Raw genomic sequence first — 56,215 nt, forward strand, 5'->3', positions numbered from 1 at the left:
CAGCATCTGGGCGTAGCCGGTCTTGTCGGTGCCGTACGTGCCGGTCGCCAGGACGTGTGCGCGTTGGTCGATCACCTCGATCGTGGCTGATCGTTTGTGGGGGTCCATGCCGATGATCACCGTCACCGGGTTCCTCCTTGGCTGAGGTATGAGGTGTCAGCAAGGAGGGCACCGCTACTTCGAGCTGGGCAAACCCCTTTTGAGCCTCTCCTCACGCGGTGCCCGGCGAGACCGCAAGCCATGAGAGAGCCACGCCAACCAACCGGCGGGCAGCCGCAATGAGAGAGCGACTCGCCAGGCACCTGGACCGAGTCTGGCCAGACATCGGTCCTACGCCAAGTCTCTAAGTAGCCGAATAGCGTGCGTCTTGGTCCTGTGGTCTTTGCGCCGGACTTCCCGGCCCGGAAATGCATGGGCCGTGGAGGTCGGGTCAGCGGTCCTCGTGGTGGTCGGCGGTCAGGCGGTCGAGCCATTCGCCCAGCAGGTGTTGCTCCGCGCTGCTGAGCGTTGTCTGTTCGGGCAGAAGGGCACGCAGCGCTCGAGCGGCAGAGGCGGGGCTTGCGTCGTGTACGGCGGGTTCGTCGAGGGTGACGGCGGTGATCATCGCTTCGCGTAGGGCGGTCAGGAGGGCGGGGTCGCGTTGATCGCCGGGGAGCGACAGCCAGGTGAGCACGGCTCCGCGGGCGGTCGCGTGGATGAGGGAGGCCGCGAGGTCCTCGCTGACGCGCAGCCGGCCACTGGTGGCGAGGCGGTGGATGCGTTCGAGCAGGATCTCCATGCCGGCTCGGAAGGCGGCTGAGTCCGTGCCGCGCCTGGGTTCGCCGTACATGAGCGTGTACAGCTCGGGATTGGCGAGCCCGAACTCGACGGCGAGGTCCCAGCCCGCGCGCAGGTCCTCGACGGGATCCTCCGGACGGGCGTCGGCGTGTTTGGCCGCGAGGAAGGTGGCGTAGCCGTGCTCGGCCACCGCGTCGAGCAGACCATCCTTGTCGCCGAACAGGCGGTAGATCGCCGGGGCCTGTACCCCGGCGGCGGCCGCGACCGCCCGGGTGGTGACCGCCTCGCGTCCCTCGCGCGCGAGCAGGTCCGCCGCCATCTCGACGAGCCGCTGCCGGGACACCTCGCGTGCCGCGACCTGTGCGTCCTCCGACCCATCAGCCATGTATCAATGATATCGGAAAGTTGCTTCCACTGATGTTTCCAATGATACGGTGTGTTGAGTATCGTTGGAAACACCAGTTGAGGAGCTGCTGACATGTCTGACAAGCTGCGTATCGTCGGCCTTGAGGAACACGTGGTCCTTCCCGTTCTGCTCGACGCGTGGGCGGCGGCGGGAGTGCGGCCGCACGGCTACGACGACGACCACCCGGTCACGCGACGGCTGCGCGATGTCGGCGATGGACGCTTGGCCGACATGGACGAGCAGGGCATCGACGTCGCCGTGCTGTCCCTGGCCACTCCTGGGGTGCAGAACCTCCCGCCGGCCGACGCCGTGCGCGTCGCGCGCGAGGCCAACGACGCGCTCGCTGAGGTCGTCGACGCCAGTCCCTCGCGGTTCCAGGCGTTCGCCGCCATCCCGACGTCCTCGCCGGAAGCCGCCGTCGACGAGTTGGAGCGCGCGGTCACCGGACTCGGCTTCCGCGGTGCGATGCTGTATGGCCGCACCGGCGACAAACTCGCCGACGCGCCGGAGTTTGACGACCTCTACGGAGCCGCCGAACGGCTTTGCGTCCCCCTGCACTTCCACCCCCAGGCGCCGGTGCGGGCGGTCCAGGAGGCGTATTACTCGGGACTGCCCAACGGGGTGGGGGCGGCATTGGCGACCGCCGGTCTGGGCTGGTACTACGACCTGGGTGTGCAGTACCTGCGGATGATCTTCTCCGGGGTGTTCGACCGCCACCCAGAACTGCAGGTGATCGCCGGGCACTGGGGCGAGGTCGTCCTGTTCTACCTCGACCACGTCGGCGTCCTGCGGGACATGGCCGGGTTGCAGCGGCCGTTGGCCGACTACTTCCGCCAGAACTTCTGGGTGGCCGGCAGCGGTACGGTCAGCGAGCGCTACCTGCGCTGGACCGCCGAGGTCGTCGGGACCGACCGCATGCTCTACTCGACCGACTACCCGTACACCTTCGGCACCCGGCCCGGCGGCTTCCCTTACCTGGACACCAGCGGCGGCGTCGCCAGGTCGTTCCTCGAGAACGCGCCCTTCACCGAGGAGGAAAAGGCCGCCATCGGATCCGGCAACTGGGAACGGCTGACCGGCCACCTCACCGCCGACCGCCGGCCCCGTCAACCAGTATGACCTGTGTAAGGGGTGTCACCGGCAACATCCCCGCGCCTTGGAACGCAAGATGGTCCGAGGTCTGACTGGCCCCGTGTCAGGAGCGGTGCGATGACCCGCCCGTATCGGTGGTGGAAGCGGACCGGGATCGCGGCGGCGGTGGCTTGTGGGCTGTGTTGTGCGGCGCCGCTGATCGCCCTGTTCGGCGGGATCGGGGTGGTGGGGTCGCTGGGCGCGGTGTTCGACGTGTTCGAACTCGCATCTATCGTGCTGGCGGTTGTCGCGTTCGCCGGTGCCGGGCTGGTGTGGCTGCGGCGGCGCCGGCGGCGGGCCTGCCGGGTGCCAGAGCGGGTGGTGGAGCTGGGTATGCCCAAACCGACCCGGCGGACACCATCGTGACCCGGCTAGGGGCGTGTATCGAAGTCGGTGAGGTGTCGATTTCGTGGTGTGTCGCTGATCGATAGACAGCGAGGTCTCCGGTAGGCGGCTCAAGCGGACGGTGTGGGGGAGCCCGTGCTCGCACATGCGGCTCGGTGGCGAGCTGCGCCGGGCCCTGGAGAATGACGAGTTCCACGTGGTCTACCAGCCGATCATGGGACTGGACGACGACCGTCTGATCGGCATGGAGGGCTCTGCTCTGGTGGCATCACCCGGCCCGCGGCGTGGTCGGTCCGGCCGAGTTTCATCCCGGCCGCCGAACGAACGGCCTGATCGTGCCGCTGGGCCGGTTCGTGCTGCGCGAGACGTGCCGCCAGTCGGCGGCGTGGCTGGCCGAGTTCGGCCCGGACGCGCTGGAGGAGGCCGGGCTGAACGTGTCCACCCGGCAGCTGCACGACCCCGACTTCGTGTCGGACGTGGCCAGCGTGCTCGCCGACAGCGGCTTGCCCTGCGAGCTGCTGGTGCTGGAGGTGACCGAGTCGGCGGTGCTCCGTGGCCACAGGTCTCCCGGACGCTGCACGAGCTCGACGGAATGGGGCATCCGGCTCGCCCTGGACGACTTCGGCACCGGCGAATCGACGCTGAGCCTACTGCGTGCCTTCCCCGCCGCGATCATCAAGCTGGACAAGTCCTTCGTGGACGGCATCGAGGTCGACGACGGCCGTCCCGCTGCGGCGGAGGCCCGGCAGGCGGTGGCCCGTGCGGTGATCCAGCTCGCCCGCGCGCTCGGCCTCGACACCGTCGCCGAGGGCATCGAGAGCGCGGCGCAGGTGGCCGTGCTCCGCGAGCTCGGCTACACCGTCAGCCAGGGCTTCTTCTTGGCCGAGCCGACGACCGCCGACGGCGTGTCCCGTCTGCTGGTGGCCCAGCGGTCCACCGCCGCCACCCGCGCCTGAGGCACGGACTCAGGGAGACTCCGCGCGGCGGGTGGGCTCTGCCGCCCGGGATCGCGTCGCTGCCCAGCTGGCGAGGAGCTTGAGTCGGTCTTCGGACGCGGCGCCGGGTTCGGCGGTGTAGATGATCAGATTGTGCACGGCTCGGCCGGACAGGGGTAGGTCGAGGGACTGGAAGGTCAGTTCCAGGTGGCCGACATCGGGATGCTGGAGTCGTTTGCTGCCGTCGTGGCGGATCAGGACGTCGTGCGCGGCCCACAGGCCGCGGAACTCGGGGCTGAGGGTGGACAGCTCGCCGATGAGTTCACGCAGTGCCCAGTCGTGGGGTTCGCGCCCGGCCTCGGCGCGAAGCAGGGCGGCAGTGGCACTGCCGGCGGCGTCCCAGTCGACGAAGAAGTCAGGTGCACTGGGGTCGAGGAAGATGTAGCGGGCGATGTTGGGGCGGCCGCGCCGGTCGACGGTGGCGCTGCCGAACATCGGCGCGTACACGGCTCGGGCCAGGGGGTTGCTGGCGACGACGTCCGTGCGGCCGTTGCGGACGAACGCCGATGACATAGTCATGGAGTCGAGCAGCCACTGAACCCGGGGCGGGACCTCGACGTCCCTGCGGCGCGACGGCGTGCGGCTCCCCGGCCGCAATGACCGGGCCATGTCGAACAGGTAGGTGCGTTCGTCGTCATCCAGCCGCAAGGCGCGAGCGACCGCGTCGAGGACGTCCTCGGACACGCCGCCGATGTGACCCTTCTCCAACCGCGTGTACCACTCCGTGCTCACGCCGGCGAGGACGGCGACCTCCTCGCGCCGCAGCCCGGCGACCCGGCGACGCGCGCCCGTCGGCAGTCCGGCCTGTGCCGGGGTGATCTTGGCGCGCCGGGCTGGCGAGGAAGTCCCGGATTTCACTGCGTTGTCCGGCCTGCTGGTCCATGCCATTGACAGTAGCCGCCGGTCACGGCACGAGGGGGTTGAAGTTACACCCCCTATGAACGCGACCTTCTCCGGTGGTGGCGGTCGCGGTCTCCTGGGCATCGAACGTTCCGACACAAGTCAACAGACCGAGGAACAAGCGATGGAGGCAGGGGACATGACGAGCAAGACCATCGGTGGCCGCCCACCTCAAGGAGCGCTGCGCCTCGAGGTGGGCGGCCCTGTTCTCACGCCACCGGTGCCCCGCGCCCCGTCCGCCGTGCTCGTGAAGCAGGCTGTGTTCAGGCAGGGCGTTGTCTTCCTGGTAGTACCGCACCCAGCCAGGAGAACCGTCTCGTACCTACGATGCCGGTATGGCTCAGTCCGAACTAGGCGCCTATCTCCGTGCCCGGCGAGCACAGGTCACTCCTGCCGACGTGAACATACCCACCAGCGGACACCGGCGGATCCCGGGCTTGCGGCGCGAGGAAGTGGCCATGCTGGCCGGGGTCAGCGTGGACTACTACATCCGGCTCGAACAGGGCCGTGAGCGATCCCCCTCGGCACAGGTGGTCGATGCCCTGGCCGCGGCTCTGCGTCTCGACGAGGACGGCCGCCGGCACCTGTACCGCATGGCGGCACTCAGCCCGCGACCCCGGGTCGCCTCGGTCAGCCGACGCGTCGACCCGAGCCTGCTCCAACTGATGGCCGCATGGCCGGACAACCCGGCCATCGTCTACAACCGGGCCTACGACGTGCTGGCGTCCAACGCGATCGCGAACGCGCTCTTCCACGCCTGGTCGCACTCGCACAACCTGATGCACGTCGTGTTCACCGACCCGGCCGCGCGTGATTTCTACCAGGACTGGCACGACATCGCGCGGAACTCCGTGGCCGGATTCCGGCTCGGCTACGGCCATGCGCCCGACGACCCCCGGGTACAGCAGGTGCTGACAGAGCTGCTCGCGCAAAGCCGCGAGTTCGCTCAGCTATGGGCCAACCACGACGCTCGTGGCAAGGCCTTGGAGACCAAGCGCTTCAACCACAGCGACGTCGGACCGTTGACCCTGACGATGCAGACCTTCGACGTCCGATCGAGCCGAGGGCAAGAACTCGTCGTCTACCACGCCGAGCCGGGATCGAAGAGCAGTGAGGCGCTCAAGCTGCTCGGCTCCCTGGCCGCCAGCGCATGCCAGGAGACCTGATCAGCCGACGGCGTCGGGCGGGAAGGATTCACGACGTGCGCGGGACCCGGGCGATGAGCTCGTTCACGGCCACGGTGTCGAGGAAGGCGAACACCCTGACCACCTGTGATTCGCGGAACCTCATGATCCAGCAGTAGTTGTTGTGGTACCCCACGCCGTCGAGTGCGACCGCGTCCCCGTCGAACATCGCGATGACGGTGTCCCGGTCCGCCCACAGCTCCAGCGGCGTCATGTGCAGAGAGGTCCTCAGCCGGCTCAGCACCGGCGCGGCGCCCTCGGTCAGGAACTGCCTCTTCCCGTGGTAGGTCCTGCCGTTGACGATCGTCCACACCACGTCGTCGGCGAGGATCTCGTAGAAACTACCCCCGCTGTTCTGACGCGCGAACGCATGACGCACCCTCGCCTTGTTCCTCTGCTCGTCCGACCACTTCGCCTGATCGCCGTCGGCCAGAGCGCCGGGTGCAAGCGCCAGGCCACCTGCGAGTGACGCGGCGGTGATGAAACCTCGCCTGCTGTGTCGATTCACCTTCGGTTCCCTTCATCAACCTCGGAGTCCTCCGCCGCCGTTACCCGCAGGGCATGGCATGGTCACACTCGTTGCCGACCGGCACGAAGTGCACGTAATCCGTCGCGGCCAGCGTGAATCAACGATGTCCGGACACAGGGAGACTTGGGAGGCCGTGCTACACCTGGGACCGGCACAACCCCCATGAAGGCCACTGAGTGGGTGCGCGACTCCCGGGAACGACGCGGCCTCCCGCTCGTCGCAGCCTCGGGCGATCATCGATCCATGCGCCGAAACACCACTTCAGGGATCATCGCGCCACTCGTGGGCGTGACCATGACGGTGGCCTGCCAGCAGGCACCCGGCGAACGACAGACCTCCACCGCTCCGGCGACGTCGAGCCCGTCATCCGCTCACGGCGAGGCCGGACGGTCAAGTGAACTCCACCCCTATGTCGGAATGTGGGTCACCGCCGACAACCACATCCGGCAGGAGCTCCTCCCGAACGGTCGATACGACGAAGGGCGGGGCGAGCGCAAGAGCGCTTATACGGGCCGCTATTGGGTGACCGGGAACCACATCGACTACGCGGACGACACGGGTTTCACCGCCGACGGAGAGTTCCAGGGAGATGTCCTCCATCACGGTGGGTACGTTTTTTATCGCGAGGGCAGCCCGGCACACCGCCAGGCGAGTGGTGCGCCCACCGCTGAATAGAGGCACACCTGAACCGGTCTCTCGCGGCGACTTCGCTCAATCAAAGCAGGTCAGCCGCGGGACCGACGAGCTTCCGGGCCTTGACCCCGGATGTAGGACACCAGACACACGTGGACCCTGATGGTCCGGGTGGATGGGAGTCCCGCAGAGATAGTGATGAAGCACTACCCGCCGGAATTTCGGGCTGAGGCGGTCGCGCTGTACCGGTCCCGGCCCGGCGCGACGATCAGGTTGGTGGTCGACGACCTCGGGATCAACCACGAGACGCTGCGCAACTGGATCCGGCTCGACGACGCACGGCGCTCCGAATCACCCGACGCGACCGCAGCGGCTCCGGTGGTCGCGTCGGCCCGGCCTCGCCGGAGAGCGAGAACGCCGCGCTGCGCAGGCGGGTCCGCGAACGGGAGGAAGAGCGCGACATCCTGCGCAAGACGACCAAGTATTTTGCCGGGGAGACGCGCTGGTGAGGTGCCGAAACGAAATTACTGATGGTTCGGCTTCGTTATGATCATCTGGCAGGCGCGCCTCGGAAGCTTCCGAACATCGGCAATGGCGGATGTTGTCACGACAACCGTCACACCCGGCGCTGCCCGGGGAGATGAGGTTCGAACAAGACCACGCAAGACGTCGGCGACCGGGCACGTTCACCCGTATACGACTGGCGAAACACCTCAGTACGCCGACACTTGGCAGGGCCTATCAGAGTGAGTTCTCCGGCCGAGGAAGGGCCACCACTCGCGCGGTCTCACGAGCCCGGCCGCTGAGCGCGGCGTTCTCCGTTGCGAGGGTGTTGATCACTGTCGCATAGAGCTACAGACGCTCCTCCAGTTCGGTGCAGTGCGCGAGTAGCTTGGCGTGCTTGGCTTTGAGCTTCTCGTAGTCGGTGAGGTCCCTGCTGAACACGGCTGGAGCACCTCCTGCGGCCTTGACTCGGGCTTGGAACAGTTCCTTGAGGTCGAGGTGCTGGTGGGTGAGGTGCCAGCGCTTGACGTCGGCTTCGATGGCCAGTTGGGAGATGCTCAGCCGTCCGGTGGACCGCAGCGGAGTACCGGCGAGCAGGCGGTCGATGGCGGCCAGGATCGCGTTCCGGACCGGGTCGTTGCCGGCTGGCGGGGTTGAAGTCACGGGTTGACGTCGTTCTTGGTCTGCTCGTGGTCGTCGAGGATGGCGCGCAGGCGGCGCAGTTCGTGCTGGTCGCGTTCGTGGCGGATCATCGGCGCCAGCGGGTCGGCGACGATCTCGGCGAGTGCGTCGTGGTGCTGCTGGATCTGGAGGACGTCGCGGTCGGTCCGCGCGATATTCAGGCACTTCGGCCGGCAGTCGTCGGTATCGGGGGTGACCAGTGGGTCGTCGACGGTGCCACGGAGCTGACAGGCCGCGTGGACGGGGTTGAACACGCATGTCATGCCCTCGCCGTGGTGGAGTTGCAGCAGCGGGTTGCCGATTAGGTCGCGGGCCTGTCTGGTGCTGGTCAGGACGTGGCCGGCGAACTGACGGGTGGCCCCTGCAACGCGGTGGCGATACGCGTTGGCCGCAGGCCCGCTGACATGCTCACCGGCATCGAGCGCCTGCTGATCCTCGGCGAGGTTCTCAAGCCGGAACAACCAATCCTCGAAGGCGTACTCGTCCGGGAATCCCGAATCGTAGGAGCCGGCGTAGCCCTGAATCAGTCGGGTGTGGACATGGCCATACTGGATCGAGGCGGCGACCAGGCCGCGCGGTCGGCGGCGGATGAACCAGGCCAGGGTGCGCCGAAACCGGGACGCGACAAGGGAACCACGCTCGTCGGGAGGGATGTCATCGGTGCGGCCCTGTCGGCGACATTCGGTGTTGACCCACTCGACGAATTTGGCCAGGTCGCGCGCGATCGCCTCGTCCGTGCGGGCCTTTCCCGTGCGCTTGGTGTTCTGCTGGCGCCGGTAGGGCTCGATCCAGGGAGGGGAACAGCAGCGGGTGCGGGTGCAGTCTTTCCAGCAGGCCGATGGCCCGAGCCACGATCTCAGCAACAACCCACGGATCGCGGCGCAACTGCCCGGCCGGGAGCTTGTTGCCGTCCGCGTCCACTGCGTTCTTGAAACAGAGGCCCCGTACCAGCCAAAGATCGTTGTTCGCGTCGTAGTCGACGCAGCCGCGTCGCCAGTTCAGCACCTCGCCCAGGCGGGCGCCTGACAGGTAGGCACAGACGATGAAACAGGCCGTGCTGAGCAGACGGGCTAGCTTGGGTGCCTCGTTGAAGGCGATGGGATGCTCGCGCCAGGGCTTGCCGTCGAGCAGTGCGGTGATCGGGGTGTCGAGGTAGGCATCGTCAGCGATGGGGATCCCGGATTCGATCGCCATCTGGCCGCTGGGGGTCCGTCGGACGCTGTCCGAGCAGCCAAGAATTCTGCCGACGTGACGCCACAAGATCACACGGCTGCCGTCGTCTTGGACTTGGCCGGGAAGTGATCCACCAGACTCGCGCAGGCGGGTCAAGTAGGCGACCATGCGTGTGTGGATCTGGCCTCGTGGCGGCGTGGCGGCGCGGCTGGTTCGGCGTCGCTCGTAGGGGTCGTGCTCGCGCAGGTCTAGGTGTTCGGTGTGGGCGGTCAGGATGTCTTCGGCGAAGTCTTCGATGAACCGGATTGACCACGACAGCAACTGCTGCATGGTGCGTGGGCCGGGGCTTGTTCCAGACAGGCGACCCCAGCGCAGTGCAGTCAGCAGCGATCCACCGGCTGAGGAGATCAACGATTCGCTACCGGCAATGACACGCAGCCATGGCCGCCACTGGCTAAACTTCAGGTTTCTCCCACCAGGACAGGAAAGATCTGCAGGAGCGCCTGCAGCAGTTGGAACGCCCGGACCCACCTTCGCCGCCACCCCGCCCCGGTGAGGACGTGTCCCGTGCCGGGTGGCTCGACCCGGTCCTCGTCGGCGAGGTCCAATACCGCCAGTTCACTGGAGGCGAACGCCGACTCCGCCACACCAGCTGGCGGGGCCTGCGGCAGGATCGCCACGTGTCCGAGGTTCATCGCGCGCCCCGCGCCACTCCAACACACTCCACATCCCGCCCGTCAGGACCTTTGTGACGGCTCTTGCTTGTGTACAGGCGGTCAGTGACGGAGTGGTCCCCAGTCATGATCAGTCGGGTGTGGACAGTGGCAGTCCACACCCGACCGTCGAGGAGCTCCGTGAGCCGAGCGTGGCTGTCGAGTCGCGAGCTGGGCCATCCCCTGAGATACATCGAGCTGATCAAGCAAGGCCTTCCGCGAACCGGTCAAGCAGGTCCAGTCGAAGCACTTCGAAACTGCAACGGTTGGTGCGGACGGCGCCCGCGTCGCGAGAATTGGAGTTGTTCGGGATCTTCACCAGCTGCACAACACCATCGACGGTGCGACGACTACCACCAGGCCCAGGCCGTCGGCGTAATGAACAACTGGGTCTACCTCAACAGCGATCCGAAGGTCGGAGCCGCTGAGTTCACTGCCGCGCTGTTGACGTGCTGTGGGGCCGTGAGGAAACTATGCCGGGCAGCCGCTCGATCGAAGTGTCCAAGGTGGATGCTGCGGTCGGGATCCGTACCTCGACGATGAGTCCGCCGCCGTGGCGTGGCCGTGCGTCGGCGGTGCCACCGCAGGCATGGGCGACAGTACGCACGATGGACAGCCCGAGCCCGGCTCCGCCGCTCCGCCCGGTTCTCGTCGCAGCCCGGTAGAACGGCTCGAACAGGCGGTCCGCTTCGTCGTCGGTGATCTGGGGGCCGGTGTTGCTGATCGTCAGGTGTCCTTGTGTGTCAAGCTCAACGTGCACCTCGCCGCCGGGAACGTTGTACCGCAGGGCGTTGTCGACGAGGTTGCGCACCAGTTGGGCGACCAGCACGGGATCGCCGAGCACCGTGCACCCCGTGGGCACGCCAATCTGTAGGCGTGGACCGTCGGCGCGCCGCGCGGCGGTCAGTTCACCGATGACCTCGGTGACAACCTCGGCGAGGTCCACGGGGTCCTCCCGGAGCGCACCCTGCTCCCCTCGGGCAAGAGCGAGCAGACCGTTGATCAACCTGATGCATTGGTCGTTGTTGCGAAGCAACTCCTCGCGTACCCGGTCGACCCGGTCCGGGTCCTTTGTGGCGAGTCCGATCTGCAGTGTCGTGCGGGCCACGGTGAGTGGGGTGCGCAGCTCGTGCGACGCGTTGGCGATGAACCGTGCCTGTGCGTTGAACGCGTTCTCCAGCCGGGCGAGTAGGGCGTCGAAGGTGTCGGCGAGTTCCCTGATCTCGTCGCCGGGTCCCGCAAGTGCGAGCCGCTCGTGCAGGTTCGCGGTGGAGATTCGGCGTGCCTGGGACGTCATCCGGTGGACGCGCTTCAGCACCCGTCCGGTGACCCACCAAGCGAGTAATCCGGCGAGCACGGTCATCACGGCGAGCGTGATGATCCACTGCGTAATCAGGCTCCCCAACGCCTCGTTCCGTTGGATGGCGACACTATGCGAAGTCTCCTGCGCCGGTTCCCTGCCGGTGGGCAGTGCTGGGCCGGCGGCTTCGTCGAAAGGGCCGATATTCATGATGACGACTCGGTTCTGGAGGTAGACCATCACGACCACCACGGAGGCGACGACCCCGAACATCGCGGTGTGCAGGAGGGTGAGTCGCCACCGCAGCGTGAGTCGGCTCAGCAACGCCGGCCGCCCATCCGGTAGCCGACACCGGGCAGGGTGTCGATGACAGCGGGCTCGCCGAGCTTGGCGCGCAACCGGCACATCGTCACACGCACGGCGTTGGTGAAGGGGTCGGCGTGCTCGTCCCACACCACCCGCAACAGCTCCTCGGCGCTGACGATCGCCCCGTCCGCGGCCATGAGGACGGACAGCAATCCGAACTCCTTGTTGGACAATGCAATGGGCCGGTCGTTGCGGGAGACCCTGCGGTGGGACGAGTCGAGCGTGATGCCATGCCGGTGCAGTACCGGTGGCACGGCGGGATTTGACCTGCGGCCGAGCGCGTCGAGCCTGGCGACGAGCTCGTCGAAGTCGAACGGTTTGCCGAGGTAGTCGTCGGCGCCCATGCGTAGGCCGGCGACCCGGTCACCGACGTCGGCCAGCGCGGTGAGCATCAGCACCTTCGTACCCCAGCCGTGCTCGACGAGGTGCCGGCAGATCTCGTCGCCGGGTATGCCGGGGAGGTCCCGGTCCAGCACCACGGCGTCGTAGCTGCCGGTGCTGAGCTTGTCCAGCGCGCTGGTGCCGTCGTTGGCGACGTCGACGGACATCGACTGGCCCCGCAGGCCCTCCGCGATGTATCCGGCGAGGGTCTCCTCGTCCTCCGCGACCAGTACACGCACTGCCAGCTCCGTTCCCGAGGGGCTCCTGGTCCGCAGGGTAACGCCGGCGGTGTTTCGTCGGCATTTCGTCCGGGGCGGTCTGCGGCGGTGAAACGCCGCTGAAACACCGCTGTCCCTACCGTCGCCGCGCAGGTGTTTTCCGAACCAGGAGGAGCGAATGGTGAGCAGCGCGAGGCGTGGACGGTGCAGGGCTCTCGCGGGGGCGCACTCGTTGGCGGGGTGGCGGCCGGACTGGTGGCCGTGGTGACCCCAACGGGCGCCACCGAGAACGGACTGGAGGAGTCCTACGGGCAACAGGTCGACTGGCACCAGTGTCCGGAGCCGCCACCGCCGAACCCCTCGGAGGAGATCGACGACGGCATCATCATCGATCCTTGGGAGGGCCAGTGGGACAGATGCCGTGATCCAGGGCGATGGCGACCCGGTAACCCAGTACGACGGCGGACCCGCGATGGCCGCGGAACTCGGCAGCCAGCTGATCTCCGTGCGCGACAGCGGCCCGCACGACCACTACGGCAGCAACCAGTGCGTCACCGACAAGATCGACAACTACCTGATGAACGGCGTGCTCCCACCGTCGCGGTCGGAATGCGCAGCCGAACCACGTCCGCCCGTCCCAACCGACACCGCGAAATCCAACCGCGGCGACACACCGAAGAGGACCAACAATGCCCGCGTCCTGGCGCTACCGAACATCGCTCCATCTGGAGAGAACGGACTTCGAAACGCTGGCCTCGATCGTCCATGATCTCGATAGCACCGGTGATCAGAACGGAGGTGTCATGCGGTTTGCGGTGCTCGGTCCGCTTGAGGTGGTGGACGACGGCGTCGCTGTGCCCATTCGCAACGCACGGCTGCGCGCGGCACTCGGCATGCTTCTGCTCAACGCCAACCATGTGGTCACGACGGAGTGGTTGGTGGCCAACTGGTGGAACGACGGCCCACCACCGACCGCGCGCAAGATGGTCCACAAAACCATGGCAGACGTACGAACGATGTTGCTGCGCGCCAGTCACGACTCGTCCGAGACTCCGGCGGTCGTCGCCACGGAGTACGGCTACGTGTTGCGTGTGACGCCCGAACTGATCGACCTGCCCCACTTCCTGGCGCTGGCCCGCCGCGCCCGCACAGCGCTGGCGACCGGAACGACGAGCCAGACAGTGGGTGCGCTGAGGAAAGCGCTGGCCATGTCCCGTGGCCCGGTCCTGGCAGACCTGGTGGACATGGGCGTGTCGTGGCCCGAACTGCGAGCCGCGGACCAGCAACGCTTGGCAACACTGGAAATCCTGTTCGACGCGGCACTGTCCCGCGGCAGGCACCGCGACGTCGTCAGCGACTTGGCGACACTGGTCGAACGGGACACCCCAACCGAACGATTGATCGGCCAGTGCATGGTGGCGCTGTACCGCTCGGGGCGCCAAGTGGACGCACTGAACATCTACCGCGAGATGCGCGCCGCCACCATCACGCGGCACAACCGCGAACTGGGCCGCGGATTGGAGCAACTGCACCAAGCCATCCTCAACCAGGAGAACTCGTTGGAGTGGTCGCACGGCCAGCCGGCGATTCCCGGCGGTCTGTACCTCACCGGCGCTTCCGTCTGATTACTCAGGGATACCGGCCCCAGTCCACACCGCCGAATTGGACCGGTCCATCACGGCGTGTCATCCGTTCTGCAGAACGGCAGATTTCCTGACCACGGGCCGATCCGGCCGTGGTTCCCCGCACCACGGTGGGGAACTTCTTTCGACGTCGATCAACTCTCTTGGAGGAATCATGTTTCAGCCAGTCAGAGCATCCATCCAGCGCGTCACCTCGCAGGCATCGGAGTAGCCCATGAAGATCATATTCAAGCGCCGGGCATGGCTGTCGGCATGTGTCGGTACGGCACTGGTAGTGGCGGGGACCGCGCCCGCGTCGGCTATCAGCGGGGGCGAGGAAGCCGCCGAGGTGTATTCGTTCATGGCGTCGCTGCAAGAGAACGGTGAACACTTCTGCGGCGGCACGCTCATCGATCCACAGTGGATTCTCACCGCGAAGCACTGCCTGGTGGACCGCGACGGAAACCGCAAGGATCCCAAGAAGATTCGGGTGCGGCTGGGCAGCAACAACCGCACCGAGGGCGGCGAGATCCGCCATGGTGCATGGATCGAGGCCTTCCCTGGAAGTGGCGACGACGACGGGCAGGACCTGGCGTTGCTCAAGCTCGACGCCCCTACCGAGGCCACGCCGGCGGCGCTGCCCGAGACCAAGCTGGAGCCCGGCGCCGCGGTACGGACGATCGGCTGGGGCCGCCACGAGCTTCCCGAGAATCCCGACGACCCCTGGCCGCCACTCCCGATCATGTTGCGCCAGCTCGACACCGAGATCACCGTTCCCGAGCACTGCCTTGGCGTCAGCGGTGAGCCGATGGCGCGGTACGAGCTGTGCATGGCTGCCCTGCCGCCGCCGGCGGGCAGCAAGTGGCCGCAGACCGCGCGCGCCGGTGACTCCGGTGGCCCGCTGCTGACTCACGGCGACGGGACCTGGACGGTGCACGGGGCGGTCTCTCGCGGCACGCGCGAGCAGAACACCATCTTCGGCTCCGTTTACGACGCACGGTTTTGGATCACGGGCATCATCTGCAGCTGACCACACTTCGGATCGCCGTCTGTACCGGGCGGGTGGATTGACATGCCGGCGCCCCGAGTGTGGTCCCTGTCGCCGGGCCTGCAGCTGGCGCCCAACGCCACCCGCAGCCACGACGAGTGGGACTGCTGGACGTCGTGGTTGACGTCGGCGTACAACCGGCTGGTGTTCCGCGACGCGCTCGACGGCACGAGCTCACCAGCGCATCGCTGGGCCAGCGCACCTGGCGGCGGAATGGCAACGACTTCACCGATTCCGCGCAGTCATGGGCTTCGCCACCATCGACACGGCCGCCGAACACCTCGGCATCGACCAATCCACCCTTGTCCGGCAACTACAACGGATCAAAGCAGACATCGGCACCACCATCTATCACCGCGCCACTCTTACTCAAGACTTGCGGCCCACTAAGCGCGGCGCAGCACTGTTACGGGCACTGGACCATCCCGACGCGCAACAGCACCTCACAACAGCAGCGCCCCGAGGAACCGCCGCCGGTGGTCAAGTACCACGGAAAGGAGGAACACCAGAGGTGGTCAGCTACCACGGAAGCCGCAGGAAAAAGACGCCCAAGTGATCACTCTTCAGCGGAAAGGACACGGGTGTAGTTTCCGCGCGCACTTGACCACTTCCACGCCCGGATGACCACAACATGACCACCTGATCAGGTATTGCGGAGAGCAGAGCACGCATCAGTCCGTCAGCGTTCACCGCATTGGTGAGCGTCGTGTGGCGGCAGTCGGGCCTTTTCGCGTTGACGGTGTCGTCGATGGTGGCGCGGCGGCCGGTGGGGCGCAGGGTTTTCCCGCGGTCACGGACTTGGTGGAGGTGACGATGATGGTGTCGAGCCTGTCTCGGGTCGCCGTCAGGTCGTCGATCCGACTATTGATGCGGTCCCGTTCGGTGGTCAGTCGGTTAAGTAGCTCCGGCGTCACCTCCCCGGTCACGACGCACGGCAGGATGCCCAAGATGGTTCTGCTCGACAGACCCGCCGCGTAGAGCTGCTGTATCAGCTCGACGCGACCGACCGCGCTGTTCGAGTACAGCCGCTGCCCGCTCGGGCTACGCACCGAACCCAGCAGTTTCTGCTCTTCGTAGTACCGCAGCGCCCGGACGCTCACACCCGTCCTTGCGGCCAGCTCACCGATCCGCATGTCCCTGCCCCGCTCTTGCCCCTGACGTCAACGTCAGGTTTTAGCGTAGCGACCATGACCGACATATGGGGCACGCACGACGCCCAATTCGACACCGTCCGCGCCGCGCTCGAACAGAACGTGGCCTCCGGCGAGGAACTGGGCGCGTCCCTGGTTCTCGACATCGACGGTGACATCGTCATCGACCTCTGGGGCGGCTTTCGCGACCCGACCCGCACCATCGCGTGGGACGAACACACCATCACCAACGTGTGGTCGACCACGAAGACCGTCACCAGCCTGGCAGCGCTCACGCTCGTCGACCGCGGCGAACTCGACGTCCACGCACCGGTCGCGAAGTACTGGCCCGAGTTCGCCGCGGGCGGCAAACAGGACGTCGAGGTCCGCCACCTGCTGTCACACACCTCCGGGGTCTCCGGTCTCGACCAGCCCGCCGTGGTCGAGGACCTCTACGACTGGGACAAGTCCACCGCCAGGATGGCCGCGCAGGCCCCATGGTGGACACCGGGAACAGCCTCGGGCTACCACGCCACGAACTTCGGTCACCTGATCGGCGAGGTCATCCGCCGCGTGAGCGGCAAGACCCTGAAACGGTTCGTCGCCGAGGAGATCGCCGGCCCGCTGGGTGCCGACTTCCAGATCGGTGCCGCCGAGAAGGACTGGGGCCGGATCGCGAACGTGATCCCGCCACCCCCAGCGCCATTCGACCTCGACGCCCTGGGCGCGGACAACCCGATCGTCAAAACCCTGACCGGACCCGCCGTGGACGCCAACGACGCCAACACACCGCACTGGCGCCGAGCGGACATCGGTGCGGTGAACGGGCATGGCAACGCCCGCTCCGTCGCGCGTGTGCTGTCCGTGATCGCCCGCGGCGGTGAGATCGACGGCATCCGCCTGCTCAGCCCGGCCACGATCGAACTCATCTTCGACGAACAGGCCAACGGCATGGACCTCGGTCTTGGCATCCCCCTGCGCTGGGGTATCGGCTACGCGCTACCCCGCCAGGACACCGTGGCGTGGATACCCGATGGAAAGATCTGCTTTTGGGGCGGCTGGGGCGGATCGATGATCATCATGGACCTCGACCGGCGCATGACGGTCTCCTACATGATGAACAAGATGGCCCCCGGCATCATCGGCTCCGAGCGAAGCGGCACCTACGTCAAGGCCATCTACAACGCACTCCGGCACAACGCCTAGCGTGCCGGCATGACAGCCCTTGACGGGCGACTACTCGACTTGTCCGGGCAGGGCTGCTCTCGGTGGCCCGCCACAGAACGGCGAAACATCCGGACACATGGCTGAGCGATACTCTGACGCCAAGCAACGAGTGATCATGTTGTGCGGACACCCGTCGCGACCCGGTGGTCAAGTTGCACGGAAAGACCAAACCGGGACGGCGGACCTGATCATCTCTGCCCGGAACCTACAGCGACCGTAGCTTCCGCGCACACTTGGCCGCTTCCGCGTGCAGGTGACGGCCGATAAGCAATTGATCGGGTGTTTCCGACAGTTCCTGGCCCCAACGTGCTGTCCTGCGCGTAAGGCGTTTTGTGTCAAGCGTTTGGTCGGTGCCTCGTCCGTCGTCAGTCCCGGCATAGCGGTAATGGGGTTGGGCCCAGCAGCGTGTAATCGGGTTGGTGTGACGACGGGCGGGGCTGCCCATGATGACAGGCGAGGTCACCGTTGGTTCCTCAATGCCGAGTGGGGCTCGCCCCGACCGCCTGCTTACGCCCGCCTTGATTAGGCGGCGACGGTGGCTGTTGTGGTTGTTCGGGTTCCGTGGGTGGCGATGTCGGGATTCCATCGCTGGCCGGTGGTGATGACGGCGTGCAGGTGGCGCAGGATGGCCGCTGCGATTGCGGCTTGGGCTTGGGTAGGGGTGAGCTTGTTGTCCTGCCGGCTGGTCAAATGCTGGTAGCGAGCGGCGTAGACGGGATTGTTGCGTTGGGCTCCCCAGACCGCGCGCCAGGCGGCCAGGCGCAGGCTGGGGCGGCCTTGACCGGTGAGTTTGGTGCGCCCGGTGAACGTGCCGGAGAGCTTCTCGCGTGGCGCCAGGCCGGCGTGTTTGACCACAGCTCGGGCGGTGGCGAACCGGGTTAAGTCGCCGGTCTCGGCCAGGATCGCTGCGGCGCCGATCGCGGAGAGGCCGGTGATGGAGGTGACCAGTTCGGTCAGCTGCAGTTCGTCGAGGATGTTGATCATTCGGGCTTCGGTGTCGGCCAGTTGGTGTTCTGTGTGCTGCCAGTCCCGCAGGAGGAACTGGACTCGCTCCAGGGCGCCGCGGCGGTGGGCGAGTACCCCGGTCTGGTCGGTCAGCGCCGTGAACAGGTGCCGCACGATCCTCAGTGATGGCTTCTGTCCGCCGCGGCGGGTGATTTCCCGGCGGACGGCCTGCTCAAAGTGGGCCAGCCCACGCCGGCGAGTTTGCTGCAGATCGCCACTGTCGCGTTCGCAGATCACGCTCAGCGCGGTGATCCAGGTGCGGGATCGGAACGGTTGCCGGGCGGTGTCCAGCGCTGCCGGCCAGACGCACTCGAGCAGGGCGCGGATCTGTTGCACCTGGCTGACTCGCTCGACGATCAGCTGTTCGCGGCGGGCACCCAGATACCGTAGCCGGCCCCAGGTCTCGTCGACCGGTTCGGGGATATAGCAGCGAAGTTGCGCAGTCAGCCGGGCGATCAGCACAGCGTCTTTCTCGTCGGTCTTGTCGAAGGTCAGATCCTCAGTGCGCCGTGACCACGAGGTCACCATCGGCTGGACACACACGAACGGCATGCCACGGTCGGCGGCGAGCTGGCCGAGCACCCGCCATCGGTGCCCGGTCGGTTCACAGGCCACCGTCACCCCGGTGAAGCCCTTCGCGACGGCTTGTTGCGCAGCCCAGTCCAGCGCGGTGCCGAGACTCCACGCTCGGCAACGGAAGGTCTTGCGTGCCAACACTTTCGAGTCGTGATCGGTCACGACCACCATCTGTTTGGTGTCGGCCAGGTCGATCCCGACGATCGCGTTCGTGCTCGGCACCAGCGCCCGCAACCGCGCAAGGCGGGCGTTGCGGTTGCGATCACCCCGGGAAACCCCACTACCCTGCCCCACGAACGTCCTCCTCCTGCGATGGGACACCAAGCCCGACAAGCGCATCAGGAGGACGTTCCCCCGCCCGGCACCGACACGCAGAACGTCTTTCTATGCCGCTGGTGGATCATGCGAATTGATCACGTATCCGGCGCCCGTGACAACCACGTCCAAATCGCCCTGCTCGTCCACGACGCCGACCTCGACCTGCAAGCATGAGCCGGGCATGTCTGACCATGCTTTATCGCCTCATGGCCGAGAAATGACTGATGGCCGGCCACCTCGGTGGCTGGCCATCACGAACCTCGTCACCACTTGTCGGAGGTGACGATCGCCTTCAGCTGGTCGAGGGTCAGCGGCGGCTGCGGCGAGTAGATCCGACCGCCCGGCGAGTTGATCTCAGCGCCCCGGGGGTCCTCCTGGTTGCTGACGTGCATGAGGACCATCGTCCCGTCGGGTCGCTTGAGGCACGCTAGATACGACACCGCGCCGCGAGCCGGCTGCGCGGTCCCGGTCGCCAGCCGGGAGCCGTCGGGCAGCGTGCTGACATCACAGTTCTTCGTGCGGGAAAGGACGCACCACTCGCCGGGCTCGGAATCGCTGGGGTAGATCATCAGGCTGAAGCCCCCGGTGACGCCTGCGGAGGTCAGCGTCCCGCCGACAAGCGCGCTGGCGTCCGGGTCCTCCAGCTGTGTCACGCCCGATCCTGTCCCCGGTTGCTGGGACGGGGAAGCCCCTGGCACGGTGGTTTTTGTGGTCACCTCGAACGTCGCGGTGTCGCCGAGCACCACCCTGAACCGGGCGATCAGGTCATCCGGCGAGGTGGGGACCAGGCTGCGCGCCGTGGTCGTGGATGGTGCGGTCGACGACGAGGTGGTCGGCGGGCTGGCGGCGTGCGTGCCGGAGTTGCCCGGCACCAGCCACACCGTGCCCGCGACCAGGCCCGCCACCGCGACGACGGTGGCCGCGATGGGTACCAGCCGCACGGCCCGCCGCGGCCGCACGACCGGGGCCGTACCCGCGGCTGCGGCGTCGGCGCGCCGCTCCAACTCGGCGAAGGCATCGTGGAGGGTGCGCAGGTCGCTCATGAGGTCTCCTGAAAGTTGGGGGTGCTGGCGGTGAGGTCGATGCGCAGAGCGTTGAGCGCCCGATGGATCTGGCTGCGTACGGTCGTTTCCCGGCACCCCAGCTGTGTGGCGATCTCCCTGTCGGACAGGCCCGCGTAGTAGCGCAGGACCACGGCCGCGCGCTGCTTCCTGGGCAGGCCGGCGAGGCGGCGGATCATCGCGTCCCGCTCGGCCCGCTCGTCCGCGCCGTCGGAGATCACCATCGGCTCGACCTCGGCGCGCGGGGACGTGCGGGTCAGCCTTCTGCGCCAGGACAGGTACTCGTTGACGACCATCCGCCGCACGTAGGCGTTCGGCTCGGCCATCCCCGAGATGCGTTCCCAGCGCTCGAACGCCCGGCCCAACACGTCGCTCACCAGGTCTTCGGCCAGCCACGCCGGCAGGTCAGGACCGTGGCGAACCGAATCAGCGCGGGACGCTGCCTTGCCACGTACTCAGCGAACTCCATCGGCAACTCCCGATCGTCAACTCGACCTCGATTCCGCACCCCTAATGAGGAAGTGACCCCTTTCGTTGCATCCGGTCTCTTAACGGCTGCTGAACGCCCCACCTCATACCGGCAGGAATGCGTACCTGATCCGCATGGATCCGACCGCCATAGCCACGGGAGTTACGTGCGACCATTCGCTCCGACACGGCCGGAGCGGATTGCCCAACGTGTGGAGCATGGTCGTGAGGGCGCATGGGCGGTACTCGTGGTCGTTGACCGACCTTCCGTCAATTGGTCGGCGCACGGTGCTTGTCGTGCGGTTCGGCGTTTCGTGTGCGCGAACGCTGGGGTGTCCGAAGCGGACGTTCGTGGAACAGATTCCTGGTGTGACACGGTGGTATGGCCGGTGGTCGGGGCGGCTGCGCTCGATTCTGGAGAAGATCGGTCTGGCGTTGGCCGGGCGCGCGAGTGCCAGGATATGCGGGGTTCTCGGGGTCCGGGCAAGCCGCAGCACGTTGCAGACTTCGGCGGCCTTGAGGGTGCATTCGTGACGCGGTCCAGTTGCGACGTTCGGGTGACCGTCGGTGGACGGTATCAGCTCTCAGCCTGTGTCTGTCCCGATAGGATGGTCGTGGAGAGGGCGCGCAGATCGTCGAAGGCCCGCAGCAGATGAGCGTCCAAACTCTGTGTGGGGTCGTCGATCCAGGCTTGGACCGCGTGCTGATAGGTGGCCCAGCCGGTCCGGGCAGCCAGGCTGGCCAACCCGTCACCGGCGCCGCGGAGCCGCAATGCCTTCGCCACGGCGTCGGTGAGCCACGCATGCTTGGCCAACTCACGTTCGCGCAGCGCAGGGGTCACCGCGATGATTTTCCACCGTGGTTCGGAGAACGGGCGGTTGTTCTCCAGATTCCGCGCGGATTTCCGGAAGGCGTACAGCAGTATCTCGAACGGCTCCAGCCCCTCGGGCGCTTCGGCCACTGCTCGCATCAGCGCGGCGCGGAGGTCGGCTTCGCCGTCGAAGAGCACCTCGCGTTTGTCCGGGAAGTGCCGGAAGAACGTGCGCTCGTTGACACCGGCCCGGGCGGCTATCTCCGCCGCCGTGGTCTGGTCGAACCCCCGCTCCTGATACAGCTCCAAGGCCGCCTGTTGAAGGCGGCGGCGGGCTTCTGCTCCGCTGCGTGGCACCCCTCAGAGACTACTCGCGATGTGTCAGTGACTGGCATCACCTTGTGTCAGTCACTGGCATTACGCGTAGAGTCAGTCACTGGCACTAAGTAGTGTCAGTCACTGACGTCAAGTAGGAGTGTTCCGTGCACGTCTTTGTCACCGGTGGTTCCGGCCAGACCGGCCCCACCGTCGTCGCCGAACTCGTCGCGGCCGGCCACACCGTCACCGGCCTGGCTCGTTCGGACACCGCCGCCGCTCGGCTTGACTCGCTGGGCGCCACGCCCCACCGCGGCAGCCTGGACGACCTGGATAGCCTGCGCCGCGGCGCGGAAACCGCCGACGGCGTCCTGCACATGGCCTTCGGCGGCGACTTTTCCGATCCGGACGACCTCATCCGCCGCGACCGCACCGCGATCAAGGCCCTCGGGCAGACGCTGGCCGGGTCCGGCAAGCCGTTCGTCAGCACGTCGGGCACGTTGGTGACGCGGTCCGGCCGGGTCAGCACCGAGCAGGACGCGCCGGATCCCGATTCGGTCGCCGCCTTGCGCATCGCCGGCGAACAGGCATGTCTGAGTTTCGCCGATCGGGGTGTCCGCGCCAGTGTCGTGCGACTCGCACCGACCGTGCACGGCCCGGGCGACTACGGGTTCATTCCGGCTCTCATCGCGGCCGCGCGCAGAGCGGGCGTCTCGGCCTACATCGGTGACGGCACCAATCGCTGGCCGGCTATCCACCGCGCCGACGCCGCCGTTGTCTTCCGGTTGGCTTTGGAGAAGGCGCATGCCGGCAGCGTGCTGCACGGCGCCGGGGAAAGTGCCGTCACGATCAAGAGCATCGCGGAGCAGATCGGGCGGATGCTCGACCTGCCCACCACCTCGCTGACCCTCGAGCAGGCCGCCGAGCATCTCGGAAACCCGTTCCTGGCCCGATTCTTCTCCCTCGACGTGCCTGTCTCCAGCCAGCACACCCAGGCACTGCTGGGCTGGGCACCAAAGCACGCAACGCTGCTGGAGGACCTCGAGAGCGGCGACTACTTCACTCCGCAGGCCAGCATCCGCGCCGAGAAGATCTGGTTACCGCACCACGGTCCACACGAGCACAGCCATAGCTGACGCGCACACCCGAAGACACCAACCCGGAAAGAAGATCGGCCATGCCCATCGACGACCTGCGTCCCACCATCGACTGGAGCAAGTACCAGACGCTCACCCTCGAACGCCGCGACAACGGGATCCTGCTCATCACGATCGCCGAGCCCGACGGATATCCAGCCCCCACCCTCACCCGCCGCCACACCGAAATCAGTTACATCTGGCGCGATTTCGCCGACGACCCCGAGCTGCGCGTCGCGGTCATCACCGGCAGCGGCGAGCGGTTCTGGACGGTCGAAGGCACCGACGGCATCGACGAGATGCTCGCCAACCCTGGCAACTATGACAACACCGTAAGTCTCATTCGCGAGGGCTTGATCAACGCGTACGGCATCGTCAACTGCGACAAGCCGATCGTCTCCGCCATCAACGGCGCGGCCATGGGATCAGGGCTCGCGACCGCCCTGCTCGCGGACATCAGCGTCGCCTCAACCAACGCGCGCCTGATCGACGGGCATCTCCTCCAGGGCATCGCCGCAGGAGATCACTCGGTGATGATCTGGCCCCTGCTGTGCGGCCTGGCCAAGGCCAAGCTCTACCTGCTCGCCTCCGAGGACCTCACCGGCGAGGTGGCCGAGCGCATCGGCCTGGTCAGCCTCGCCGTCCCACCCACCGACGTACTCGACACCGCGCTCGACATCGCACAACGCATGGCCACCGGCCCACAACACGCGTTGCGCTGGACCAAACGCTCGCTCAACCACTGGCTGCGCACCGCGACCCCCGCCTTCGAAGCCTCGATCGCCTTCGAGGCCATGAGCTTCTTCGGGCCGGACCTCGTCGAGGCGCTCACCGCCCAAGCCGAGCACCGCCCACCGAATTTCGCCGAACCGCTGCCCTGGTAGCGACTGCGCGGCGGCTAGTCCGAAAGGTGACCGCCTGCGGACGGTTTCCAGGGCGCTGCCCACCACCCAGACCCTCGACGGCCTGCGGCTGGCGCTGCTGCGCGACGCCGGCGTCGGCGAACTGCTGCCGCTACAGGGCAATCTCGCTCTGTGAACGGCCGTGGTGCTGCCGATGCATCAAACATCCGCTTCTGCCGCTGATCGAGCGTTGTCCAAAGTGACAATCCGAGTCTCCAGAAGGCCTATGCTGGACTCGCCATTCCCAGATCTGCTCCTGCAGCGGTGTGGGCGGCCACACTGTGATGTTGAGGGGAAGATGGCGTGCGGGGCGTGGCTCGGACTCGTGCGTGGTGAGGAGAGGAAACGGCATGTGCCCGCGCTGCTGGGAGATCTGCGAGGTGACGGGTTGGAACCAGCAGGGACGGGACTCCACAGTGGCCGGTACGTTTGTCGACTTCGGTTGTCCAGGTCTTGTTCTGTCGGCCGGATGGCGACGCTGGCCAGGTTGTGTGCAGTGCTGGGCGGTCTAATGCAAGTCGAGCGGGCCTGGTGACCGGGACTGTGCCGTTGGGGAAGAGGTTGCAGGCGAGGTACTCCTGGGAGCATCATAATTGGTGCTAGGTGCGCGCCACTCTCTACAGAGGACTGACATGTGCTCAACCGGTTTTCACACTGGTGCAACAGGAGCAAAACAGGAGCACGGGCGCGCGTCCAGCTGCGCTGTACTGCACTGGGTTGCATCATACTGATTTGATTGCAGTAGCTTTGACGTGCACGTATTGTAAAGTCCCAGGTCAGTGGCACTGTCCAAATCCGACTGGCAGTGTGGGGGTCATGGTTAGTATCTCTCAGCTTCCCAGTGAAGTGCTTTCTCGAACTCGCTAGCCCGTGCAGTTCAGGGTTGCGGGCGATCGGTTTCCGTGGCCGAGGGCTGGGCACGCCGTCAGATCAACGCCCAGCCCGTCCCGCCACATCGGGTAAGGAGCCGAACTCGCCCGTGAGACATCATCCTCAGCCGCGTTCAGGTCCCTACGGCATCGAAGCGCTGCACTTCCCTTGTCGTATCGGTTGACAGATCGTTCGTGGCTTGCGTATGAAACTCGGCTCGAATGAGCTTCACAAGCCGACGCGCCTGAGTGGTGCCTATGCGGAATTGGACTCGCACTGTGTCGGCGGGAATCGGCTTCTGGTGAACCGCGCGATGTGCTGTGTCCTCGCGTCGTGCTTGTGCCAGAAGTGCTGCTGGGGAACGCTTCTGCATTGTCGGTCGAACGCTTCCCCGGACGGTGGCCGCGTCACGGACACTATGACGGCCTGAGTCCGGTGGCTCTGCCCGTGGGCATTCGGCACCTCGCTGCCGACGTAGTGCTTAGCGGTCGATGCTGTGCTTGCGCTGATCGCCTGTAGGAATCCAGGGCCCACCTCGGCCCACCCGATCAGGAGGAGCGGCCCGACAGCATCGAACGCCGCCTTTCCGTATTCACCCGCCATAAGTGGATCCGCGCAAAGGCCGATGACCAGCGGCTGCTATCAGATCACTCGAACGGGTCGTTGAGTGAGCACCTTCACCTGATAACGAGTCTGGATCGGAGGTGCGCCGTGCGACGGGTGCGATCGGTGGTGTGGCTTGTGATGGGGACAGCGGCTGTGGCGGGCAGCGTTGTGCTGGAGGTGGAGAGTTTGGCTGATTGGTGCGGCCGACCGACCTGACTGGGGTGGCGGTGTGCACTGGTGCTGTGAGTCAGGAGTGCCTGGCCCGTGGACCGGCCACGGTGGAACGTGAGACCCGCTCTCGGTTTCGTTGGTTGTCCGGGGAGCGGAAGTGGTCTCTCGACGTGAGCGCGATCGCGCCGCAGGCGCGAGGCAATGACACAACCCGGGTGACTGTGCCTGAGCAACACGGGCAGGACCAGATTCGGGACGGCATGCAGCTCACTGCGGTGTTCTACGGCGGTAACCCGGTCCTGCTCGAACTTTCCAGCGGTACCGTGCTGGAGACCGACCAGCATCCCCGTCGCTCCACCCTCACCTCGGGCTACCTCGCCATCGGCCTGCTTGGAATGGGCGTCTTCGCTGTCCAGGTCGGGTGGCGCAACGGACGCTGGAGATCATCAGTGCCGACCTCGACCGGGCCAGTCCAGACAAGCCAGCCGGATCATTCCTTCAGGCGGAGATTCTCCAAGAACAACCGGCGCCTCGGCGCCTTGCACATGGGTCCGTTGTCACAGGCCCTGAGTGGACGCGTCGGAACCGCCACGCCTGTGCACGGAGGCTAAAGCAATGTGCGCTCACCGGTAACGACAACACCTACAATGTGTGCGATTCTTCCTTCCGCGAACACGGTGGATTCACATCTTCAGGGAGGAAGTATGACCGCCAAATGGCGCAGGTCGATAGTCGCGATAATGTCCACAGCAGCGGCAACCGTGGCGTTGGCGTCCGCCGCGGCAGCGGCACCAGACATCCATCAGGCTCCCCCGCCGTGTGGGAAGTACGCCGAGCGAGGGTATGCCTACTGGCGGAGCTGCAGCCCGCCGTACACCGACGTCAAAGGGTATGACAATTTGAATGGCTGGCGCTGCTGGCTTATCGCGGGCTTCGAGATTCGAGAGCTGGGTATCATCGACCGGGAGTTCGGCCTCGACTACGACAGCATCCACGCTGCCCCTTGCTGAGAAAGGCGGCGCCCCTTTTTGGGCGCCGCCTCGGCACGTTATTCCGTTCTGCCTTATTCTGCAGGCGCTTTCTGCACCGCACTCGCCCTCGTGTGTGAAACACCGGACCGTTATCGCGGGACAGCGAGCGGATAGTGGACTGGCCTCGACTGGCAGATCTGCACCAAGATCATCTACAACAAGTTCGTCAGCGTTGTCAGACGTGGAAAGCGACGGCCGATCCAACAGCGCTTGAGCTTCCGCGGGCCAAGCCACACGATGACAAATGTCTTGCTGTGGTCCGATGCCCATAAGGCTACGAAAAATCCACAAGCGACACTCAGGCTGGCTGTCAGACCTTGACCGTTCAGGCTCGGACGTCGGTGGGGAGTAGCTGCCGGGATGGAGTTGTCAATGATGACGACCCGGGCAAGCCAGGGTTCGTGCTCGCTGGGGTACCAGCACTTGGTTCCTGCCTGCGCTTAAGGTTTAGATGTTGGTCGGCCAGTGAAGTCCGGGCGACCTGTGTAGGGCTGGCCGTCGAGTTCGGCGGACAGTATTTCGCGGCCGTCGGTCGTTAGTGACCACGCGTGATCCGGCCGACCGGTCTGTACGCATAGATCGCATGTGGCGCGCAGGACGTAATCGGCTTCGTAGATGCGGCACGTGTCGGTGGTGAGCGCGTGTTTGCCGCTAGGGCAGTGGGCCGGTATGACGACATGGGTGCCGAGCGCGGTTGAGCGATAGTGGGCAGGACCGTGTGCCACGCTTGTGGTGGTGTTGTTAGTCGCGGATGTCGTCATGACCGAGCATCGTAACGGGAATCGTACGTATGTTCGAGGCTGGTCGGTGTGTCGTGACACCTCTGCAGGCTGCTCGGCGTGTCCTTCGCCCTGGTTCGGATCGTTACAGAGTGGACGGTCGGGTGACGTCGAGCAGGTCTGGGCGTGTGTTGGTCCAGAGTTCGTAGAGTGCGTCGGTGTCGCGAGCGGCGAACTCGATCTCGGACCTGGTGATGGGGACCAGCGTGACGATCTGTAGTTCGACGTTGTGGTTGGTCAGCGGCGAGCTGGAATCGTGCGCGACGTAGTTGAATCTCTCGTCGAAGTACGGGTGAGTGGAGGCGAGCAGGCCTTCTTTGTGGGTTGTGTCGAAAAGCTCGCAGTCGTTGTCGAGGATCTGGTCGTACTCGAGGCCGGTACGGCTCTGCAGGATGAGCTCGCATATCGCGCCCATGATCGCGCGTGTGTACCCAGCTTGCGACCTCCGGAGCGTGCACACGACTTCTTCGCCGAAGGGGACGTCTTTTTCGATGTGGCGCAGGCCGTTGCTGGCGATCGTGATCATGTCGAGGGTGGGATGCGCGAATAGTTCCAGGCTGTAGGTGCCGTCTGATCTGTTGTGTGGCGTGGATTCGGTTCCGCGGTGCTCGCCGGCGAGGGCTTGGAGATGGTCGAGCAGCGTCGAGGACTCGATCGGCTGGCGCATGGGGTCATGGTCTCGTCGTGAAAGGCGAGTCGAGAATCTCAACCCTTGTTGTGGTGGGTTCGCAAGCGAGATTGTCAGCCGCTGTGTCGCTGTCGAGGAGGTCGAGTCCGGCTATTCGCGCCAGTGGCGCAGTAGCTTGCCATTGAACGGAAGGGAAGGGTGAGGATGGGCCTGAGGCATGTCAGGTTTTCTCGTTGGTGTCGTTGGCTTTGAGGCTGGACGTTGGTGGTTGGTGTGCTCCGAGGTCGGCGAGTGTGCGCTTGATTAGATCGATTGAGTCCGGCTCGCTGAGCGCTCCGTTTCGTAGATGGTTGAAGACGTGGTGAGCGTGCGAGACCGTCGCGGGATCGTCTGTGTCCAGCGGCATCATTGGATGTCCGGTGTGCAGCACGTCGGGATCGGTTGCCTCGGGCAACACGTTCAGCGTGAAGGCTCCTGCGAGTGCGCACGGGCCCTGGTCCTCTGTGGACAGTACGTTCAGTGTGATGTTCGGAAGGTGTGCGGTGTTGATGAGGCGCTGCAGCTGGTTGCGCATTGTGTGAGCTCCGCCCACGTTGCGGCGCAATGCCGTTTCATCGATGACTGCGATCAATCGCAGTGGGTGTTCTGTAGTGGTGAGGCGTTGTTGGCGGATCCGGCGGGTGGTCATCTCGTTGACAGGTGAGGGATGATTCCAGTGCTTGAGCAGGGCCAGCGTGTAGTCCTCGGTTTGCAGTAGCTCAGGGATCACGAGGGGCGAGAAGTCGTGTGTCTCCGTGGCCTCGGACTCGACATCCAGGTTGTACCGGTTCTGCGGGCTGTAGGCGTGGTACCAGGGTCGTGCGAGGGCTGCGCGGACTTCGTCGATGAGGGCGGGATCCGGGCAGTCGTAGATGTCCATCATCGAACGGATCAGATGGGTGCTGGGTTTGGTTTCGCCAGTTTCGATGCGGTGCAGTTTGCTTCGTGTTGTGTCCAGCAGGGCTGCTGCGTCGTTCACTGTGAGATTGGTTGTTTGCCGCATGCGGCGGAGTTTGGCTCCAAGCCTGCTGCGCAGGAACGGTGGGCGGCGGGGCCAGAGGCCATGTCCCAGATGGCAATGCTCATGGTGCTTGCGAATTCTCTGTAGTCGAACAAGTTCAAGGATGGGCATCACACCATCGCCCGGGTATGACTTCGGCTGGCCGGTGGCGAGGCGCGCAGCCTCGCCACCGGTCGGAAGCCTTGGCGAGACGTGTTGAATCAGTCGTCTGCTTCTTCGTCGACCCACACCAGGTATGGGGTGACGTTCGGGGGTTTGGGGGCGAATTTCACGGCGTTGTCCGCAGTTGCCATGGAGTATTGGTGCTTGCCGTCGACGGTGGTCATGTACGCCGCGTCATCAAGGGCGATTCCCCACGCATGAACCTTGGCGTCAATCTGGTCGCCGTATTCCAGTACGACGGCGAACCGGCGTGGGGCGTGTTCGGTGATCATCGCGTGGACGTCCTTGGTGAAGTCGGACTCGCCAGCTGGATCACTCTGGGTCGTGGCTGTGGTGGACGAATTGTTGTGGTCGGACATGGTAATTCTCCTTGTCAGAGATAGGTGTTGCGTAGGGCGTGGAGTTGTTGAAGGGAGTCGCCTGGGGTTTTGGAGTGCCGGGTGATGTCCTCCAACGTGCTTCTGATCTTGTGGATATGTTCCGATGCTTGGCTTTCTTGCAGGCCGAGCAATGTTTCGCTGAAGGCGCTGTCCGGTTCGTGGGGGTCGTCGAAGGTCAGCAGGACAAGTCCGCCGTGCAAGCCGAGGTGTATGCGGTCTTGTGGGACGACGCGGATGGTGACGGTGGGCAATTCGGCCATCTGAATCAGTTTGTCTAGCTGTTCGCGGTCGATTGCTTGGTAGAGCACGGGTTCGTGGATCAGCGCGCGCAGCGTGAGGGACGGTTGCGTTGTAAGGCGTTCCTGCTGGCGCATCCGGACTTCCACGAGCTTCTTGGCCATTGACGTGCTGTGGTCGGTCAGGGTGTGGCGTGCGTATTGCTCGGTCTGCAGGAGTGTCGGAATGAGCCCCAGTTGGAACTCGATCTTGGTGTCGGCTTCGTCTTCCATCCGGATGTAGCGGGTATCGGCGATGCCCAGGCGCCGCCACCAGGCTTTCGTTTTCGCCTTCTCCCACATCTCGATGTACGGGCCGTAGTCGCAGCTCAGGACCCCGTAGATGTCCAGCAGCATCACGAGTTCGTGGTACGTGGGCAACTGACGGCGTTCGATGCGGCTGAGTTTCTTGAACCCGATGCGGACGCGTTCGCCGGCTTCTTCCTGGGTCATGCGGTTTTTCTCGCGAAGTTCCCTCAGGAGCCGTAGGAGCTGTCGGCCGAAGTAATTGGGTTCAGGCGCTACCGCTGGCATCGACGTTCCCCGACTAGTGGAGGCACCGCAGGGGCTTGTTGGTGATGGCATCGGATCGTGTTTCTTGTTCATGGTGGACGTGGGGACAGTTGGACAGTGCTGGCCTCAATGCTGAAGTCGTGCACGAGGAACGGGTCGTTAGTGGTCGGGAAGAACCATTCGACCGCGAGCAGGCAGCATTCGGGACACAGCCGCTGCGAGGTCACGGGTCGTTGTTCCCAGATCAGTTCGACCGGCAGGCCGCATAGGGCGGACCACGGGTAGTGCGCAGACACAACGTGGACCCGGGCGGCGTAGAACACGCTGGTGTCGGGATTGGTTCCCCACAGGACATTCGCGTCCGTGGCCATGTGATCACCCTGCGGCCTCGTTTACGGCCACGATCGGTCGAGCACTGGAGCTATCCACGCTGCTGGTGATCTTCTGCTGCAGAGGCCAGGATTTCCCCAACCAAATACCGGTTACGTGATCGCGCTGACCGAAGAAGTCCATCAACGTCTCGCCGGGCGCTGACAGATTGACGCGCAGGGCGAAGGCGGGAGTGAGCGCGGCCGGGTCGTAGCGCCAGCTGTACAGCTCAGCGGGCAGCGAGGCGGCCGGGCACGAGGATGCCGTGTTGTGGTGGAAGCTCAGCAGCGCGGTGAACACGTCCAAGCTGCTGTCCACGGCGTACGCGAACAGTCCGCGTCGAGTCCAATGTGCCCATTCGGAAAATGCCGATACTTCGGCATGCGGCTGGCAGCGCAGGTTTGCGTCCCAGTCGAGCCGGGATACGTCATGCGCCGCCGCGGCGCGGTTGATGGCTTCGGCAATCCGGTCGGGCCACGCACTCAGCGGTAGAAGCATGATGTTTCCCTTGTTCACAGTGGACAGTGATGGTTGTGCCGATTCGCATGGCCGCTGCGGAACCGGCGCCGCGCACGCCGGCCATGCGGATCGGCGGGCAGGTGCTGCGACTGAAAGCGGTCTACGACGGATCTGGCCATCCGGAGCCTCACTCAGCCGCGAGCAACCCACCCGGCTATGCGGCGAACGAGCCGCCGCATCTGGCCGTCACAAGGCGCGGATGACGACCAGGCGCGGATACAACTGGGCAAACACGACTTTGGGCGGAAACTACTGATGGGGCAAGGTATTCCGCGGAACGAGCCGGTCTGGCCAAGATGTCCGCAACCGTGGCCTGGATGTTCCTGCTCGCAGCACTGCGACGCTTGTGCTTGGTGCAGACTGCCGACATGAGGACCACGCCGATCGCTAGCGTAACGCCAGTTTCCAGACTGCGGACGTAACCACGGTGTGTGAGATCCAAGCAGAAGGTTCATGATGGTTCCAATGGCAAGCGGTCCGGAATCTGGAATCCGGGCTTCTGGTGAAAAGTTCTTGTTGTCAGATAAACAGAGCCGTCGTGGCCCGCCAATAGCGTGACCGTCGCTGCGTTGTAGCGAGGTTGTTGCGTGCAACGGCAGCGACCTGCGAAGACTCGATCGGGTCAGGATTTGGGGCTATCGGGTGATAGTCGCTGTTGCAGGCAGTAATCAACGTCGTTGGATTGGAGTCTCCGATGGAATCGCAGCTGCAAAGTCGTGGACGGAACCTCGTTGGATGCGCGATTATGGACAGCACTAGGCTGCATCCGCGTGACCGTGCGCGAATATTGACGAAGCTCGACGGAAACGGGGCCCATTATGGCGATCCAACGCAAGGGGCTAGCGCAACGTCGAGCGGCGGCAGGATTTACTCAGGAGTCCTTGGCGGAACACCTTAACGTTGACCGGACTACCGTTGCGCGTTGGGAAATCGGTGAGCTGACACCGCTGCCTTTGAAACAACCTGCGTTGGCCAAGGCTCTGGCCGTGACTCTGGACAGACTCGTCGAGTTGCTCCACGACGGTGCGGACACTGGCGATGCCAGCTGCTCTGGTGTGCCGGTTCGTGCCCGAGTGACGATGTCCGGAGCCGGGAGCGTTGCCGAGATCCGCGCAACCGCCCAGGCATTCCAAACCGCCGACCGCCAGCTCGGCGGTGGCATTCTCTATGAGTCGGTAGCTCAATACCTCAGCCAGGAAATCGGCCCACGTTTGCTCGATCCCGCCGGCGGACCGGACGCCGCCGACCTCTTCAGCGCGGCGGCGTCGCTGACGGAGATTGCTGGCTGGATGTCGCACGACAGCGGGCAGGATGATCGAGCACGCCAACACTTCAACCGTGCCTACCGACTGGCGAAGGCCGCAGACGACGCCACACTCAGCGGCAACGCGTGTGCGTCCATGGCGCATTTGGCCGTCGAGCTTGACCAAGCTGACGACGCTTTGCGGATCGCATCCGTCGGACTTGGCTGCACACCAGCTACAGAAGGAACCAAGCAGCTGATTGCGCGCCTACATGCGATGCGAGCTCGAGCCTTTGCGATACAGGTGAACCGCACAAGCTGCATCAACGCACTCAAGCTGGCGGAACGCGTACTGCAGGACGCCTCTGACGAGAGGACGGCTGACTGGATCGCGGTGTTCGACGAAGCTTCGCTGGCCAGCGAGGCATCGCTATGCTTCATGCAGCTCGCCGAATACTCGGAAGCCGAGCTTCGAGCCAAGGAAGTGATCCGGCTGAGGTCTGGCGATCGGGTGCGGAGCCGCGCGTTCGGTCAACTGACACTCGCCAACGTCCTGTTGCGGGCTGGCCGAGTGGAGGAAGCCGCCATGCTCGGCCAGGAGGTCTGCATGCTTACTCGTTCGTTGAGTTCAGCGCGAGTGACTCGTCGCATCCACGACCTCGCGGGCGCGCTCCAGGCGGTGTCCAGCGGACCCGAGGTCACTGAGTTCGTGGCTCTCGTCCAACCCATCGCAGTTGAGGAAAGGCGCACCACCGCGTGGCCGGTCTGAACGATGATCCTGACCGTTACGCCTATCTGGCGGAAGGAAACGCAAAACAAGCACGAAAACGCATCGCAGCGAAGGTTGTGATCCGCGACGGCCTCGGGCGGGTTTTGCTGGTCAATCCGACTTACAAGGATTACTGGGACTTGCCAGGTGGCATGGTTGAATCCAACGAGTCGCCCAGTAAGGGAGCCGAGCGGGAGATCCTCGAAGAGGTTGGCATCGTCGTGACGATCGGGCGGGTGCTCCTGACGGTGTGGATTGGTCCGCACGGCCCGTGGGATGACCAGATTTTGTTCGTATTCGACGGTGCAGCGCTGACCCCACAGCAACTCGCTGATCTCCGAGTGGTCGACCCGGAGATCAGCGAGTTCGGCTTTTTCCAGCCTGACGAAGCCGCTCGACAGCTTCGACCCGATATGGCTGAACGACTTGGTCAAGCCCTCGACGCATTGTCTGAAGGAACGACCACGAATTTCGTGTGAAGGCTCAGTGCTCGCGTCCGAGCAGGATGTGTGGGTAACCGCGGCGGATCTGCTCGCCGAGTTCGACGTTCAAGCTGCTGATGAACTCGTCGAGCTGGGCGGTGGCGTCATCGATCGTTTCGGCGTCGCCTTTGAACTCGAACTCGACGAAGTCTCCAGCGTTCAGGACGTGGTCGAAGACTACTTCGACGTTCGGTAGCTGCCATTCCTCGCGGGTCTTATCGACCGTGACGAGTGGCTGGAAGTCCAGCATCTGCAGCAGCCGGCGGATGGCTTCCACATCGTCCACCTTGGACTCGAACTCGTCAGCGTGCGTCTTGATGATCTCGTCCACCGGGAACCAACGCTTGTAGTTGATCGAGCTGCCGCGTTCTTCCGTCCGGATTCGTAGCCATTCAGAGATCGCTTCCGGGGCAAGGAAGTCGCGGTGCGGTGCGTTGTAATACGCGTCGACTTGCCGCGTCGGTTCGCTTGGCTTCGCGCCGAGGTCGCGCAGCTTGGTCTTGAGTGCCTCAGCGTCGGGAACCATGTACTTCTTCTCAACCTCGATGTACTGCACGATCGAACCTTTCCGCGGCGCTCGTGTTCGGGTGGAGCAGGGCTCGGATCTCTATCATCTCGTCTTCGGTCAGCGGGTCGCCCAGCGACCCGACCAACGTTTGGATCTGTTCGGCGTTGCGGAACCCGACGAGGACGGCAGCGTGAGGTGCGTGCTGGATGACGTAGCGCAGCGCGATGCGGACGATGTCCTGGAGCCGTGTGCCGAACCGGTCACGGAGCGGCGCAAGTCGTTCGTCGAGGCGTCGGAGTTCGGTGGGTAGGAACGATGGGTCCGCCGTCCGATGATCGCCAGTGCTGAATGTGCGGTATGCCGTCGAACGTTGGCGCAGTAGGCGGCCTTGCCCGAGCGCCTGTTTGATGAGGACGCCGATGTGGTGTCGTTGAGCGAAGCTGAAGATGTCGGTTTCGTCGCTGGAGTACAGCGGGCTGAGCAAGTTGTACCGCACGGTGACGACGTCCGGCCGGATGCGGTGGAACAGATGTAGCCACCGACGAGTATCGCTCGCCCGCCCTCCGGACTTGGCCGCCCATTCTTCGGCGAACGCGTGGGGCGCTCGCATGCCGATCGCGCGGATCATTTTCTGTTGGCGGAACTCTCGCAACTGTTCGATCGTGCGATCGAGGTAACGGTCGTCGGCGCCGAAGTCTGTGCTGTGAAGTATGTAGATGTCGAGGTGGTCGGTGTTGAGGTTGTCCAGTGTGGTCGCCAGTTGATGCCGGACCTGGTGTGGTTCGTAGGCGTGGCGGCTTGTGCCTGTGAAGTAGCCGACCTTGCTGGACACCACGACATCGTCTCGCCGGACATGATTGAGCAGTCGCCCAATGAGCCGTTCGGACCGGCCGAGGCCATAGACGTCCGCGGTGTCGTACAAGGTGATCCCGAGCTCGCATGCACGCATCAGGCCGCGATAGGCCTCGTCGTCAGTGACGTCATCCCAGCCGATCGGTACGCCGCAGTTGGTTGCGGGGCCACCAATCGTCCAGCAACCTGCGCCGATGGTCGAGACTGTGGCGTGAAGTCCAGGAAGGACGCGGTGGGTCAAGGTATTCATGCGTTCTCCTCACGTCCCGCACGGATCGGCGGCATTGATCAATCGCCACCCGGTTGTCGATGACCAGCGGTGGTGTTCTCGCCGGACAAGGTTGCGATGTTCGTCTGACAGGCTCGACGCCGCTGCGGTGATGGCGGTGTCTAGGTCGACGGACAGACCGGCGATCAGAGTATCTGCGATAGCGCGGCAGGCTTCGTCGAGCTCATCGTGATCGGTATCGTGGATTTCAGTTCGGCGGAGCGCGTCAAGCATTTCGCCGAACAACCGGTATGCGGCGGATTTGAGTATTCTTCGGACCGTTCGCACGGCCTGGTATGGGCCATCGCTCAGGATCTTCTCGATGGACTTGAGCGCGTAGTCCAGGGCGAAGTTCCGATCGATCCAGAGTTGCCCGTGCCGGGCCAGAACGCCGATGCGCCAGTCCGCGTATCGTGCCTCGACGCGCCCCATCAGGGGGTTGATCTCACCGGTGAGTCCAGCGGCCTTGGCCTTGTGGGTGTAGGCGGCGCCGACGAGGCATTCCATGCCAACGAGCATGTAGCTGACAGCGGAGTAGAACGGCTCGCCGAGGCTGTGCTCAGCGACGAACTGATCGTCGTGGATCCCATCGACGACTTCCTCCACGGCCAGTCCGGGCAGTGGTCTCAGCAAGAGATCGGTGCGACCTTGGAAGGCGAAGGTCTCGTGCAATTCCGTCTCGTTCATCAAGTGGTCGAACGTGATATAGGTGAACCGCGGTGGAACGCCGAGCGCGGTCAGGGTGCGGATGGCGAGGGCGTTCTGTTGCCCGGTGGTTTCCTTGTTGAATCTCTTGAGGACGCTGTCCACTCCGGACTCGATCCCGAACAGGCAGCGACGCAGGCCACGCGCGACGAGCGCCCGCCACATCAGTCCGCGCTCGACGTGCCAGTCTCGATCGCGGTCGAGCCGGACAACTTGATCGACTCGACAGCTCGTCTCCCACCAGAACCCCTTAGAGGCAAGGGTGTCGGCGACACGCAGTGCTCTGCTGACGGCCTCCGGTCCGTGACCGATGAACTCCTCGTCAACCAGGTACATGGTCTTGCTAGTGCTCGGATGGCGGCCCATGATTGCGCTCATGTCGCCGAGGAGGGCGGGCAACCCATCGGGATGGGCTGCCGCCCATTGTCCTTTGTGACTTCGTGGGCAGAAGCTGCAATAGTTCGTGCAACCTCGTGTGGTTTCCAGCTGAGCGACTCCGTTGTGCTGCAGCGTGGCATCGAGCAGGTCCAACTCCGGCCAGATATCTATCTGCCGGCGATTGGCCACAGTGGCCGTCCGGCGAACCCTTCCATTGTCGGTCAGGAAGGCCACTCCGCGGACATTCTCGATGGGGATGTCGCCGTGCCAATGTTCAAGCAGGTCAGCGATGGTCGACTCGCCCGCGCCCCGACTGATGATCAGGGTGGGATAGCGGTCGAGCAGGACCTGTTCGTTGCGGGCGGTCAACGAACCACCAGCAACTATCCATGGGGGCGTGGTCATGGTGTCCACCTCGTCCAGTAGTCGGGTGGCGAGGTCGTGCTGCCCAAACGTGATGGACACGCCCAGGATGTCTACGTCGCCTGCGTGCAGGCGCTCGATGATGTCGTCGAGCGTCGCACCCAGCTGCATGTCCATCAGCTTCACGGTGCCCACCAGGGTCCGGCGGGCTGCGCGGGCCAGGTCCGAGATCGCCAGCGGAAAGCGGGGCAGCGGGAAGTACTCAGGGTGGTATAGGGAGACCAGCAGAAGTCGTGGATTCATCAGCCTGTCCAGGCCGTCGTCTGTGATTGTGGCCGAAGCCCACCAGTCGCACGAGGAGCGCAGGATGATGCGGCCTCGCGTCCACTTCGGCCATTCAAAGGACGCCAATGGTCGTCCGGACAGGTCTACAACGACCCAGGGGGCGCTGAGACTCGACTCGATAAAGACCAAACGACGGTCTTGAGTGCCGGTGACAACGACCTTGTGTTCGTCGTCGAGTTCGGCAGCGACCACGTCGCGTATTTCGTTCGGCGACCACAGCGGCACCGAGTCAAAGCTCGCGCGCATCACGCGGTGTGGTGCTGCGGTCCGTACAGCGTGCGCGAGTCGATCGTGCGGTGATCGGTAGTCAGGTTGCATGGACAGCTCCACGGAGTACATGAGGGCGTGCTGGAGCGCAACATCGCTCGATGTGTGAACCGGGAGGCGGGGAACGCGCGTGGGCGGGCGGTGGCGCGTTCCCCGCGCTCTATGGCGCCGAGATCGGCGATGGACCGATGAGACGAGTTCCGCTCTGCCTGGAGGCGGGCCAGATGAGTAGGTGTCGGTGCGCGATCACCCATACAGGACACGGGAATCCCCGTTTTCGCCACCATCGTGTGCGGCAACTCGAACACTGACCTTGGTGATCGGGCTGGTGCAAGCGCAGAATGTCGCGAATCACGGACGTGAGATTCCTGGTCTCGGTTTCCGCAAGCGCAGCACGCACGGCGATGTCGTCTTCGACAGCGAGTCTGTCCAGAAAGTCCAAGCGGTCGATGACGCCGTCCTGCAACACATTGGTCAGAACCTCGTCCATGGTTACCCCCGATCGAGCGCTGGCTTTCGCGGGCGGCTTCGATACTGTGTGGTGTGCGGTGTCGCTTTTCGTACACAACCGGAGGCGCTGCCGTGAAACCACCGCAGGAATGCCACGGTTTCGCCACATCGATGCCACATCGATAGGCGTGGCCAGCGGATTCCTGAGCGGACGGATGTGGTGGGGAGGCTCGAGATGGCGCCCAAACGTGAGGGATTGGCCCAGCGCCGCAAAGCTCGGGGTCTGACACAGGAAGCGTTGGCTGACAAACTAGGCGTCGGCCGTTATACGGTGCAGAGGTGGGAAGCTGGACTGACCGAACCGCAGCCGTGGCTTCGGCCGCGGTTGGCCAAGGAGCTGGATGTCTCCTGCGAGCGGCTCGACTACCTGCTCTCCGGCGGAGAGACTGATGACGTTGACCTCGCACCCGTCCGCGTGTGCGGCCACGATCAGCCGGAGAGCGACGAGATGAGACGCCGCGAACTGCTTCGCTTGTTCAGCACGGTCGGCACCCTCGCGGCCCTGCCAGCCATCGACCCCGACCGGACGGCCTACGCCGCTGAGCACCCCAGCCACCTCGACCTGGCAACCCTGGACGAGTACGCGCAACTGAACGGCCAGCTCTGGCAGACGTTCCTGCTCGCTCCGTCGAAGGGCGACGCGATGCCGCTGGTTCGCCACCAGCTAGACATCCTGTGCACTGGGCTGAAACACCAGCAGGACGACATCGTTCGGCAGCGCCTGCTCGCACTCACCGCCGACCTGCTCCAACTCGCTGGCGAGATTTACTTCGATGCGAACGCCTACACCGACGCCGCGCATAGCTACACCCTCGCGGCCGACGCGAGCAAAACTGCCCAGGACTACGACCTCTGGGCCTGCGCGATGGTCCGGCATTCGTTCGTCGCCCTCTATGACCGGCAGTTTGCCGACGCGGCACCTATGCTCGATCTCGCGGCCGCAGTTGCCGAACGTGGCGACCGCAGCCTCTCCACCCGGCATTGGGTCTCGGTCGTCCACGCACATGCCTTCGCCGGCCTCGGCGACCACGCCGCCTGCGAACGCGCACTCGACCAGGCTGAACAAGTCCGGCAGCTCGACGGGACCGTTCACAACGGCGGCTGGCTGCGCTTCGACGGCGCCCGCCTCGCCGAGGAACGTGGCGCCTGCTACGTCACGCTCGGCCGCCACGACCTCGCCGAAACCGTCCTCAACGACGCCCTCACGCACCGGCTGACCACTCGCCGCCGGGCCACCGTGCTCACTGACCTCGCGATGATCGGTGTTCACCGCCGTGATCCCGACAAAGTCGCGACATACGCTCAGACCGCTTTGAACCTGGCTCGCAGGACCCGCTCGGGCGTGATCGCCCGCAAACTCCAAGCGTTGCAGCCCAAACTGGCGCCACTGCTGGCTGACAAGCAGGTGCATAAGATCCACACCGAGATCGCCGAGCTGGCCACCGTCTGACCCCAAGGAGAGCCATTGCAGGTCGAAAAAGGACGCGTCTTCCGCGAGGCTTGGATCGCAGGCGTCACGAAGTACTACCCCGGCCAGCCCAAGGCCAGCTACATCACCCCGTGGGACGACACCCCCGACTGGGAACGCGCTAGCGCCGCCGCCGTCTACGAGCAAGTCCGCGCCTTCATCGAAGCCAGCGACGGCAACACCAGCAAGCTCACTCGCGAACAAAAGGGCCGCTTCGTCGCCACCTGCTGGATCGCCCAGATCTACAAGCACATCCCCGATCCCAAACCGGGCTACGTGGCGGACTGGGCCGACATGCCTGAATGGCAGCGTCAAACCGACTCCGACATCTTCGAACGCATCGAGCAAGAGCTTTAAACCATCGCTTACTCCCGCACGCGGAATTCACAAGGCAGTGTTTACTCAGAGGGTTCGCTGATTCTATTGCTGCGATGAACGGCCATGCCAGCGTGGCCCTGCGAGTGAGCTTGGTGGTGGCCGACCGAGGTCGGCCACCGAGTGCTTCCTTCTGCTTTCCTGTCGCGCCGACCGGTTACAAGACCTGGTCTACACCCAGGTCAGCCAGTGAGTGCAAGGTGACTTGGCCGGTGAGGGTGTACTCAGTCGGTGCGGAATCACCCGGTTGGTGGGCCGTATTGAGAATCCGGTAGCCGACTCCTGTCGCTTGGGAATCGGTATCGTGGTAATAGTTTGGTGTGGGCGCTCGTGAGATGCCGTACGGGCAAGGGATTTATCACGCAATCGTCTTTGTCAGAGGGCGATGGACCATTGCTGCGATGGCCGCACTGGCGACAGGAGAGCGGCAATTCAACGAGCTGCGCGCGGCGATCAATGAATCAGGGGAGTGGGCAGGCAAGCAGTTGACTCCCCGGGTGTTGACGGACACGCTGCAGCGGGCCCAGAAGGACGGTTTGATCGATCGGCACCGGGAAACCCCGTCGGGACGACGCGAGGACACCGGTCAGTTCGCCGCGGTGGTGTACCGCTTGACACCGATGGGTCGATCGTTGTTGCAGTCGTTGCGGCCACTGGCTGATTGGGCACAGCGACACCACGACAAGCTGCCGGGCGTGGACGCGGGTGCTTAGACCATTTCGACGGTTCGGACTCGGTCGCGACCGGAGTTCTTTGCCGCGAACAGGCAGTTGTCGGCTGTCATGAGTACGTCGTCGAGGGTCGTGCCGGCGGTGGGGTAGGCCGCAGCCCCGATCGACACGCTGAGTCCGCGGAGCGGCTCGGTGCATCCGCTCGGTGTGACCTCGAGGTCGCGGATTCCTTGGCAGATGCGTTCGGCGACGATGAGCAACTGGTTGCTGGTGGTCTCGGGGAGCAGGACGACGAACTCTTCTCCGCCGAACCGGCCGCATAGGTCGTAGCTGCGGGTGTTCTGTTTCAGTGCATCGGCGACGGCTTGCAGTGCTTCGTCGCCGGCAAGGTGGCCGTATTCGTTGTTGACCTGCCGGAAATGGTCGATGTCGATCATGAGGACGCCGAACACGGTGCTGTTGCGTTGGGAACGCTCGAGTTCCTTCTCGGCCAGAGCACGCCACGAGGTCATGTTGAGCAGGCCGGTCTTGCTGTCGGTCGTGGCCGCGTGTTCGTACTGGCGGATCAAGACGCTGCGGTGCAGCGCGTAGAGCGGCAGGAACACCAGGAACGTGAACCACGGGCTGATCAGAAGGAGCAGGGCTGTCAGCCCGCCCATGCACAGCGTGGCCAGTTCGAGCACGTTCTCGTTGAGGCGGCCGAGCAATTGCTGGATGGACCGGTCTGTACGGAGCAGCGCGATGACGGCCGCGAGGATTGCCGAGTTGACAACGAAGTAGACCGCGATGATCGCGCCGAGCCACAACGCGTTGATCGCGGTGAAGGCCATGGTGTTGAACGGCTGGAGAGGCGACAGTTGGGCGAACCAGAACGAGATGTAGCAGCTGAGCAGGACGTTCGCGATGTTGAACAGGACGCGGAACGTGTGCATCCCTGCCATCTTCCGCCAGATCCGCAGCCACAGGTGCGCGTACAGCACGATGACCACGGCCGCAGTAAGCGCTGGCGGGAGCAGCAACACCGCAGAGAAGGTCCATACCGAGCTGAGGTTCACGTGCGGGGTGTCGGAGAAATGCCTGCGCATACGTTCGACGCGGAGGGACATCTCCGCGGCGAGCAGGCCGAGGCCGACCAGGATCGTCGAAGCCAGGACGTCATCGCGGCTGGGATCGAGGGCGACGCCGACGAAAATCGTCGCAGCCACGGCGACGAGATCGATTCCGATGATGAGGATCGCGGCAGGGCGCGGCCGGGTCCATAGCCTCCAATGGGTGAATTGGGTGACCTGCAGTAACGACCTCCTGGTAGAGGGGTACTCACCAACAGGATTCGCACGCATACTGGCTGAGCTTCCTTTGCCAGGTGGTGCTCCCGTGCCAGCGTCCTCACCGGTGGCAGCCGGGGTGCCGTGACCGCGCCGACCCCAGGAGGACGCTATGCGAAACAAGGAGCTCTGACGTTCCTCATTGTTTTCAGGTGGCCGCTGCTCGCCTGCGTGCGCTGTGCGCAGGCGAGGGCGGTAGTAGACAGTGATGGCGAGAACCAGCACCGCGCCGAGCGCTCCCGCGATAGCGACTGAAGCAAACACGCTGACCTGTTCGGCGAGAACACCACCGCCAAGTATCGCGATGCCTTGCGACGCGTAGAGGCAGGTGTTGAGGCGTCCGAGGACGGTGCCGCGGCGATGGTTCGGCACGTTGGCGACGACATACGGCTGCATGCGCACGAGGTACAAGGTGGACAGTGCGCCGGAGACCGCCCACAACAGGGCGGAAACCACTAGCCCGGGCCGGGCAATACACGCCACCAGGGGAAGTCCACTTGCGAATGCGGGAATCAGCAACGAGTTCAACGTGGGCGAAACTGCTCGCCTGGCCGCGATCCACGCGCCCAGGACGCTCCCCAGTGGATCGGCCGCCATCAAGATGCCCACAGCGAACGCCGCTGAACCAAGCGCACCGGCGTACGGAGCAGCCAGTCCTTCCGGTACAACGAACAGACCTGTGAGGCCAACGATCAGGTAGACCGGCACCAGGGAGGAGCGCTTCGCGGGTTCTGGTTGGTCGGCTCCTGCCTTGTCGACGCGTCCAGCACGAGCACTCGCGCGAGCGCGGACGCATGTGCCAACGAGCACCGCACTGACGATGAAGGTGGTCGCGTTGACGAGCAGCACAAGCTGAGGCGTCAACGCAGCTACGGCAATGCCGCCGAGAGCGAAACCGGCGATCTGGGCTGTTTGGATGCCGACCTGTCGTAGGGCCACACCGGCCTGGTAGGCACGCTCGCCAAGTACGTCAGGAAGCAGTGAAAGCTGAGCAGCCTTGAACGGCGCGGACGCCAGCGTGAGAACGCCGATCAGAATCCAGAGGACGGGCAGTGGTAGATCGGGGAGCGCCATCGCGCCCGCGAGCGCGGCGCGCGTCAGGTCTGTCAGGACGATGACTCGGCGCCGCGGAAACCGGTCGGCCAAGCCGGACAACAGAAGTCCGCCGAGCAGGGCTGGTACGAAAGTCAACGCGTACGTCAGTCCGGTGAGCAATGCGGAGGAAGTCTGCGCGAACACCAGCAGGGACAACGCCACTCGCGCCAGCTGGTCACCCAGAACCGACAGCAGCTCAGCAGACCACAACGCCCGGAACTCGTCCAGGCGCCACAGCTGTCCAAATTTCACCTGCCCCGGATCTGTCATCGCCTTGACCTCCCCTGCGCGCACAACCAGCCTGACCAGGGATGACGTACCTCCAGGCTGACCACGGTAAGCCGGAAAACGACAGAATCGGCCGGTAATTCGGCAATTCACCACATCGTAGTAGCATGATTACGCTAGGTCACGACGTGCCGTGGATGCTTGAGTTGTTTGACGGCCAATTGGTCTGCTCGCTGCGTTGGATCTGCCAGTAGGCACGCGGCCACGGCGCCGTCCTCAAGGGACAGTGGTCGGCGTGTCGGGCATTCTTCACTCAGCGTTACTCCAGAGCGCCCCTGCACCGTCGCGACGGCTGTCCTCCGATCGAGTGATCGTGGTCCGACTGAGGACGAGCTCACCGGCCTGACGTCCTTGTGCTTACTGGCATGTCCCCGAGTAGATCTTCGATGTGCAATACCCGAGGTTGCAGTCGATCGCTGCTACAAGGATGGGCATCTCATGGGAATCCGAAGGTGGGCCAGGTGGATGGGGCAGCACGAGGGCGGCTTCGGGCTTGGGTCGGCCAGGGCGATCGCCAGTGTGTTGGATTCGGCTGGAGGTAACGGGATCAGTCTGGTGGGTCCGGGAGCGGTTTCCGCGGTCCGTGCTCTGCTCGTGCACGTACTGTCCGAGTCCGGATCCGGACTTGACCGCGTAGTCGTTCCCCAGCTCGACTTGGACCTGTTGCTCGGCCGCCCGTTCAGTAGGTCCACGTCTGCGGCAATGGTCGTTGCGCCGACGTTCGCTTCAGCATTGGCCTATGTGGATTCGGTTCCGGGTGACGTGCTGCTGGTGTGTTCGCCGGACAGCACCCTTGATGACAGCGTTCGCCGACTCCAGCGTGCCGGTGGTGCAACACAGGCCGTCGTTCTCGGTGGCGCCGTTGGTCGTGTGATCGACGTGCGAGCTGATGGGCGGATTGAGCGGCAAGACGGTCGACGACTGTTCATCTCTCCGCAAGAGGTCCTCAGTGGACTAAGAGGTGCGTGCAACCCGGGGAGCTCGCGGGTTTCGCGGCCAAGGCCCGTCGCGCTTCGAGTTCTGGGGCGACCTCGGCTTGAGCTCTGGGCTAACGGAGTTCGTCGGGATGTCACTGACCTGCTGACCTCGAAACAGCAAGAGCTCCTTGTCTTCCTGGCGGTTGCACCTGATGGTGGTGGTACACGCCGGGAGTCGCTGAACTCCGCCGTCTGGCCGGGCAGCCCGCCGACGCGTCCATACAACTCCCTGCACAATGCGCTCTCCTTGCTGCGCCGGTCCATCTTGGACGCTTCCGGCGGCACGATCCGGGACCTTGTCGTTCGATCTGGCCCTTTCTATCGGATTAACCGCGACATCGTGGATGTCGATTACTGGCACTTTCGTGGTCCAGAATCGGGTCGGCTGCCGCTCTTTCGCGGGGACCTCGGCGAAGGTATCGACTCCCTATGGATCGATCTGCCGCGTGAAGCTGTGCGTCGTCAAGCGTTGGATTCTGCAACGGCACTGCTGGAAAGAGACTCCCATACTTCTGTGGCAATAGATACTCTGGAGCGACTTCGCTCTTTTGATCCGTACAACGAAGGAATCTACCGTGAGATTGCTCGTGCACAACTCAAGATCGGTCGTGTGGACGCTGCGAGGCGCACGTACTCATTGTTGGTGAGAATGCTGCTGGAAATCGATCAGGAGCCCGACTCGCCAGCATGGGCGCGTTGGGACTTGACCGGCTAGCGGCAGGGCCGAACCCGGCTGCCCTCATGTCCGCCTGCGCCTCGTCCGATCCGTCGTCTTCCGTGTCGTCCTTCTAGAGGGGATGAGGTGCGGCACTCCATGTCGGCTGGTGGAGCCTCGGTTCGAGGCCGGGAACTGTACGCGACTTCCGTGCCTCATGCACGGTACTCAAATTGTCTGTGGCTGGCGGAGGGTCTCGGTCGGGTCGGTGGCTGGTTCTGTGGTGACGGAATGCCGATACGTCAAGGTTTATGTCGAGTGCAGTGACTCGCTATAGGTACTTGTCTATTTAGGTGTTCGATTTGGAATGTAGAGAGCCTTTATTTAGGTATCTTGATTTCCTTTGTGTTGAACGTCTTTCCAATCTTGTTGTGTCAATCCGGCTGCATCTCTGGGTGTAACCGTATGTGGCTGATTTGAATTCCTCTTTCACTCGTTAGGTACTTGTCTTTATTGTCTCGCGTATTACGATCGAAGTATCAGGTCGACGGGACGGCAACCCTGTGGCTCTGATAAATCCAACACCGCTTATCGGCTTCAAGGGGTCGAGTGTGATGACTATTCCTGAACCTTGCGTTTCTCAATACTCGTTGACGGTCGACGCGGCCGAAACGATCGATCTCATGACTGCGAGTGCCGACAACCCATGGGGCCGCCGGTTGCACGATGCGTTGGTCTTCGCGATGGGTCGAGACGAGACGTTCGCGGTCTCTCCGTACGTCTCGGTGAACCATGAGGACTTCGCGCCTCAGGGGCTGGACGAATCCAGCCTTCCCGAGGTGGGCGACCGATCGGTGGACGCCGTGCTGTCACGCCTGGAAAAGGCAGGCCTGGTCACCACTCGTACCGTCCTGCATGAGTCGACGTCCGAAAACTACTTGTCAGACAACCGTATCGTCACGGCGGTCCGGGTGCTGCGGCCGTTTGCCTTGGTGTCGGTGGCCTACCGTTGGTCGTCGCGGTCGTTGCTGGGATACGCGGACCAGTGGGAGATCACGGATCGGTCGTACATCGTGCCTGCTGGCTGTTACCTGATTGGCGAAGTCGGCGAATTGGTCTATGACCTTGTTGGCGTCGCGGGTGTGGCCGGAGACTCCGACGACACGTTCTACTGGTTGTACGACCTTGAAGGGTTCAGTGCGTCCCATTGCTTGGCAGGCTGTGACTCCTGTGGTGCGCGATGGTCGGCTGAGTGTGGCTCGTGGTGCTTCGAAGCGGACGCATGCGACGCGCGCTCGTGGAGCTTCGATGATGCCGAGGGGTTCGAGGGCAACACTATTGGGTGCCCTCAGTGTGTGAGTGGCCGCGTCGGCTTCATGATCTTCTGATCTTCTCTGGGCGCTTTCCCGACCATCCTTTCTGGACTTTTCTCATGTCTGTGAGGTCTCGTGATGTTTGCTGCCGTTTACATTGATGGTGTAGCCGCTCCTGTCTCCGATGACATGCCGGAACGTGTCGGTGTTGAGTACTCGGCGGAGTCGTTGTTTCGCTGTCGTGCATGTGGCGAAGATCTGATCAGCACTACTGAGGGGCTGAGCACGGTGTCCGGTGAGGTCGACTGTCGTGACTTCGAACCTCCCGATGGTCCGGACTCGGACCAGCTTGACGGACCTCATGATCCGGAACGGGTCCCGCTGTCGTGGTGCAACAGCGCGGCGGTGCACTCGGATGAGTCGCAGGACTCCGTGACCGTGTCTATCTCGGTCGGTGATCCGCGCGGAGCGTTCACGTTCACGATTCGGCGCGTCCCGGACGACTCTGACGGTGACCTGGCTGGCCAGCTGGTCATGCACACGCCCTACGTCGGTGAGGCAGCACCGCACATGCCGTTGGCCGCACTGCATGACGGTACGTACCTGATCGGATCCCCCTACGCGACGCGGGCATAGCCCGCTTCGGAACCGCCTTGTGTGGCGTGCCAGGACGGCAACCCCGGTGCGCCACACCACCTCATCCAACACCGCGCTATCCACACAGGAGTGATAGACCATGCTCGCGACAGAGTCCCGACGCGCGCCCAAACAGCGTCGAAAGACACGGCCAACGCTGACGCCCGAACAGCGTGAAGAGCGTCTTTCCGCTGCGCGGGAACAACTTCTCGCCGGGATTGACACCCTGCTGACCTCGGAAGGCTGGCAGCAGCTCATCCAGTCCCGCGCCTGGCTGCGACGCTACAGCCTGGCGAACCTGCTCATGATCCTGCAGCAGTGCCCGGACGCTACCGACGTACGGCCGATGTCGGAGTGGAAAGAACTGGGCTTCGCATACATGCGCAAGGGCACACACAAGATCAAGATTTGGAAGCCGTGCTTCCGTAAGGTCGAAGTCGAACAAGACAATCCCGAAGATCCCACCGAGGTCTCTCAACTGTCCGGCTTCATGTTGGTTCCCGTTGTCGATGTCTCACAGCTGCAGGGCGACCCACGCTCAGCGTTGCCGGTTGCCGAGTCGACTCCCGTGCTTCTCACCGGGGACGCGCCTGCTGGCTTGTGGGACGGCATCCTGCGGCAGATCAACGCACGTGGGTACTGCGTGGAGCGCGGCGACTGTGGCGAGGCCAACGGCATGACCCACTTCGTCGAGCGGCGCGTGACCGTCGCGCCGGACCTCGAGCCCGCGCAGGCCGCGAAGACCCTCACACACGAGCTCGCCCACATCATCTGTGAGCACGAGTCGCGGTATCGCACGGTGTCCAGGGCGTTGATGGAAGTTGAGGCGGAATCGGTCGCGTGCATTGTGAGTGCGGTGTGCGGGCTGGATTCCTTGGGCTACTCCGTGCCCTACGTGGCGCACTGGGCGGCTGATCGGGACGTCGCGCGGCAGTCCGCCGAACGAGTCCTCGAGGTCGCAGACGCGATTCTCCATCAGCTCGAAGGCGAACGACCGTCGCGCTAAAAGTTGATCTTGATTTTTGAGGTCTATGCGCCTGGCGGGTGAACACTCCCGAGGGAGCGCGGCAACCACCCGCCAGGCATCCAACACCGCTACCCCAACAGGGCGCGGAGCGTTCAGCCTATCGCACTGGCCTTAGCCGACCGCGTCGCTGCTTCTCGCCTTGTGTCACCCGAAGGGCTGAGTTTTGTCATGGCTGCACGCAAGAAAGCTACTCGTCCAACGCCTCCTGATGACGTCACCCAACACGCACACAAGATCGCTGACGCGGTCGCGGAGGCCTGGTATGGCATCCACGGTTCCGGTCGGCTGGAGGTCCCTGTCTCCGTCGTGGCGGTCTTGGCTGCGGCGCCGCAGAAGTCGTCGCAGGGGGCGGACGTCACCGACATCATGTTGCAGTGGTCGCCCGACGATTTCGTCGACTACGCCACGAATGTGTGGCGGTCGGTGATCCAGCATCGCCCGGAAAGCACCCACTTGCTGTACCCGATACTCGGCTGGTGGTTCGACGAGATCGATACCGACACTCGCCGGCATGTTCACGCGGTGGCACGGGCCGCGCTCCGTGCCGGACAAGTTGATCTTACTGGCACTGACCGTCGGTTCGAAGTTGATCTTCTCGGAACCGTGTTGACGGTACTACGGCCGACGTCGGCATTGAAGGCTCAAGGCCAGTTCTACACGCCGCCGGGCGTCGGGGCTGTGATGGCGGACCTGTCCAATGTAGAGGAAGGGGGCTCGGTTGAGGACCCGACGATGGGCACTGGTGGCCTGTTCCGTGCGGTCGCGGAAGTCATGCGTCAGAAGGGGCAGCGGCCGTCGACCATGCGATGGGTGGGCTGTGACCTCGACGGGCTCGCGGTCGCGTGCGCGACCGTCAACAGTCTGATCTGGGGACTCGGTCGTGACATCGTCTTCCACGTCGGTAGTGCCTTCACGGCCAATTGGGAAATCGCGGCCACCGCTCAACGAGATCATCTGCGCGAGATCGCCGCGCGGGTCCAGAAAACCAAGTACCGGTTGCGATTGCTGGGCATGTGGCCGGAGCAATGACACCCGCAAGGACCGCCACACCGTCCGACGGTCCTCTCGTGACTAGCTCCTGGCGCGTTCGTACTCGACTGTTGGTGGTGGCATTGGATGTGGCGCTGCCAGATCCGAGCTGGAGGCGGCCAGATTGTTCGTTCCGGTCTCCAGAACGGGGATATCGGGCCACAAGGTCGGTAGGTCGACGAGTGTGACGCGCCCGCGGGATTGCGCGTTGCCCAGTCCCAGCCATCTCGGCTCACCCATGTCCAGTGCGTTGCTGGCTGCTGTGGCGTTGGTGGTCGCGACCGGGACGTTCAACCCTTCGATGGCTGTGCGCGCGGCTGCTTCCCGTGTGGGCGTGGGAAACCACATGAGGACTGGTGTGGTGACACCGGTGGACGTGGCGAGTCGGGTGTAGCGGTGGAGTTTGTCTGTGAGGCGGGAGAGCTGTTCGGTGCCGAAGTCGAATTCGATGAACCATTCGACGTCGCCGTTGGTGTCGGTCCAGCGGCCGTAGCCGTCGGGTGTGACGATGTCGCCCCAGAGGCGTCTGCATCGGGCGGCGGACCACCAGGTGGTGAGGTGGCCGGTGGCGCCTGGTTGCCGGCCACGGCGAACCAGGGTGGTGAACAGGCTGTTGCAGCCAACGTCGTGGGCGAGTTGGAGTGATTGGGCACGCCCGGCGGCGCGGTCTCGGTTGTAGTTGAGTGTGCTGGGTTTGATGCCCTCTTCTTCGGCGAGGATGGTGGCGCCGGTGCTGTCCAGGACGTAGTGCATGGGTGCGGAGCCGACCGTGAGGTAGGGCTGGAACCGGTGGACGATGCCCCAGAGGTAGAGCAGGCGCAGGCGCTGGTTGGCGACGCGGCGGGTGTGGAATGCCAGGTCGATGATCTGGTGGCTGGTGAGGACTTTGTGTTCGAACAGCATGCGGATCAGCCACCGATCCCGCCCGGTGAGGTGGTGGGCCAGCCAGAGCCGATGGTCGGCAGTGTTGGCGGCGCGCCGGGTCGGCTGGGTGGTGCGGTGTCCGCGCAGGGTGCGCTGTGGCGTCGGGTTGGTGATCATGCGGCTGCCCGGCGCGGATCGGTGCCAGGTTTCGGTTGGGGCACTACCGGCTTGGTGGGTTGGGTGTTGGCGGTGGCGACGCGGCGGATGTGCTCAGCGCGGCCCGGGATGGCTGGCGGGAGTTGTTCGGTGCGTGCGGTGAAAGCGGGGGTGTCTTCGCTGTCGACGACGAGCCGGACGGCGGCTTGGAAGCGGCCGAGGTTGGCCAGGTCGTGGTCGGTGATGTGGGGCGCGGTGTGATGGGCGAGCCGGCGAGCATCCTCGGGGCTGGCGTTGAGGATGATTTTGTTGCGGGCGTTGACGCTCATGGCCTCTTGCAGTTCGGGTGAGGTTTGGCGTTGGTTGTGGTGGGCCAGCACGAGGCTCAGGCCGTAGGCGCGGGCTTCGGGCAGCATTTCCTCGGGCGGGTAGGCAAGGTTGAGGAAATTCTGGAACTCGTCGAGGTAGAGCGCGCAGTCGCGGCGCCGGTGTTTCGGCAGTTGGCTTCGCCGGGTGGCGGCTTGCCAGGTTCGGGCGACCACAATGGAGCCGACGAGCCGGACGGTGTCGGTGCTCAACGTTCCTTTGGCGAGCCGGACCAGGCAGATGCCGCCGTCGAGCACGCTGGCCATGTCGAGTGTGGACTGCGCGCCGGTGAGCGTGGCGCGCACGAACGGCCGCAGCAACAGGCCCCGGAGTTTGTTCATCAGGGGAGCGGCGACTTGTGCACGGGAGGCGTCGGACAACTCGTCGTACCAGGTCCAGAATCCGGCGAGGATCTCGTCGTCGATGGTGGCCCGGGCGCGTTGCCGGAACTCAGCGACGGTCAGCAGTGTGGGCAGCTCCAGCAGGGTGGGTGTGCTGGACAGGGCGCGCAGGGTGAGCAGGCCGGAGCGCAGCAGGTCGTCGGTGCGGGGTCCCCAGCTGGAGGCGTAGACGCGGGCGAAGATGCTGACGAGGTTGTCCACGGTGCTGGCGGTGTCCGGCCCGTCGAGCGGGTTGAGCACGGGCGGTGCAGCGGCGCCGTCGGAGTCCAGCAGCACGACCCGATCGGCGAACCGGGCGGGCAGGCGCTGCAGGATGTCGTCGATCAGGTCGCCTTTGGGGTCGATGACGACCAGGCCGCGGCCGGCGTCCGCGTCGGCGAGGATCATGCGGGCCATCAGTTCGCTTTTGCCGCTGCCGGTCGCGCCGAGGATGTGCAGATGGTGCCGTGCGTCGGCGACCTTCAATCCGACCGGGCGTGTCTGCCCGGTGTCGGCGATCCCGATCGGTTTGATCCCGGGACCGCTGGTGGCCACTGCGGCCGGGGGAGCGACGGCTTTGGCGTTCGCGCGCTGCAGACCGGGCGTGGCCGCGTCGAAGGGCACGTGCGCGAGGGCGGCGAGTTCCGGCACGGACAACAGGTCACCGCGCCACAGCAGCCGCCGGTTGAGCACGGCCGCGGATCGGACGAGACGATGGCGCTGGAGGTAGTTGTATTCGCTGAAGGTCGCCATCGCCGCGGCGATCGAGTGGGCCCGTCCACGCAAGTGTGTGCGGGATCCTTGTCGTTGCGTGGTGCTGACGCTGTAGCGGATGACGGTCTCGAATTGCGGGCCGCGCTGTTTGGCGATGATGGCTCGGTCTCGTGCTGAATGCTCCAGTGTGCCTTGGGGATCCTGGCCGCGTGTCGGGATCCGGGTGAGGGTGGCGCCGCTGAGACTGTCGAGCATGCGAGCGATCGGGTTGCTGGAGTGGCCGGTCCGGATGTGCCGGGCGGCGTTGCGCGCAATAGTGATGCGGCGTCCGGTGGCGGGCCGGGCCAGGATCTGCAGGCACGCCCGGTCATCAGGACCGAGTCCGCCAGCCGCACCGATCAGCGGTCGGAGTGGATCGTGGGTGAAGTCGGTCTGCAGTGGCAGCGCTTCATGCCGGCCGAGCCGCAAAGTCCCGCCCACCGCACGGCCGCTGGCGGGCCGCGGCGGGACTGGTTCGGCGGTGGTGCTGGCACCGGGCCAGGCCGCGGTGATGGCGCGGTCGACCAAGCCGGGCGGGATGGTGCCCGGGACCCAAAGTTGGATGGTCATGGTGTCGTGGTGAAAGCAGTACTCGAACGCCAGGTGTGGTTGTCCGATCAGCAGCCGCGCCCACCACGGCCGCAGGGTACCGATCATGTTGGACCACAATGTGATCGCTCCGGCCGGGTCGACTGTCGGCGGGGACTTGATCGTGATGATGCGCGCCTGGTGGTGCATGCGGTGGTGATGCCACCCCACCTGGACCGTCCGGCCGATCAGCAGCAGGAGTGAGCTGGCCAGGGCGATGATAGCCGTGGCCATCATCCAGGTGTTCATGCCGCCTGCCGGTGATCTGCCGGGTTGGTGATAAGCCGGAATTGGCGGCGTCGCCGTTGGGCCTCACGCTCGGAGTCGACGTCGTGTTGCCATTCGCTGAAGGTGCGATCGCCCAGCGTCTTACGTACGTGCGGGATCTGGTTGACGGGGATACCAACAAGCCGTGGCCCGAGCACCGCGAGCAGATCGGACTCATCTTGGGAATTCCATCCGGCGGCGTCGATCGCGTCGTTGTCGGGGGAAGACATCGGCGACGCGGTCGACGTCGGGGTCGAGGGCATTGTCTTGTGTGCCGCCATAGGAGTAGACCCACAGGAAATTGCGCGGCGGGTCGGGTTCGACCAGGCGTCGGAAGCGGTCGACTTCTTTGGTGTAGCAGTAGAACTTTGTGTCGGGCCGTGCGTGGCAGATGCGTAGCCACGCTGTGAGGTAGCTGTCGGTGAAGAAGTCGCCGCTGTCGTGGATACGTATCCATCCGCCGCGAAACTTCGGGGCGGCGAGCTCGGTGCGCATGGTGTTCTCCCACCCGGTGGGGTCGTCGAGCAGGAAGGTGAGGTTGGCTTCGTGCTTGGCTTTGACTACTGGCCAGGTGTAGGTGCCGTGGCGGGCGTAGCAGGCTTGGGCGCAGATGCCTGCGGATGGGCAGGTGTTGTATGTGCGGCCGTCGGGTAGGCGGCCGGCCCATGCGGGCAGGGTCCAGTTCCAGACGCCGATGGCTTTCATTTCGCGGTTCTGGGTGAGCAGTTTGCGTGGGCGGTTCATGCTTGCGCCTGGATGGGTGCGCGGACGCGGATCGCCTGGGACATCAGGCCACCCTCAGCGGGTGCGAGCTGGATGGGTCTGATGTGGACGGGGACACCGGTTTGCTGGGCTTCGATGATGGTGCCGTTGCCGAGGTACATGGCGACGTGGTGGATTCCGACTGGTGTGCCGTCGTGGCTCCAGAACAGTAGGTCGCCGCGGGCGGCGTGGGCGAGCGGGAAGGGGTCGCCGTTGCGCCATTGTTCGCGGCTGGTGCGGTTGAGTTGTACTCCGGCCGCTGCCCAGGAGGCCATCATGAGGCCGGAGCAGTCGTAGGCGTCCGGACCGGTGGCGCCCCAGACGTAGGGATCACCGATTTGCTCGGTGGCGTAGTGGATGGCTTTCTCGACGTGGGGGCCGCCGGGGGTGACGCAGGTCAGGCCGCCGCCGAACCGTTGCACGAGCTCGGCGGCTAGTTGTGCCCATTGCTGGTAGGCGTAGGGGAATCCGCTGCGCTGGACGGCTTGTGCCGCTTGCCAGAGCTGCATGTCCTGCCAGCCTGGCACTTGCTGCAGGCGGGTGTAGAACATGGTGGAGGAGTAGCGGGGATCCATGATTTGCTCACGGGTTCCCCAGCCCATGCTCGGGCGCTGTTGGAACAGGCCGATCGAGTCGCGATCCCCGTAGGGAAGGTTGCGCAGGCGTGACTCCTGCATGGCGGTCGCCACGGCGATCTGCAGGCCGTAGGGCGGGATGCTGAGCTCGTGCCCGACCTGGATGATCAGTGCTGCGTTGCCAAGTTGCTCGTCCGTCAGGTCAAGCCCGGGATCCGAGGCGAGTTGGGGGAGCGGTCGACACGCTCCGTGGGTCGGGGTGCTGAGCGCCACCGTGGTGCTGGTCATGGTCGCGACGACAGCGATCACGCCACCGATGAGGGCGACCGCGGTGGTGATGATGATCCAGAAACGCATCGCAGTCACCTTTGTGCGGGTTGGGCGTCAGAGATGCGCCAGTCGCCGTGCCCGGCGGCGTCGTGCAGGGTGAGCGCGAGGAGCATGGTGTCCAGCGGCACGGTCACTTCAGCGACGCCTCCGCTGCCTCGCGTCAGCGCCGGATCGCCGGTGATCGCGGATACGTGGTCTGGCACGAGGGTTGGCAGTATCACGGCGCGGAACTCATCAGTACACAGTGGAGCAATAGCAGCCCGCCAGGCTGCCGTGTCCAGCTTGTGTATCCAAGCCTCAGCGAATCGGCGAGCCACCACCGTGGGGTCACCGGCAACCACTGGAATAGGCGATTGCCCGCCGCTCGATGTGGTTGGGGTGGTGCTTGGCGAGAGCGTCCAGGTGGACGGCGAAGTCGTCACAGTCGAGGTGGACAAGCGATGAGTGCCTGTGCTGGCGACGATCGTGACCGCGACACACAACACCACCAGTACGGTGATGGTGCAGAGCAGGCGCCGAGGCGAGTAGAGAGGCCACGTGGCTAGCGCGCGCAGCGTGGCGTTGCGGCCGCGGTCAGATCGGATCGGCATCGGTGTCTCCTCGGTCCTCGCCCTCTGGCCTGGATGACGTCGGCGTGGTCGTGTCCTGTACGGGGTGCGGCAGAACCTGGTCGGTGCTGGGGTGGTAGATCTCGAGGACCGGCGGACTCGGGTTGATCCGCGGTGGCGCGGGTTCGTTGTCGTGTGCGTGTTTCTCGTACTCGGACGGGACAATCAGCTCTTCGGTCGGCTCGTTCGGTGGCGCGTGGTCGGGGATCCGGATAGGAGGTTCGACATCGGGATCGCTGCGAACCTCGGGCGGCGTGGTGGTCTCCTGGTCGGCCGAGGTGACGATGACGGTGGGTTGTTGTGAGGGTTTCGACGGCGGCGGTGGGACTTGTTTGGGTTGCTGGTGTTGTGGATCAGTCGCTGGGCCTTGGTAGATGACCCGTGGCCCGTGGAAGAACACGCGCGGACCGAGTTCTCCAGCCTGTGCTGCCGGGCTGTGCTGGCGCGCCGATGGCGTTGGGACGCGGGTGCTGGTGGCCCGTTGCGGCGCACCGGCTTCCGGCCGATGCCGACGCTGCCATGGCAGAGCCTCTGGTGGGGGAGGAGCGCCAGGGTCGTGGGTCTGCGGCGATGGAGCTGACGATGGCTGGTGTTGTCCGGCGACGGCGTGCAGCAATTGCTTGTGGCGCTTGTTCCACCGCCGATGACGACGCCAGGTCCGGAATGCCCAACTGCTAGCCAAGGGCTGGGTGGCGTAGTTCAATCCGGCGGCCTGCACGATGCCGCCGACCATTCCGGTGATTTGGCGGACCGGGCGGATCAGGACGATCGCGAGGATCGTGATCACGACCATGATCAGTAGCTGGAGCAGCGGGGTTTTGACACCGTTGAGTACCGCGGGCAACGCCCAGAGGTAGCCGGTCGACCCGACCGCGAGCAGGATGCAGGCTGAGAGCGCTTTGCCCAAGCCACGGGCGATACCGGGCGCCGCCCGGTGGTAGACGATCATGGCCAAGCCCAGGACGGGTGCACCGAGCACGACCAGGCGCAGGATCAACATTCCCACGAGCTGGCCCACTAGTGCCATGAACGGGAAGTAGGCGAAACACAGACCGCGGACCATGCCGAGCAGCCCGGTGCCGAGCCGGCCGCTGTGCTCGCCGGTGAAATGCCCCTCCGCGTCGGTGTCGCGGACTGTGTTGGCGACGTCGTCGAAGGTGGCTCGTTTGCGGTCCAGGTCGGCTTGCGTGACGTTCTCGGTGTGGTCGAACTTTGTCCACGCTTGCGCATCCAGCAGCCGTGGCCCGTGGTCACGCGCGAGGGGGGAGTCGGATGCGCCGAACTCGCCTTCCAACCAGGTTTTCTTGATGACGTGGTCGTAGAGCAGTTCGGGCATGCCGTGGGTCTCGTCGTAGCCGTTGGCGCGCAGGACGGCGCCTTGGATCTCGCGCAGCTCTTCGGTGAGGATCGTGTCGAGGAAACTGGTGTAGGCGGTGGGCATGAGGTAAGCCGACGCTGCCACCCAGAACGCACACAGGATCCACAGGAGCTTGGTGGCGATGTGCGCCAGTGCGCCTTTTAGGGTTTTGAACAGCATCCACACCACGGCCAGGACCAGCACGAGTGACAGCAGAGGGATGAAGGCGTGGTCGTAGATGGATTTCGCGCCGGAGGGCAGGCCTTTGTCGAAGTTGGAGAACACCGGGCCGGAGTCGTCGCCCCAGACGAGCAGGTACCACACGGCGTTGGTCCCGGCGACGAGCGCTTTGCCGACGTTGAACAGTTGATTGCCTAGCCAGGTGTCGGTTTGGGCCATCGGGGTCCCGCAGAACAAGGTGATGTTGTCGTAGGTGTAGGTG

55 protein-coding genes and 2 pseudogenes (1 of these 57 cut by a window edge) are annotated in these 56,215 nt (G+C 64.7%); 28 read left to right on the forward strand and 29 right to left on the reverse strand.

Annotation, left to right across the window (positions count from 1 at the left end; translation table 11 throughout):
- Positions 1-430: 430 nt before the first annotated feature.
- Positions 431-1,162 (reverse strand): TetR/AcrR family transcriptional regulator, encoded by a 732-nt coding sequence (locus B9C43_RS53955; RefSeq protein WP_084434932.1) that lies wholly within the window; start codon positions 1,160-1,162, stop codon positions 431-433.
- A 93-nt stretch (positions 1,163-1,255) separates the two neighbouring features.
- Between B9C43_RS53955 and B9C43_RS53960 the strand changes: the two genes are divergently transcribed.
- The 3 genes from B9C43_RS53960 to B9C43_RS53970 all read left to right on the forward strand — a co-directional run bounded on the left by B9C43_RS53960 (position 1,256) and on the right by B9C43_RS53970 (position 3,615).
- Positions 1,256-2,302, forward strand: coding sequence for an amidohydrolase family protein (locus B9C43_RS53960; protein WP_084434933.1), 1,047 nt, complete (start codon positions 1,256-1,258; stop codon positions 2,300-2,302).
- Between the two features lie 90 nt (positions 2,303-2,392).
- Positions 2,393-2,680 carry a hypothetical protein gene (locus tag B9C43_RS53965; protein ID WP_143447267.1) on the forward strand — a complete coding sequence of 96 codons (288 nt, stop codon included), beginning with the start codon at positions 2,393-2,395 and terminating at the stop codon, positions 2,678-2,680.
- A 233-nt stretch (positions 2,681-2,913) separates the two neighbouring features.
- On the forward strand, positions 2,914-3,615 hold the full coding sequence (locus B9C43_RS53970; protein ID WP_268811647.1) for an EAL domain-containing protein: 702 nt from the start codon (positions 2,914-2,916) through the stop codon (positions 3,613-3,615).
- Between the two features lie 9 nt (positions 3,616-3,624).
- Here the strand turns inward: B9C43_RS53970 and B9C43_RS53975 are convergent, their stop codons facing one another.
- Positions 3,625-4,542: a helix-turn-helix transcriptional regulator gene (locus tag B9C43_RS53975; RefSeq protein ID WP_327225568.1), complete on the reverse strand. Its 918-nt coding sequence runs from the start codon at positions 4,540-4,542 to the stop codon at positions 3,625-3,627.
- Positions 4,543-4,889: 347 nt separating this feature from the next.
- On the opposite strand from B9C43_RS53975, the gene B9C43_RS53980 reads away from it, so the two are divergent.
- Complete coding sequence (locus B9C43_RS53980; RefSeq protein ID WP_084434934.1) at positions 4,890-5,720, forward strand: helix-turn-helix transcriptional regulator; 831 nt, start codon at positions 4,890-4,892, stop codon at positions 5,718-5,720.
- A 28-nt stretch (positions 5,721-5,748) separates the two neighbouring features.
- On the opposite strand, the gene B9C43_RS53985 is transcribed toward B9C43_RS53980, so the two are convergent.
- A complete protein-coding gene (locus tag B9C43_RS53985) occupies positions 5,749-6,246 on the reverse strand; it encodes a nuclear transport factor 2 family protein (protein WP_084434935.1) in 498 nt (165 codons plus the stop codon).
- A gap of 264 nt (positions 6,247-6,510) precedes the next feature.
- Here B9C43_RS53985 and B9C43_RS60400 point away from each other — a divergent pair, with 264 nt between their 5' ends.
- On the forward strand, positions 6,511-6,942 hold the full coding sequence (locus B9C43_RS60400) for an Atu4866 domain-containing protein (RefSeq protein WP_407657198.1): 432 nt from the start codon (positions 6,511-6,513) through the stop codon (positions 6,940-6,942).
- 156 nt (positions 6,943-7,098) lie between these two features.
- On the forward strand, positions 7,099-7,431 hold the full coding sequence (locus B9C43_RS60405; RefSeq protein ID WP_160097419.1) for a transposase: 333 nt from the start codon (positions 7,099-7,101) through the stop codon (positions 7,429-7,431).
- A 321-nt stretch (positions 7,432-7,752) separates the two neighbouring features.
- Here B9C43_RS60405 and B9C43_RS54000 read toward each other — a convergent pair whose 3' ends face one another.
- A complete protein-coding gene (locus B9C43_RS54000) occupies positions 7,753-8,067 on the reverse strand; it encodes a hypothetical protein (RefSeq protein ID WP_200826149.1) in 315 nt (104 codons plus the stop codon).
- A complete protein-coding gene (locus B9C43_RS54005; RefSeq protein ID WP_235039398.1) occupies positions 8,064-8,948 on the reverse strand; it encodes a hypothetical protein in 885 nt (294 codons plus the stop codon). The genes B9C43_RS54000 and B9C43_RS54005 overlap by 4 nt, the downstream gene beginning before the upstream one ends.
- A gap of 822 nt (positions 8,949-9,770) precedes the next feature.
- Here B9C43_RS54005 and B9C43_RS54010 point away from each other — a divergent pair.
- A complete protein-coding gene (locus tag B9C43_RS54010; protein ID WP_235039399.1) occupies positions 9,771-10,010 on the forward strand; it encodes an ATP dependent DNA ligase in 240 nt (79 codons plus the stop codon).
- Positions 10,011-10,173: 163 nt separating this feature from the next.
- On the opposite strand, the gene B9C43_RS59870 is transcribed toward B9C43_RS54010, so the two are convergent.
- The 3 genes from B9C43_RS59870 to B9C43_RS54020 all read right to left on the reverse strand — a co-directional run bounded on the left by B9C43_RS59870 (position 10,174) and on the right by B9C43_RS54020 (position 12,257).
- A complete protein-coding gene (locus B9C43_RS59870) occupies positions 10,174-10,299 on the reverse strand; it encodes a hypothetical protein (RefSeq protein ID WP_268811646.1) in 126 nt (41 codons plus the stop codon).
- A 102-nt stretch (positions 10,300-10,401) separates the two neighbouring features.
- Positions 10,402-11,595: a sensor histidine kinase gene (locus B9C43_RS54015; protein WP_084434938.1), complete on the reverse strand. Its 1,194-nt coding sequence runs from the start codon at positions 11,593-11,595 to the stop codon at positions 10,402-10,404.
- On the reverse strand, positions 11,589-12,257 hold the full coding sequence (locus tag B9C43_RS54020; protein WP_084434939.1) for a response regulator transcription factor: 669 nt from the start codon (positions 12,255-12,257) through the stop codon (positions 11,589-11,591). The genes B9C43_RS54015 and B9C43_RS54020 overlap by 7 nt, the downstream gene beginning before the upstream one ends.
- Positions 12,258-12,657: 400 nt before the next feature.
- Between B9C43_RS54020 and B9C43_RS54025 the strand changes: the two genes are divergently transcribed.
- From B9C43_RS54025 to B9C43_RS54040, 4 genes are all read left to right on the forward strand, one after another.
- Positions 12,658-13,005, forward strand: a complete 348-nt coding sequence (locus B9C43_RS54025; protein ID WP_160097421.1) for an alpha/beta hydrolase — start codon at positions 12,658-12,660, stop codon at positions 13,003-13,005.
- A 34-nt stretch (positions 13,006-13,039) separates the two neighbouring features.
- Positions 13,040-13,861, forward strand: coding sequence for an AfsR/SARP family transcriptional regulator (locus B9C43_RS54030; RefSeq protein WP_160097423.1), 822 nt, complete (start codon positions 13,040-13,042; stop codon positions 13,859-13,861).
- Between the two features lie 232 nt (positions 13,862-14,093).
- Complete coding sequence (locus tag B9C43_RS54035; protein ID WP_084434942.1) at positions 14,094-14,888, forward strand: S1 family peptidase; 795 nt, start codon at positions 14,094-14,096, stop codon at positions 14,886-14,888.
- 220 nt (positions 14,889-15,108) lie between these two features.
- A complete protein-coding gene (locus B9C43_RS54040) occupies positions 15,109-15,462 on the forward strand; it encodes a helix-turn-helix domain-containing protein (protein ID WP_268811648.1) in 354 nt (117 codons plus the stop codon).
- 130 nt (positions 15,463-15,592) lie between these two features.
- On the opposite strand, the gene B9C43_RS54045 is transcribed toward B9C43_RS54040, so the two are convergent.
- Positions 15,593-16,039 carry a MerR family transcriptional regulator gene (locus B9C43_RS54045; RefSeq protein ID WP_084434944.1) on the reverse strand — a complete coding sequence of 149 codons (447 nt, stop codon included), beginning with the start codon at positions 16,037-16,039 and terminating at the stop codon, positions 15,593-15,595.
- Between the two features lie 54 nt (positions 16,040-16,093).
- On the opposite strand from B9C43_RS54045, the gene B9C43_RS54050 reads away from it, so the two are divergent.
- A complete protein-coding gene (locus B9C43_RS54050; protein ID WP_084434945.1) occupies positions 16,094-17,242 on the forward strand; it encodes a serine hydrolase domain-containing protein in 1,149 nt (382 codons plus the stop codon).
- A gap of 543 nt (positions 17,243-17,785) precedes the next feature.
- On the opposite strand, the gene B9C43_RS54055 is transcribed toward B9C43_RS54050, so the two are convergent.
- The 4 genes and pseudogenes from B9C43_RS54055 to B9C43_RS54070 form a co-directional block, all read right to left on the reverse strand.
- Complete coding sequence (locus B9C43_RS54055) at positions 17,786-19,138, reverse strand: IS110 family RNA-guided transposase (RefSeq protein ID WP_160097425.1); 1,353 nt, start codon at positions 19,136-19,138, stop codon at positions 17,786-17,788.
- A gap of 287 nt (positions 19,139-19,425) precedes the next feature.
- Entirely contained in the window at positions 19,426-20,205 is a 780-nt protein-coding gene (locus tag B9C43_RS54060; protein WP_084434947.1) for a hypothetical protein, read from the reverse strand.
- Positions 20,202-20,692, reverse strand: a pseudogene (locus B9C43_RS54065) (SigE family RNA polymerase sigma factor). Before B9C43_RS54065 ends, B9C43_RS54060 begins: the two are co-directional and overlap by 4 nt.
- 576 nt (positions 20,693-21,268) lie before the next feature.
- Positions 21,269-21,859: a TetR family transcriptional regulator gene (locus tag B9C43_RS54070; protein WP_084434948.1), complete on the reverse strand. Its 591-nt coding sequence runs from the start codon at positions 21,857-21,859 to the stop codon at positions 21,269-21,271.
- Positions 21,860-21,984: 125 nt separating this feature from the next.
- Here B9C43_RS54070 and B9C43_RS54075 point away from each other — a divergent pair, with 125 nt between their 5' ends.
- The 4 genes from B9C43_RS54075 (at position 21,985) to B9C43_RS59415 (ending at position 26,512) form a co-directional block, all read left to right on the forward strand.
- On the forward strand, positions 21,985-22,953 hold the full coding sequence (locus tag B9C43_RS54075; protein WP_084434949.1) for an SDR family oxidoreductase: 969 nt from the start codon (positions 21,985-21,987) through the stop codon (positions 22,951-22,953).
- Between the two features lie 41 nt (positions 22,954-22,994).
- Positions 22,995-23,837 (forward strand): enoyl-CoA hydratase/isomerase family protein, encoded by an 843-nt coding sequence (locus B9C43_RS54080; protein ID WP_084434950.1) that lies wholly within the window; start codon positions 22,995-22,997, stop codon positions 23,835-23,837.
- A gap of 1,835 nt (positions 23,838-25,672) precedes the next feature.
- Positions 25,673-26,113, forward strand: coding sequence for a hypothetical protein (locus B9C43_RS54090; protein ID WP_084434952.1), 441 nt, complete (start codon positions 25,673-25,675; stop codon positions 26,111-26,113).
- Between the two features lie 93 nt (positions 26,114-26,206).
- A complete protein-coding gene (locus B9C43_RS59415; protein WP_084434953.1) occupies positions 26,207-26,512 on the forward strand; it encodes a hypothetical protein in 306 nt (101 codons plus the stop codon).
- 885 nt (positions 26,513-27,397) lie between these two features.
- On the opposite strand, the gene B9C43_RS54100 is transcribed toward B9C43_RS59415, so the two are convergent.
- The 6 genes from B9C43_RS54100 to B9C43_RS54125 form a co-directional block, all read right to left on the reverse strand.
- Positions 27,398-27,979, reverse strand: a complete 582-nt coding sequence (locus B9C43_RS54100) for a suppressor of fused domain protein (RefSeq protein WP_084434954.1) — start codon at positions 27,977-27,979, stop codon at positions 27,398-27,400.
- Between the two features lie 181 nt (positions 27,980-28,160).
- A complete protein-coding gene (locus tag B9C43_RS54105) occupies positions 28,161-29,111 on the reverse strand; it encodes a helix-turn-helix domain-containing protein (protein WP_084434955.1) in 951 nt (316 codons plus the stop codon).
- Positions 29,112-29,200: 89 nt separating this feature from the next.
- A complete protein-coding gene (locus tag B9C43_RS54110) occupies positions 29,201-29,521 on the reverse strand; it encodes a hypothetical protein (RefSeq protein ID WP_084434956.1) in 321 nt (106 codons plus the stop codon).
- A gap of 14 nt (positions 29,522-29,535) precedes the next feature.
- The gene (locus B9C43_RS54115) at positions 29,536-30,351 is read right to left on the reverse strand and encodes a helix-turn-helix domain-containing protein (RefSeq protein WP_160097427.1); all 816 of its coding nucleotides are present in this window, start codon (positions 30,349-30,351) and stop codon (positions 29,536-29,538) included.
- Positions 30,352-30,419: 68 nt separating this feature from the next.
- A complete protein-coding gene (locus B9C43_RS54120) occupies positions 30,420-30,701 on the reverse strand; it encodes a hypothetical protein (protein WP_084434958.1) in 282 nt (93 codons plus the stop codon).
- A gap of 4 nt (positions 30,702-30,705) precedes the next feature.
- The gene (locus B9C43_RS54125; RefSeq protein WP_143447271.1) at positions 30,706-31,215 is read right to left on the reverse strand and encodes a hypothetical protein; all 510 of its coding nucleotides are present in this window, start codon (positions 31,213-31,215) and stop codon (positions 30,706-30,708) included.
- Positions 31,216-31,232: 17 nt separating this feature from the next.
- Between B9C43_RS54125 and B9C43_RS54130 the strand changes: the two genes are divergently transcribed.
- The 3 genes from B9C43_RS54130 to B9C43_RS54140 all read left to right on the forward strand — a co-directional run bounded on the left by B9C43_RS54130 (position 31,233) and on the right by B9C43_RS54140 (position 33,709).
- On the forward strand, positions 31,233-31,421 hold the full coding sequence (locus B9C43_RS54130) for a hypothetical protein (protein ID WP_143447272.1): 189 nt from the start codon (positions 31,233-31,235) through the stop codon (positions 31,419-31,421).
- A gap of 615 nt (positions 31,422-32,036) precedes the next feature.
- Positions 32,037-33,230 (forward strand): helix-turn-helix domain-containing protein, encoded by a 1,194-nt coding sequence (locus B9C43_RS54135; protein ID WP_084434961.1) that lies wholly within the window; start codon positions 32,037-32,039, stop codon positions 33,228-33,230.
- Positions 33,218-33,709 carry an NUDIX domain-containing protein gene (locus B9C43_RS54140; RefSeq protein WP_084434962.1) on the forward strand — a complete coding sequence of 164 codons (492 nt, stop codon included), beginning with the start codon at positions 33,218-33,220 and terminating at the stop codon, positions 33,707-33,709. Before B9C43_RS54135 ends, B9C43_RS54140 begins: the two co-directional genes overlap by 13 nt.
- A 4-nt stretch (positions 33,710-33,713) precedes the next feature.
- On the opposite strand, the gene cyaB is transcribed toward B9C43_RS54140, so the two are convergent.
- The 3 genes from cyaB to B9C43_RS54155 are packed head-to-tail and all read right to left on the reverse strand — an operon-like array spanning position 33,714 to position 37,377.
- On the reverse strand, positions 33,714-34,268 hold the full coding sequence (cyaB, locus tag B9C43_RS54145; RefSeq protein WP_084434963.1) for a class IV adenylate cyclase: 555 nt from the start codon (positions 34,266-34,268) through the stop codon (positions 33,714-33,716).
- Positions 34,249-35,322: an aldo/keto reductase gene (locus tag B9C43_RS54150; protein ID WP_084434964.1), complete on the reverse strand. Its 1,074-nt coding sequence runs from the start codon at positions 35,320-35,322 to the stop codon at positions 34,249-34,251. Before B9C43_RS54150 ends, cyaB begins: the two co-directional genes overlap by 20 nt.
- A gap of 9 nt (positions 35,323-35,331) precedes the next feature.
- Positions 35,332-37,377 carry a B12-binding domain-containing radical SAM protein gene (locus tag B9C43_RS54155; RefSeq protein ID WP_235039405.1) on the reverse strand — a complete coding sequence of 682 codons (2,046 nt, stop codon included), beginning with the start codon at positions 37,375-37,377 and terminating at the stop codon, positions 35,332-35,334.
- A 337-nt stretch (positions 37,378-37,714) separates the two neighbouring features.
- Here B9C43_RS54155 and B9C43_RS56435 point away from each other — a divergent pair, with 337 nt between their 5' ends.
- From B9C43_RS56435 to B9C43_RS54175, 4 genes are all read left to right on the forward strand, one after another.
- A complete protein-coding gene (locus B9C43_RS56435) occupies positions 37,715-37,984 on the forward strand; it encodes a hypothetical protein (RefSeq protein WP_033386130.1) in 270 nt (89 codons plus the stop codon).
- 99 nt (positions 37,985-38,083) lie between these two features.
- Positions 38,084-39,358, forward strand: a complete 1,275-nt coding sequence (locus B9C43_RS54165; protein ID WP_084434966.1) for a helix-turn-helix domain-containing protein — start codon at positions 38,084-38,086, stop codon at positions 39,356-39,358.
- Between the two features lie 15 nt (positions 39,359-39,373).
- Entirely contained in the window at positions 39,374-39,733 is a 360-nt protein-coding gene (locus tag B9C43_RS54170) for a hypothetical protein (RefSeq protein ID WP_033386126.1), read from the forward strand.
- Between the two features lie 353 nt (positions 39,734-40,086).
- A complete protein-coding gene (locus B9C43_RS54175) occupies positions 40,087-40,464 on the forward strand; it encodes a winged helix-turn-helix transcriptional regulator (protein ID WP_268811649.1) in 378 nt (125 codons plus the stop codon).
- On the opposite strand, the gene B9C43_RS54180 is transcribed toward B9C43_RS54175, so the two are convergent.
- Positions 40,461-43,112, reverse strand: a complete 2,652-nt coding sequence (locus B9C43_RS54180; protein ID WP_143447274.1) for an MFS transporter — start codon at positions 43,110-43,112, stop codon at positions 40,461-40,463. The two genes, B9C43_RS54175 and B9C43_RS54180, sit on opposite strands and share 4 nt — an antisense overlap.
- 483 nt (positions 43,113-43,595) lie before the next feature.
- Between B9C43_RS54180 and B9C43_RS54185 the strand changes: the two genes are divergently transcribed.
- The 5 genes from B9C43_RS54185 to B9C43_RS54205 all read left to right on the forward strand — a co-directional run bounded on the left by B9C43_RS54185 (position 43,596) and on the right by B9C43_RS54205 (position 48,767).
- Positions 43,596-44,822, forward strand: coding sequence for an AfsR/SARP family transcriptional regulator (locus tag B9C43_RS54185; RefSeq protein ID WP_160097429.1), 1,227 nt, complete (start codon positions 43,596-43,598; stop codon positions 44,820-44,822).
- Between the two features lie 623 nt (positions 44,823-45,445).
- On the forward strand, positions 45,446-46,150 hold the full coding sequence (locus tag B9C43_RS54190) for a hypothetical protein (protein ID WP_143447275.1): 705 nt from the start codon (positions 45,446-45,448) through the stop codon (positions 46,148-46,150).
- Between the two features lie 114 nt (positions 46,151-46,264).
- Positions 46,265-46,711, forward strand: coding sequence for a hypothetical protein (locus B9C43_RS54195; protein ID WP_200826152.1), 447 nt, complete (start codon positions 46,265-46,267; stop codon positions 46,709-46,711).
- A gap of 100 nt (positions 46,712-46,811) precedes the next feature.
- Complete coding sequence (locus B9C43_RS54200) at positions 46,812-47,717, forward strand: hypothetical protein (RefSeq protein ID WP_200826153.1); 906 nt, start codon at positions 46,812-46,814, stop codon at positions 47,715-47,717.
- Positions 47,718-47,906: 189 nt separating this feature from the next.
- Positions 47,907-48,767 carry an N-6 DNA methylase gene (locus B9C43_RS54205; RefSeq protein WP_084434972.1) on the forward strand — a complete coding sequence of 287 codons (861 nt, stop codon included), beginning with the start codon at positions 47,907-47,909 and terminating at the stop codon, positions 48,765-48,767.
- Between the two features lie 42 nt (positions 48,768-48,809).
- Here B9C43_RS54205 and B9C43_RS54210 read toward each other — a convergent pair whose 3' ends face one another.
- The 6 genes and pseudogenes from B9C43_RS54210 to B9C43_RS54235 all read right to left on the reverse strand — a co-directional run.
- Complete coding sequence (locus tag B9C43_RS54210; protein WP_084434973.1) at positions 48,810-49,808, reverse strand: replication-relaxation family protein; 999 nt, start codon at positions 49,806-49,808, stop codon at positions 48,810-48,812.
- Positions 49,805-52,123: a type IV secretory system conjugative DNA transfer family protein gene (locus B9C43_RS54215; RefSeq protein WP_084434974.1), complete on the reverse strand. Its 2,319-nt coding sequence runs from the start codon at positions 52,121-52,123 to the stop codon at positions 49,805-49,807. Before B9C43_RS54215 ends, B9C43_RS54210 begins: the two co-directional genes overlap by 4 nt.
- Positions 52,120-52,885 (reverse strand): annotated as a pseudogene (locus tag B9C43_RS60410) (GP88 family protein). Before B9C43_RS60410 ends, B9C43_RS54215 begins: the two are co-directional and overlap by 4 nt.
- Complete coding sequence (locus tag B9C43_RS54225; protein ID WP_084434975.1) at positions 52,882-53,835, reverse strand: C40 family peptidase; 954 nt, start codon at positions 53,833-53,835, stop codon at positions 52,882-52,884. Before B9C43_RS54225 ends, B9C43_RS60410 begins: the two are co-directional and overlap by 4 nt.
- 5 nt (positions 53,836-53,840) lie before the next feature.
- A complete protein-coding gene (locus B9C43_RS54230) occupies positions 53,841-54,398 on the reverse strand; it encodes a hypothetical protein (protein ID WP_084434976.1) in 558 nt (185 codons plus the stop codon).
- Positions 54,382-56,215, reverse strand: the 3' portion of a protein-coding gene (locus B9C43_RS54235) for an MATE family efflux transporter (protein WP_084434977.1). Its footprint extends 212 nt past the window's final position; 1,834 of the gene's 2,046 nt are visible here — the last part of the coding sequence; its start codon lies off the right edge, out of view; the stop codon is at positions 54,382-54,384. The genes B9C43_RS54230 and B9C43_RS54235 overlap by 17 nt, the downstream gene beginning before the upstream one ends.

This window comes from Kibdelosporangium aridum, from assembly GCF_900176515.1.
Lineage (GTDB): Bacteria > Actinomycetota > Actinomycetes > Mycobacteriales > Pseudonocardiaceae > Kibdelosporangium > Kibdelosporangium aridum.

What these genes read in the sequence shown, in the direction of transcription:
- B9C43_RS54180 (WP_143447274.1), bottom strand. Translation starts at nt 43,112, where the DNA reads ATGACAGATCCGGGGCAGGTGAAATTTGGACAGCTGTGGCGCCTGGAC.
- B9C43_RS54110 (WP_084434956.1), bottom strand. Translation starts at nt 29,521, where the DNA reads ATGTCCGACCACAACAATTCGTCCACCACAGCCACGACCCAGAGTGAT.
- B9C43_RS53960 (WP_084434933.1), top strand. Translation starts at nt 1,256, where the DNA reads ATGTCTGACAAGCTGCGTATCGTCGGCCTTGAGGAACACGTGGTCCTT.
- B9C43_RS54120 (WP_084434958.1), bottom strand. Translation starts at nt 30,701, where the DNA reads ATGGCCACGGACGCGAATGTCCTGTGGGGAACCAATCCCGACACCAGC.
- B9C43_RS54050 (WP_084434945.1), top strand. Translation starts at nt 16,094, where the DNA reads ATGACCGACATATGGGGCACGCACGACGCCCAATTCGACACCGTCCGC.
- B9C43_RS59415 (WP_084434953.1), top strand. Translation starts at nt 26,207, where the DNA reads ATGACCGCCAAATGGCGCAGGTCGATAGTCGCGATAATGTCCACAGCA.
- B9C43_RS53955 (WP_084434932.1), bottom strand. Translation starts at nt 1,162, where the DNA reads ATGGCTGATGGGTCGGAGGACGCACAGGTCGCGGCACGCGAGGTGTCC.
- B9C43_RS54190 (WP_143447275.1), top strand. Translation starts at nt 45,446, where the DNA reads ATGACTGCGAGTGCCGACAACCCATGGGGCCGCCGGTTGCACGATGCG.
- B9C43_RS54185 (WP_160097429.1), top strand. Translation starts at nt 43,596, where the DNA reads ATGGGGCAGCACGAGGGCGGCTTCGGGCTTGGGTCGGCCAGGGCGATC.
- B9C43_RS54060 (WP_084434947.1), bottom strand. Translation starts at nt 20,205, where the DNA reads ATGAGCGACCTGCGCACCCTCCACGATGCCTTCGCCGAGTTGGAGCGG.
- B9C43_RS53975 (WP_327225568.1), bottom strand. Translation starts at nt 4,542, where the DNA reads ATGGCATGGACCAGCAGGCCGGACAACGCAGTGAAATCCGGGACTTCC.
- B9C43_RS54035 (WP_084434942.1), top strand. Translation starts at nt 14,094, where the DNA reads ATGAAGATCATATTCAAGCGCCGGGCATGGCTGTCGGCATGTGTCGGT.
- B9C43_RS60400 (WP_407657198.1), top strand. Translation starts at nt 6,511, where the DNA reads ATGCGCCGAAACACCACTTCAGGGATCATCGCGCCACTCGTGGGCGTG.
- B9C43_RS54175 (WP_268811649.1), top strand. Translation starts at nt 40,087, where the DNA reads ATGCCGTACGGGCAAGGGATTTATCACGCAATCGTCTTTGTCAGAGGG.
- B9C43_RS54210 (WP_084434973.1), bottom strand. Translation starts at nt 49,808, where the DNA reads ATGATCACCAACCCGACGCCACAGCGCACCCTGCGCGGACACCGCACC.
- B9C43_RS53965 (WP_143447267.1), top strand. Translation starts at nt 2,393, where the DNA reads ATGACCCGCCCGTATCGGTGGTGGAAGCGGACCGGGATCGCGGCGGCG.
- B9C43_RS53980 (WP_084434934.1), top strand. Translation starts at nt 4,890, where the DNA reads ATGGCTCAGTCCGAACTAGGCGCCTATCTCCGTGCCCGGCGAGCACAG.
- B9C43_RS54030 (WP_160097423.1), top strand. Translation starts at nt 13,040, where the DNA reads ATGCGGTTTGCGGTGCTCGGTCCGCTTGAGGTGGTGGACGACGGCGTC.
- B9C43_RS54165 (WP_084434966.1), top strand. Translation starts at nt 38,084, where the DNA reads ATGGCGCCCAAACGTGAGGGATTGGCCCAGCGCCGCAAAGCTCGGGGT.
- B9C43_RS54100 (WP_084434954.1), bottom strand. Translation starts at nt 27,979, where the DNA reads ATGCGCCAGCCGATCGAGTCCTCGACGCTGCTCGACCATCTCCAAGCC.
- B9C43_RS54045 (WP_084434944.1), bottom strand. Translation starts at nt 16,039, where the DNA reads ATGCGGATCGGTGAGCTGGCCGCAAGGACGGGTGTGAGCGTCCGGGCG.
- B9C43_RS54205 (WP_084434972.1), top strand. Translation starts at nt 47,907, where the DNA reads ATGGCTGCACGCAAGAAAGCTACTCGTCCAACGCCTCCTGATGACGTC.
- B9C43_RS54105 (WP_084434955.1), bottom strand. Translation starts at nt 29,111, where the DNA reads ATGCCCATCCTTGAACTTGTTCGACTACAGAGAATTCGCAAGCACCAT.
- B9C43_RS54135 (WP_084434961.1), top strand. Translation starts at nt 32,037, where the DNA reads ATGGCGATCCAACGCAAGGGGCTAGCGCAACGTCGAGCGGCGGCAGGA.
- B9C43_RS54155 (WP_235039405.1), bottom strand. Translation starts at nt 37,377, where the DNA reads ATGCGCGCGAGCTTTGACTCGGTGCCGCTGTGGTCGCCGAACGAAATA.
- B9C43_RS54200 (WP_200826153.1), top strand. Translation starts at nt 46,812, where the DNA reads ATGCTCGCGACAGAGTCCCGACGCGCGCCCAAACAGCGTCGAAAGACA.
- B9C43_RS60405 (WP_160097419.1), top strand. Translation starts at nt 7,099, where the DNA reads ATGAAGCACTACCCGCCGGAATTTCGGGCTGAGGCGGTCGCGCTGTAC.
- B9C43_RS54225 (WP_084434975.1), bottom strand. Translation starts at nt 53,835, where the DNA reads ATGCGTTTCTGGATCATCATCACCACCGCGGTCGCCCTCATCGGTGGC.
- B9C43_RS54230 (WP_084434976.1), bottom strand. Translation starts at nt 54,398, where the DNA reads ATGCCGATCCGATCTGACCGCGGCCGCAACGCCACGCTGCGCGCGCTA.
- B9C43_RS54195 (WP_200826152.1), top strand. Translation starts at nt 46,265, where the DNA reads ATGCCGGAACGTGTCGGTGTTGAGTACTCGGCGGAGTCGTTGTTTCGC.
- B9C43_RS54080 (WP_084434950.1), top strand. Translation starts at nt 22,995, where the DNA reads ATGCCCATCGACGACCTGCGTCCCACCATCGACTGGAGCAAGTACCAG.
- B9C43_RS54115 (WP_160097427.1), bottom strand. Translation starts at nt 30,351, where the DNA reads ATGCCAGCGGTAGCGCCTGAACCCAATTACTTCGGCCGACAGCTCCTA.
- B9C43_RS54215 (WP_084434974.1), bottom strand. Translation starts at nt 52,123, where the DNA reads ATGAACACCTGGATGATGGCCACGGCTATCATCGCCCTGGCCAGCTCA.
- B9C43_RS54150 (WP_084434964.1), bottom strand. Translation starts at nt 35,322, where the DNA reads ATGAATACCTTGACCCACCGCGTCCTTCCTGGACTTCACGCCACAGTC.